Source organism: Amycolatopsis sp. NPDC102522, assembly GCF_055584485.1.
Genome location: NZ_JBVJLY010000025.1, coordinates 1 through 54988 on the forward strand (window position 1 = coordinate 1; position 54988 = coordinate 54988).

At 69.2% G+C, this 54988-nt stretch carries 62 protein-coding genes and 1 tRNA gene (1 of these 63 cut by a window edge); 12 read left to right on the forward strand and 51 right to left on the reverse strand.

Translation table 11 applies throughout. From position 1 onward, the window contains the following. Window positions 1–268: 268 nt before the first annotated feature. Both ACZ6YV_RS37145 and ACZ6YV_RS37150 read right to left on the reverse strand, forming a co-directional pair. Window positions 269–1201, reverse strand: a complete 933-nt coding sequence (locus tag ACZ6YV_RS37145) for a hypothetical protein (RefSeq protein ID WP_465514071.1) — start codon at window positions 1199–1201, stop codon at window positions 269–271. 98 nt (window positions 1202–1299) lie between these two features. Beyond that, window positions 1300–2748, reverse strand: a complete 1449-nt coding sequence (locus ACZ6YV_RS37150) for an LVIVD repeat-containing protein (RefSeq protein ID WP_465514072.1) — start codon at window positions 2746–2748, stop codon at window positions 1300–1302. An 87-nt stretch (window positions 2749–2835) separates the two neighbouring features. Between ACZ6YV_RS37150 and ACZ6YV_RS37155 the strand changes: the two genes are divergently transcribed. After that, window positions 2836–3477, forward strand: coding sequence for a DUF305 domain-containing protein (locus ACZ6YV_RS37155; RefSeq protein WP_465514073.1), 642 nt, complete (start codon window positions 2836–2838; stop codon window positions 3475–3477). Window positions 3478–3491: 14 nt separating this feature from the next. On the opposite strand, the gene ACZ6YV_RS37160 is transcribed toward ACZ6YV_RS37155, so the two are convergent. From ACZ6YV_RS37160 to ACZ6YV_RS37195, 8 genes are all read right to left on the reverse strand, one after another. Beyond that, window positions 3492–3755, reverse strand: coding sequence for a hypothetical protein (locus ACZ6YV_RS37160; RefSeq protein WP_465514074.1), 264 nt, complete (start codon window positions 3753–3755; stop codon window positions 3492–3494). Between the two features lie 63 nt (window positions 3756–3818). After that, on the reverse strand, window positions 3819–4454 hold the full coding sequence (locus tag ACZ6YV_RS37165; protein WP_465514075.1) for a DUF8010 domain-containing protein: 636 nt from the start codon (window positions 4452–4454) through the stop codon (window positions 3819–3821). Further along, on the reverse strand, window positions 4447–4866 hold the full coding sequence (locus ACZ6YV_RS37170) for an acyl-CoA thioesterase (RefSeq protein ID WP_378236512.1): 420 nt from the start codon (window positions 4864–4866) through the stop codon (window positions 4447–4449). The genes ACZ6YV_RS37165 and ACZ6YV_RS37170 overlap by 8 nt, the downstream gene beginning before the upstream one ends. Further along, window positions 4866–9839 carry an NAD-glutamate dehydrogenase gene (locus tag ACZ6YV_RS37175; RefSeq protein ID WP_465514076.1) on the reverse strand — a complete coding sequence of 1658 codons (4974 nt, stop codon included), beginning with the start codon at window positions 9837–9839 and terminating at the stop codon, window positions 4866–4868. Before ACZ6YV_RS37175 ends, ACZ6YV_RS37170 begins: the two co-directional genes overlap by 1 nt. Before the next feature lie 344 nt (window positions 9840–10183). After that, window positions 10184–12823: a hypothetical protein gene (locus ACZ6YV_RS37180; RefSeq protein ID WP_465514077.1), complete on the reverse strand. Its 2640-nt coding sequence runs from the start codon at window positions 12821–12823 to the stop codon at window positions 10184–10186. A 16-nt stretch (window positions 12824–12839) separates the two neighbouring features. After that, window positions 12840–14516: an energy-dependent translational throttle protein EttA gene (gene ettA / locus ACZ6YV_RS37185; protein WP_378236509.1), complete on the reverse strand. Its 1677-nt coding sequence runs from the start codon at window positions 14514–14516 to the stop codon at window positions 12840–12842. Window positions 14517–14613: 97 nt separating this feature from the next. Beyond that, window positions 14614–15063, reverse strand: coding sequence for a single-stranded DNA-binding protein (locus tag ACZ6YV_RS37190; RefSeq protein ID WP_465514078.1), 450 nt, complete (start codon window positions 15061–15063; stop codon window positions 14614–14616). A 392-nt stretch (window positions 15064–15455) separates the two neighbouring features. Beyond that, window positions 15456–17483 carry a bifunctional copper resistance protein CopD/cytochrome c oxidase assembly protein gene (locus ACZ6YV_RS37195; protein ID WP_465514079.1) on the reverse strand — a complete coding sequence of 676 codons (2028 nt, stop codon included), beginning with the start codon at window positions 17481–17483 and terminating at the stop codon, window positions 15456–15458. A 42-nt stretch (window positions 17484–17525) separates the two neighbouring features. Here ACZ6YV_RS37195 and ACZ6YV_RS37200 point away from each other — a divergent pair, with 42 nt between their 5' ends. Beyond that, on the forward strand, window positions 17526–18164 hold the full coding sequence (locus tag ACZ6YV_RS37200) for a histidine phosphatase family protein (RefSeq protein ID WP_465514080.1): 639 nt from the start codon (window positions 17526–17528) through the stop codon (window positions 18162–18164). Here the strand turns inward: ACZ6YV_RS37200 and ACZ6YV_RS37205 are convergent. After that, window positions 18138–19304 (reverse strand): sensor histidine kinase, encoded by a 1167-nt coding sequence (locus ACZ6YV_RS37205; protein ID WP_465514081.1) that lies wholly within the window; start codon window positions 19302–19304, stop codon window positions 18138–18140. The two genes, ACZ6YV_RS37200 and ACZ6YV_RS37205, sit on opposite strands and share 27 nt — an antisense overlap. 104 nt (window positions 19305–19408) lie before the next feature. Beyond that, window positions 19409–20587 (reverse strand): MFS transporter, encoded by a 1179-nt coding sequence (locus tag ACZ6YV_RS37210; RefSeq protein ID WP_378236504.1) that lies wholly within the window; start codon window positions 20585–20587, stop codon window positions 19409–19411. Between the two features lie 121 nt (window positions 20588–20708). Between ACZ6YV_RS37210 and ACZ6YV_RS37215 the strand changes: the two genes are divergently transcribed. From ACZ6YV_RS37215 to ACZ6YV_RS37230, 4 genes are all read left to right on the forward strand, one after another. After that, the gene (locus ACZ6YV_RS37215) at window positions 20709–21758 is read left to right on the forward strand and encodes a LacI family DNA-binding transcriptional regulator (RefSeq protein WP_465514195.1); all 1050 of its coding nucleotides are present in this window, start codon (window positions 20709–20711) and stop codon (window positions 21756–21758) included. A 188-nt stretch (window positions 21759–21946) separates the two neighbouring features. After that, complete coding sequence (locus ACZ6YV_RS37220) at window positions 21947–22336, forward strand: peptidase inhibitor family I36 protein (protein ID WP_465514082.1); 390 nt, start codon at window positions 21947–21949, stop codon at window positions 22334–22336. A 242-nt stretch (window positions 22337–22578) separates the two neighbouring features. Continuing rightward, window positions 22579–22652, forward strand: a tRNA-Arg gene (locus tag ACZ6YV_RS37225). A 234-nt stretch (window positions 22653–22886) separates the two neighbouring features. After that, window positions 22887–23285, forward strand: a complete 399-nt coding sequence (locus ACZ6YV_RS37230; RefSeq protein WP_465514083.1) for a hypothetical protein — start codon at window positions 22887–22889, stop codon at window positions 23283–23285. A gap of 3 nt (window positions 23286–23288) precedes the next feature. Here the strand turns inward: ACZ6YV_RS37230 and ACZ6YV_RS37235 are convergent, their stop codons facing one another. From ACZ6YV_RS37235 to ACZ6YV_RS37245, 3 genes are read right to left on the reverse strand one after another with little or no spacing between them, the layout of a single operon-like run. Continuing rightward, entirely contained in the window at window positions 23289–24113 is an 825-nt protein-coding gene (locus tag ACZ6YV_RS37235; protein ID WP_465514084.1) for a helix-turn-helix domain-containing protein, read from the reverse strand. Next, window positions 24110–24637 carry a DUF6879 family protein gene (locus tag ACZ6YV_RS37240; protein WP_465514085.1) on the reverse strand — a complete coding sequence of 176 codons (528 nt, stop codon included), beginning with the start codon at window positions 24635–24637 and terminating at the stop codon, window positions 24110–24112. Before ACZ6YV_RS37240 ends, ACZ6YV_RS37235 begins: the two co-directional genes overlap by 4 nt. Next, window positions 24634–24960 (reverse strand): hypothetical protein, encoded by a 327-nt coding sequence (locus ACZ6YV_RS37245; protein ID WP_465514086.1) that lies wholly within the window; start codon window positions 24958–24960, stop codon window positions 24634–24636. The genes ACZ6YV_RS37240 and ACZ6YV_RS37245 overlap by 4 nt, the downstream gene beginning before the upstream one ends. A gap of 219 nt (window positions 24961–25179) precedes the next feature. On the opposite strand from ACZ6YV_RS37245, the gene ACZ6YV_RS37250 reads away from it, so the two are divergent. From ACZ6YV_RS37250 to ACZ6YV_RS37275, 6 genes are all read left to right on the forward strand, one after another. Next, window positions 25180–25383 (forward strand): hypothetical protein, encoded by a 204-nt coding sequence (locus ACZ6YV_RS37250; RefSeq protein ID WP_465514087.1) that lies wholly within the window; start codon window positions 25180–25182, stop codon window positions 25381–25383. Continuing rightward, entirely contained in the window at window positions 25380–25601 is a 222-nt protein-coding gene (locus tag ACZ6YV_RS37255) for a DUF397 domain-containing protein (protein WP_465514088.1), read from the forward strand. Before ACZ6YV_RS37250 ends, ACZ6YV_RS37255 begins: the two co-directional genes overlap by 4 nt. Next, entirely contained in the window at window positions 25598–25948 is a 351-nt protein-coding gene (locus ACZ6YV_RS37260) for a hypothetical protein (protein WP_465514089.1), read from the forward strand. The genes ACZ6YV_RS37255 and ACZ6YV_RS37260 overlap by 4 nt, the downstream gene beginning before the upstream one ends. A gap of 526 nt (window positions 25949–26474) precedes the next feature. Next, a complete protein-coding gene (locus ACZ6YV_RS37265) occupies window positions 26475–26921 on the forward strand; it encodes a hypothetical protein (protein ID WP_465514090.1) in 447 nt (148 codons plus the stop codon). A 152-nt stretch (window positions 26922–27073) separates the two neighbouring features. Then, complete coding sequence (locus ACZ6YV_RS37270; protein WP_465514091.1) at window positions 27074–27346, forward strand: hypothetical protein; 273 nt, start codon at window positions 27074–27076, stop codon at window positions 27344–27346. Further along, window positions 27343–27954, forward strand: coding sequence for a hypothetical protein (locus tag ACZ6YV_RS37275; protein ID WP_465514092.1), 612 nt, complete (start codon window positions 27343–27345; stop codon window positions 27952–27954). The genes ACZ6YV_RS37270 and ACZ6YV_RS37275 overlap by 4 nt, the downstream gene beginning before the upstream one ends. Window positions 27955–28014: 60 nt before the next feature. Here the strand turns inward: ACZ6YV_RS37275 and ACZ6YV_RS37280 are convergent, their stop codons facing one another. The 36 genes from ACZ6YV_RS37280 to ACZ6YV_RS37455 form a co-directional block, all read right to left on the reverse strand. After that, on the reverse strand, window positions 28015–28254 hold the full coding sequence (locus ACZ6YV_RS37280) for a hypothetical protein (protein ID WP_465514093.1): 240 nt from the start codon (window positions 28252–28254) through the stop codon (window positions 28015–28017). A 43-nt stretch (window positions 28255–28297) separates the two neighbouring features. Further along, window positions 28298–28582, reverse strand: coding sequence for a hypothetical protein (locus tag ACZ6YV_RS37285; RefSeq protein ID WP_465514094.1), 285 nt, complete (start codon window positions 28580–28582; stop codon window positions 28298–28300). Window positions 28583–28593: 11 nt separating this feature from the next. Further along, window positions 28594–29568: a glycoside hydrolase family 25 protein gene (locus tag ACZ6YV_RS37290; protein WP_465514095.1), complete on the reverse strand. Its 975-nt coding sequence runs from the start codon at window positions 29566–29568 to the stop codon at window positions 28594–28596. Between the two features lie 10 nt (window positions 29569–29578). Continuing rightward, window positions 29579–30409, reverse strand: coding sequence for a hypothetical protein (locus tag ACZ6YV_RS37295; RefSeq protein WP_465514096.1), 831 nt, complete (start codon window positions 30407–30409; stop codon window positions 29579–29581). Beyond that, the gene (locus ACZ6YV_RS37300) at window positions 30406–30711 is read right to left on the reverse strand and encodes a hypothetical protein (RefSeq protein WP_465514097.1); all 306 of its coding nucleotides are present in this window, start codon (window positions 30709–30711) and stop codon (window positions 30406–30408) included. Before ACZ6YV_RS37300 ends, ACZ6YV_RS37295 begins: the two co-directional genes overlap by 4 nt. A gap of 35 nt (window positions 30712–30746) precedes the next feature. Then, complete coding sequence (locus ACZ6YV_RS37305) at window positions 30747–31436, reverse strand: hypothetical protein (RefSeq protein ID WP_465514098.1); 690 nt, start codon at window positions 31434–31436, stop codon at window positions 30747–30749. Window positions 31437–31455: 19 nt separating this feature from the next. Further along, window positions 31456–32604 (reverse strand): hypothetical protein, encoded by a 1149-nt coding sequence (locus ACZ6YV_RS37310; protein WP_465514099.1) that lies wholly within the window; start codon window positions 32602–32604, stop codon window positions 31456–31458. 3 nt (window positions 32605–32607) lie between these two features. After that, window positions 32608–32889: a hypothetical protein gene (locus tag ACZ6YV_RS37315; RefSeq protein WP_465514100.1), complete on the reverse strand. Its 282-nt coding sequence runs from the start codon at window positions 32887–32889 to the stop codon at window positions 32608–32610. A gap of 19 nt (window positions 32890–32908) precedes the next feature. Beyond that, window positions 32909–34051, reverse strand: coding sequence for a hypothetical protein (locus tag ACZ6YV_RS37320; protein ID WP_465514101.1), 1143 nt, complete (start codon window positions 34049–34051; stop codon window positions 32909–32911). Between the two features lie 13 nt (window positions 34052–34064). Further along, a complete protein-coding gene (locus ACZ6YV_RS37325) occupies window positions 34065–34961 on the reverse strand; it encodes a phage distal tail protein (RefSeq protein ID WP_465514102.1) in 897 nt (298 codons plus the stop codon). A 1-nt stretch (window position 34962) separates the two neighbouring features. After that, the gene (locus ACZ6YV_RS37330; RefSeq protein ID WP_465514103.1) at window positions 34963–38634 is read right to left on the reverse strand and encodes a phage tail family protein; all 3672 of its coding nucleotides are present in this window, start codon (window positions 38632–38634) and stop codon (window positions 34963–34965) included. Window positions 38635–38652: 18 nt separating this feature from the next. Then, window positions 38653–38982 (reverse strand): hypothetical protein, encoded by a 330-nt coding sequence (locus ACZ6YV_RS37335; protein WP_465514104.1) that lies wholly within the window; start codon window positions 38980–38982, stop codon window positions 38653–38655. Window positions 38983–39008: 26 nt separating this feature from the next. Next, a complete protein-coding gene (locus tag ACZ6YV_RS37340) occupies window positions 39009–39395 on the reverse strand; it encodes a hypothetical protein (RefSeq protein ID WP_465514105.1) in 387 nt (128 codons plus the stop codon). Window positions 39396–39493: 98 nt separating this feature from the next. Then, on the reverse strand, window positions 39494–40102 hold the full coding sequence (locus ACZ6YV_RS37345) for a hypothetical protein (RefSeq protein ID WP_465514106.1): 609 nt from the start codon (window positions 40100–40102) through the stop codon (window positions 39494–39496). An 80-nt stretch (window positions 40103–40182) separates the two neighbouring features. Continuing rightward, window positions 40183–40458, reverse strand: a complete 276-nt coding sequence (locus ACZ6YV_RS37350) for a hypothetical protein (protein WP_465514107.1) — start codon at window positions 40456–40458, stop codon at window positions 40183–40185. A gap of 16 nt (window positions 40459–40474) precedes the next feature. Then, window positions 40475–40912 carry a hypothetical protein gene (locus tag ACZ6YV_RS37355; protein ID WP_465514108.1) on the reverse strand — a complete coding sequence of 146 codons (438 nt, stop codon included), beginning with the start codon at window positions 40910–40912 and terminating at the stop codon, window positions 40475–40477. A gap of 19 nt (window positions 40913–40931) precedes the next feature. After that, window positions 40932–41300, reverse strand: coding sequence for a hypothetical protein (locus ACZ6YV_RS37360; RefSeq protein ID WP_465514109.1), 369 nt, complete (start codon window positions 41298–41300; stop codon window positions 40932–40934). Window positions 41301–41313: 13 nt separating this feature from the next. Next, window positions 41314–41847, reverse strand: a complete 534-nt coding sequence (locus ACZ6YV_RS37365; RefSeq protein WP_465514110.1) for a hypothetical protein — start codon at window positions 41845–41847, stop codon at window positions 41314–41316. Between the two features lie 3 nt (window positions 41848–41850). Next, entirely contained in the window at window positions 41851–42210 is a 360-nt protein-coding gene (locus ACZ6YV_RS37370; RefSeq protein ID WP_465514111.1) for a hypothetical protein, read from the reverse strand. A gap of 16 nt (window positions 42211–42226) precedes the next feature. Next, a complete protein-coding gene (locus ACZ6YV_RS37375) occupies window positions 42227–42613 on the reverse strand; it encodes a hypothetical protein (RefSeq protein WP_465514112.1) in 387 nt (128 codons plus the stop codon). 50 nt (window positions 42614–42663) lie between these two features. After that, the gene (locus tag ACZ6YV_RS37380) at window positions 42664–43926 is read right to left on the reverse strand and encodes a phage major capsid protein (protein ID WP_465514113.1); all 1263 of its coding nucleotides are present in this window, start codon (window positions 43924–43926) and stop codon (window positions 42664–42666) included. 120 nt (window positions 43927–44046) lie between these two features. After that, complete coding sequence (locus tag ACZ6YV_RS37385) at window positions 44047–44667, reverse strand: HK97 family phage prohead protease (RefSeq protein WP_465514114.1); 621 nt, start codon at window positions 44665–44667, stop codon at window positions 44047–44049. Then, window positions 44664–44903: a hypothetical protein gene (locus ACZ6YV_RS37390; protein WP_465514115.1), complete on the reverse strand. Its 240-nt coding sequence runs from the start codon at window positions 44901–44903 to the stop codon at window positions 44664–44666. Before ACZ6YV_RS37390 ends, ACZ6YV_RS37385 begins: the two co-directional genes overlap by 4 nt. A 90-nt stretch (window positions 44904–44993) precedes the next feature. Next, entirely contained in the window at window positions 44994–47063 is a 2070-nt protein-coding gene (locus ACZ6YV_RS37395) for a phage portal protein (RefSeq protein WP_465514116.1), read from the reverse strand. Window position 47064: 1 nt separating this feature from the next. Then, complete coding sequence (locus ACZ6YV_RS37400; protein WP_465514117.1) at window positions 47065–47304, reverse strand: hypothetical protein; 240 nt, start codon at window positions 47302–47304, stop codon at window positions 47065–47067. Between the two features lie 18 nt (window positions 47305–47322). Next, the gene (locus ACZ6YV_RS37405) at window positions 47323–49185 is read right to left on the reverse strand and encodes a terminase large subunit (RefSeq protein ID WP_465514118.1); all 1863 of its coding nucleotides are present in this window, start codon (window positions 49183–49185) and stop codon (window positions 47323–47325) included. Further along, the gene (locus ACZ6YV_RS37410; RefSeq protein WP_465514119.1) at window positions 49154–49597 is read right to left on the reverse strand and encodes a P27 family phage terminase small subunit; all 444 of its coding nucleotides are present in this window, start codon (window positions 49595–49597) and stop codon (window positions 49154–49156) included. The genes ACZ6YV_RS37405 and ACZ6YV_RS37410 overlap by 32 nt, the downstream gene beginning before the upstream one ends. 232 nt (window positions 49598–49829) lie before the next feature. Continuing rightward, window positions 49830–50336 carry an AAA family ATPase gene (locus ACZ6YV_RS37415; protein ID WP_465514120.1) on the reverse strand — a complete coding sequence of 169 codons (507 nt, stop codon included), beginning with the start codon at window positions 50334–50336 and terminating at the stop codon, window positions 49830–49832. A gap of 2 nt (window positions 50337–50338) precedes the next feature. After that, window positions 50339–50695, reverse strand: coding sequence for an HNH endonuclease signature motif containing protein (locus ACZ6YV_RS37420; RefSeq protein WP_465514121.1), 357 nt, complete (start codon window positions 50693–50695; stop codon window positions 50339–50341). A 2-nt stretch (window positions 50696–50697) separates the two neighbouring features. Then, window positions 50698–50925, reverse strand: coding sequence for a hypothetical protein (locus tag ACZ6YV_RS37425; protein WP_465514122.1), 228 nt, complete (start codon window positions 50923–50925; stop codon window positions 50698–50700). 29 nt (window positions 50926–50954) lie between these two features. Continuing rightward, window positions 50955–51716 carry a galactosyltransferase-related protein gene (locus tag ACZ6YV_RS37430; protein ID WP_465514123.1) on the reverse strand — a complete coding sequence of 254 codons (762 nt, stop codon included), beginning with the start codon at window positions 51714–51716 and terminating at the stop codon, window positions 50955–50957. A 14-nt stretch (window positions 51717–51730) separates the two neighbouring features. After that, window positions 51731–52816 (reverse strand): glycosyltransferase, encoded by a 1086-nt coding sequence (locus tag ACZ6YV_RS37435; RefSeq protein ID WP_465514124.1) that lies wholly within the window; start codon window positions 52814–52816, stop codon window positions 51731–51733. Then, window positions 52813–53547, reverse strand: a complete 735-nt coding sequence (locus ACZ6YV_RS37440; protein WP_465514125.1) for a DUF7341 domain-containing protein — start codon at window positions 53545–53547, stop codon at window positions 52813–52815. The genes ACZ6YV_RS37435 and ACZ6YV_RS37440 overlap by 4 nt, the downstream gene beginning before the upstream one ends. Beyond that, on the reverse strand, window positions 53544–54170 hold the full coding sequence (locus tag ACZ6YV_RS37445) for a hypothetical protein (RefSeq protein ID WP_465514126.1): 627 nt from the start codon (window positions 54168–54170) through the stop codon (window positions 53544–53546). The genes ACZ6YV_RS37440 and ACZ6YV_RS37445 overlap by 4 nt, the downstream gene beginning before the upstream one ends. Continuing rightward, window positions 54167–54376 carry a zinc finger domain-containing protein gene (locus ACZ6YV_RS37450; RefSeq protein WP_465514127.1) on the reverse strand — a complete coding sequence of 70 codons (210 nt, stop codon included), beginning with the start codon at window positions 54374–54376 and terminating at the stop codon, window positions 54167–54169. The genes ACZ6YV_RS37445 and ACZ6YV_RS37450 overlap by 4 nt, the downstream gene beginning before the upstream one ends. Beyond that, a protein-coding gene (locus ACZ6YV_RS37455; RefSeq protein ID WP_465514128.1) for an HNH endonuclease crosses the window boundary here: on the reverse strand, window positions 54373–54988 show its 3' portion. It continues 443 nt past the right edge of the window; the window shows 616 of its 1059 coding nt (coding positions 444–1059); the start codon falls outside the window, past its right edge; its stop codon occupies window positions 54373–54375. The genes ACZ6YV_RS37450 and ACZ6YV_RS37455 overlap by 4 nt, the downstream gene beginning before the upstream one ends.

The following is a 54988-nucleotide window of genomic DNA, read 5'->3' on the forward strand; positions in this document are numbered from 1 at the left end:
TAGGGACGTCGAGCGTCCCTATTTCCACACACCCCTCACCCTGAGTGACAACTCGCGCCCTCGTCGACCCGACACCTTTGCCTTACCCCTCAATAACCCGAATCGCCACTCACGACCAACCCGACCCACCACGATGCGGCCCCCTGGTCCCTGCAGTACGTGAAGGACCCCTTCACGCGCAGCCGCTGTGGCTACTGGTGCGTCTGGGACAAACCTGAAAGTAGTGAAGGCCTGACCCGCGAATAACGGCAGCCAGGACCAAGGGGTCCTAGTTCACCACGACGGAGTAGTTACGGCCCAGGACCGACCCGGTGCCGTCAGCGGTCCGGCTGTAGACCTGGATGGGATAGAAACCCGACGCGGCGGGAGTGAAGGTGAAGCTCGCCGTGCCGTCCGCTCCGGCCGGGACCACGGTCGGATTGCTCCAGTCCTCGTTGAAGTAGTAGACGTAGGCGACGACGCCCGGCGTGCGCGGGGTCAGGTGGAAGACGCCGGTGACGCCGGGGCCTCCGCTGTCCTGGAGGTCGGGGTATTCGGTGCTCGCGACCAGAGGAGCGTCACTGGCCCGGTAGGACGTGTCGGCGGTGCCGGACGTCACTCCCGCGCCGGTCGTGCTCCACACGTAGAGCCGGTGGGAACCCAGGTCCGCCGTGATGATGTTCGCGGTCGTGGCGCCTGCCGAGGCCGCGATGGTGGTCTCCGGCCCGTTGTCGATCCGGTAGGTGTAGGAGACGACATCGGCGATGCCCGGGGTGAAACGGAACTCGGCGGGCACTCCGACACCGGTTTCCCGAGGCCCGGTGATCCGAGGCTCTGTCGACTGGACGTAGAAGTGGTGGACGTGCTGGGGCGACCGGTTGCCCGCGCTGTCGACGCTCGCCACGTAGAGATCGTTCGGGCCGGACGTCTGCGGGGTGTAGGAAACCGTCGCGGACCCGCCGGCGTTGTTCGCCGCCACGTAGGTGCCCGCCGGATCGGTGTTCCCGTAGTAGAACCCGACGACCGCGCTGTCTCCGTTGGCGTCGAAGGTGAACGAGCCCGGCAGCCCGGCGCCGGGGTGCCAGGCACCGTCGTCCGGGTACTCGGCCGAAGTCACGGTGGGCTCGGCGATCAGGGAAGTGGCGCTCGCCTGGGCCGGCGCGGCGCTGAACGCCACCACCCCGACGGCCAGGAGCGCGGTGAATCTCTGACGAATCCTCATGTGAAACCCCCAGGTGATCTTGTTGTCAGCCATCACGCCATGAAAGGTCCTTTCCTTGCGAAATTCGCAAGGAAAGGACCTTTCATGGCACTACTGGATCAGTTGAAGCCCGGGTGCAGCTTGTACTGCGTCTGGGCGTTGAACTGGTTCTGCCGGACGAGCTTGGCCGGGAAGGTCCGCCAGTCGTTGAGATCCAGGACGTCCAGGCCCTTCACGATGTCGGACGAGAAGATGTGGCCGTTGTACCAGTACGCCGACCAGGTTCCACCGCCGACGAGCTTCTCGTTCGACAGCGGGCCCCGCTCCCAGTACGCGATCTCCTTCGGCTTCTTCGAGTCGGTGAAGTCCCACACCGAGACGCCGCCCTGGTACCAGGACTGGACCATGATGTCCTTGCCCGGCACCGGGATCAGCGAACCGTTGTGCGCCACGCAGTTCTCGGTCTCGGACTGCAGACGCGGGATCTTGTAGTAGCTGCGGAACTCCAGCTTGCGGTTGTCACCGCGGCCGGTGATCTCGTAGATGCCGTTGGCACCACGGGTGGAGCCGAACTTCTCCAGGCAGGTCGCCATCCCGCCGCCGCCGAGTTCGTCGGTGAAGACGACCTTGGTGGCGTCGTTGTTGAAGGTGGCGCTGTGCCAGAACGCGAAGTTCACGTTGTCCTGGACCCGGTTGATGACGCGCGGCTTGAGCCGGTCGGAGATGTCGATCAGGACACCGTCACCCATGCAGGCACCGGCCATCAGGTCCTTCTCCGGCAGCGCCGTCAGGTCGTGGCAACCGGTGGTCGCGGACCGGCGGGTGCCGTCGGGGTTGTCGCCGCCGGCGTTGCCACCGTCTGCGAACAGCACCGGCGTCGCGACGAGGGACGCCTTCGCCGGGTCCTTCACCGGGACCTTGACGATGGAGATCTTGTCGTGCGGCGGCTGGCAGTCGGGCAGGTTGGCCGCGGGTGCGTACGACGAGACGTAGATGTAGACGTCCTGGCCGCGCTTGTCCGGCACCAGGGTGTTGGTGTGCGAACCACAGTCGGTCTCGACCGCCGCGACGTACTTCGGCGCCGCGAGGTTCGAGATGTCGAAGATCTTGATGCCTTCCCAGGCCGACTTCTCCGACGCGGGCTTCGCGACGCTGTTGCACGAGTTGTCGCTACGCGAGGAGTCGGTCGAGAGGAAGAGCAGGTCGCCGGAGATCGACACGTCGTTCTGCCCGCCGGGGCAGAGGACCTGGCTGACGATCTTCGGGCGGTACGGGTTGCGGACGTCGAAGACGTTGAAGCCGTCGTACGTGCCGATGATCGCGTGACCCTTGGTGAACGCGATGTCGGTCCCGGTCGAGTCCTTGGTGAACGGTCCCTGCTGCGGGACGTTCGCGATCGACCGGAGATTGGGGCTGTGGACGATCTCGTCCACACCCGGGATCGTGGTCGCCGACGGCTCCGCGATGACGGCGGGCGCGGCGAACGCGCTGGAAGCTCCGAGGGCGGCGACCGCGGCCGCCGATACGAAGACCCTGGTCAAGCGGCGTTTCAGCCCAGGCTGCAGCACGATATGGCTCTCCTTCCACCCAGCTTTACGCGAACCTTATTACTTATTTAGGCTCAGCAGGTACCAACCAACGGAGGTTCTCCCGGGATGAGAAAATGTTTGACATCGGCGCTGGTCGTGGCCGCTTTCGCCGTCTCGGGTTGCACCGGCGACGCGGAGCCCGCCGCCCCCGCCCAGAACGCGCCGGTGATCGTTCCCGGCAAGCCCGGTGAGCAGGCGGGCACCGGTTCCCCCGGCCCGGTGAACCGCGATCAGCCCAACGAGGCCGACGTCGACTACATGACGATGATGATCCCCCATCACCAGCAGGCGAAGGTGATGACCGACCTGGTGCCGGGCAAGACGGCGAACGAGCAGATCCGGGCGATCGCCGGCCGGATCTCGGTGGCGCAGGACGGCGAGGTCACGATGATGAAGACGTGGCTGGCCGACCGCGGCAAGCCGGTGCCGGGCGAGGGACACGCGGGTCACGGCGCCGGGCACGACCACGCGCTCATGCCGGGCATGGCGACCGAGGCCCAGCTGGCGGATCTGCGCGCGGCGAGCGGTGTGGCGTTCGAAAAGATGTTCCTCGACCTGATGATCGCGCACCACACGGGCGCGCTGACCATGGCCGAGACCCAGCTCGGCAAGGGTGTCGAGGTCAAGGCGCAGGAGATGGCGCAGGAGGTCATCACCGGCCAGACCGCGGAGATCGAACGCATGAAAACCATGCGCGGGAAGCTCTAGGCCCCACGCGGGAGTCAGGCGTCGCCGGAGGAGCCCGCGTCGCCGGAGTCGTCGAGGGTGCCCGAGACGATCCAGGTCGCCAGCGCGGCGGCCTGGACGTAGGGCGCGGCTGCCGCGGCGGCCCGTCTGGCGGCTTTCGCCCGGCCCCATTTCTCCGGGCGTTCGGCGTGTTCCGGCGCCTCCTCACCCGGCGGGCGCTCGGTACGCCAGGGCGTCTCCTCCGGCCGGACTTCGGCGAGGAAATCCGCTGTCGGGTCCTCCCCGTCCTTGTCGCTCATGGGGACAGCCTGACACCGCGGGCGGCCGGAAGCCACCCGCGGTGTGCGGCGGTAAGAAACCCGTCAGAACAGAAGCGGCAGGAGCGCGTGACGGCGCTTGATGACAGCGCCGTAGCGGGCGTCGATGCGCATCCACGAATCCGTCGCGGTGACCCGGACGACGTCGTCGGCGATCGACGAGTCGAGGAAGCCCATCCCGGACAACGCGAACAGGCACCGCATCTGGACCTTGATCTCCAGCTCGTTGCCGGAAACGGTGAGCACCGCCTGGTCCATCAGTGACGCGGGCGGATTGCCGTGCGGACCGGCGTTGTCGCGGGCGAGGGTGACCCCGCGATCGGCCAGCTCCGAGAGCACCGTCGCCGGCAGCTCGTCCACCAGCTGCCAGCGGCCGGGCGCGGGCAGCTCGGAATGCCACATCAGGTCACGGGCCGGACCCGGATCCATCCGCTCGCCGCCGGCGACGGTCAGCGCGGCGAGCAGCTCGTTCCCGGACACGGTGATGTCCGACGGCGTGATGTCGCCGGCGACCGCCCTGGTGGCGAGGACCTCGAACGGGGTCGTGCTCCACGCCTCGACGACGCCGTCACCGCGCTGCCGCAACCGCACCAGCGTGTTCTGGTCGAGCCGGACCGCCCTGGCCACGAACGCGCCGAGCGTTTCGCGGTCGTCCGCGTCCGGGATGACGAGCTCAGGCATCCGCGAACCCCTTCTCCAGGAAGGCGCGTTCGTCCTCGGTCAGCCGCCGGGGCCGCTCGGACCCGGTGTCGAACGGCGCGAGCACCGTCTCCGCGGTGACCGCGACCTTATCGGCCTCGGCGGGCCCGTTGTGCACCTTGTAGCCGAGGGTGAAGCTGGCGTGCTTCAAGTCCTTCAACGAGATCTCCACCCGGATGTCCTGATCGGACACCACGATCGGCGAACGGTAATGGACGGCCAGCTTCACCACCACGATGCCCTTGGGCAGTTCGGTGAGCCCGGCCCGGACGGCGTCCCCGAACAGCAGGGGGATCCGTGCCTCTTCGAGCAGGGTCACCAGATTCGCGTGGTTGACGTGCCCGTAGACGTCCATATCCGACCAGCGCGGCCGGATCAGGGAAATGTAGCTCACTACCTCACCGTGCTCCGGATCTGCCTCGCCGCCACCGACAGCGTCGCCAGGTCGAGTTTGCCGAACTGGCTGATCTCGTCCAGCGCGACGCGGGCCCGCTGCAGCCTGGAGGCGTTCGTCTTCTCCCAGTGCGCGATCTTCTCGTCCGGGTCGGTGCCCGAATCGCTGTGCCGCAAGGCGTCCAGCGTGATCGTCCGCAGCGAACCGTAGACGTCGTCACGCAGCGCCAGCCGCGCGAGCGCGTGCCAGCGGTTGCCGCGTTCGAGACCGCTGATCGACGTCAGCATCTTGTCGATGCCGAGGTGGTCCGAAAGCGCGTAGTACAGGCCCGCGGTCTCCGGCGGGGTGTGCACCGCGTCGATCCCCGCCTGCTGCTCGGCCAGCTCCGCGACGTCGGTGACGTCGAGCAGGCCGAAGGTGTGCAGCAGGAGCGCGATGCGCTCCGCCAGTTCCGTCGGGACGCCCTTCCCGATCAGCCGCTCGGTGTTCGCGTCCACCGAAGCGCACTCGACACCACGGAGCAGCTCGTGCGCCCGCGGCGCCAGCTCCCCGACGACGTGGCCGAACCGGTTGATCTCGGCGAGCGGCGCGAGGGGCTGCGGCCGGTTGGTGAGGAACCAGCGGGCGGCCCGGTCGAGCAGCCTGCGGGTCTCCAGCATCATCTCGTCCGCGACCTCGGTCGGCACGACGTTGTCCAGCGCGTCGATCTGAGCCCACAGCGACGGCAGGTCGTACACGTGGGTGACCACGGCGTACGCGCGGACGGCGTCGGTCGCGGTCGCGTTCATCTCCTCCATCAGGCGGAAGACGTAGGAGATCCCGGCGCCGTCGACGACCTCGTTGGCCACCATCGTCGTGATGATCTCGCGCTTCAACGGGTGCTGGAAGATCGCGTCGCCGAAGCGTTCCCGAAGCGGCTTCGGGAAGTACTCGGGCAGACGGCGCGAGAACACCTCCGAGTCCGGCAGTTCGCTGGCCAGCAGCTCGTCCTTGAGGTCGAGCTTGACGTGCGCGAGCAGTGTCGCCAGCTCCGGCGACGTCAGGCCTTCGCCCGCCTTCTCCAGCGCGCGGAACTCCGCCGAGCTCGGCAGTGCTTCGAGCTTGCGGTCGAAGGCGCCCCTCGCGACCAGCGCCGCGACGAGCCGCTGGTGCACCGAGACCATCGGCCCGGCGTGCGCCCGGCTGACGCCGAGCACGGCGTTCTGCCGGTAGTTGTCGGCCAGCACCAGCTCGCCGACCTCGTCGGTCATCTGCTCCAGCAGCTCGTTGCGCTGCTCGGCGCCCAGCGATCCGGTCGAGACCAGGTGGTCCAGCAGGATCTTGATGTTGACCTCGTGGTCGGAGCAGTCGACACCGGCGGAGTTGTCGAGCGCGTCGGTGTTGATCTTGCCGCCCGCGCGGGCGAACTCGATCCGGCCGAGCTGGGTCAGCCCCAGGTTCCCGCCCTCGCCGACGACCTTGACGCGGAGCTGGTTCCCGTTGACGCGCAAGGCGTCGTTGGCCTTGTCGCCCGCGTCCGCGTGGCTCTCGTTCTCGGCCTTGACGTAGGTGCCGATGCCGCCGTTCCACAGCAGTTCGACCGGGGACAGCAGCACCGCCTGCATCAGGTCGTTCGGTGCCAGCGCGGCGACGTCCTCGGCGAGCCCGAGCGCCTCGCGCACCTGCGGGCTGACCGGGATCGTCTTCGCCGACCGGGAGTAGATCCCGCCGCCCTCGCTGATCAGCGAGCGGTCGTAGTCCTCCCACGACGAACGCGGCAGGTCGAACAGCCGCCGCCGCTCGGCGAACGAGGTCGCCGAATCCGGGTTCGGGTCGAGGAAGATGTGCATGTGGTTGAAGGCGGCCACCAGACGGATGTGCTCCGAGAGCAGCATGCCGTTGCCGAAGACGTCGCCCATCATGTCGCCGATGCCGACGACCGTGAAGTCCTCGGTCTGGGTGTCCTTGCCCAGCTCGCGGAAGTTGCGCTTGACGCTCTCCCAAGCACCCTTCGCGGTGATGCCCATGGCCTTGTGGTCGTAGCCGACCGAGCCACCGGAGGCGAAGGCGTCGCCGAGCCAGAACCGGTAGTTCGCCGAGACCTCGTTCGCGATGTCGGAGAACTTCGCGGTGCCCTTGTCCGCCGCGACCACGAGGTAGCTGTCGTCGCCGTCGTGGCGGACCACTCGCGGCGCCGGGACGGTCTTGCCCTCGACGCGGTTGTCGGTCACGTCCAGCAGGCCGGAGATGAACATCCGGTAGCAGGCGATGCCCTCGTTCAGCTGGGCGTCACGGTCCAGGCTCGGGTCACCGGTGGCCGTCGGCGGACGCTTCACGACGAAGCCGCCCTTCGCGCCGACAGGCACGATGACCGCGTTCTTGACCGCCTGCGCCTTGACCAGACCGAGGATCTCCGTGCGGAAGTCCTCCCGGCGGTCGGACCACCGCAGGCCACCGCGCGCGACGTCGCCGAAGCGCAGGTGCACACCCTCGATCCGGGGCGAGTACACGAAGATCTCGTACTTCGGCCGCGGCTCGGGCAGTTCGGGCACCGCGCTCGGGTCGAGTTTGAGCGCCAGGTACTGGCGGGAGTTCCCGTCCTCGTCGGTGACGTGGTAGTTCGTGCGCAGCGTGGCGAGGATGACCGCCATCAGCCGTCGCAGGATCCGGTCCTCGTCGAGGCTGGTCACCTCGTCGACCAGTTTGCCGATCTCGGCGGTGAGCTGGTCGGCCTGCGACGCGCGGACCTCGTCGCCGAGCGCGAGGTCGAAGCGGGTCTCGAACAGCCGCACCAGCGCGGTGGCGATGTCGGTGTGCGCGAGGACGGTGTTCTCGATGTATTCCTGGGAGAACGGGATCTTCGTCTGGCGCAGGTATCGCGAGTAGGCTCGCAGGATGGCCGCCTGGCGCCAGGTGAGCCCGGCGCGCAGGACGAGTCCGTTGAAGCCGTCGACCTCGCAGTCGCCGCGCCAGGCGGCGTGGAAGGCGTCCTGGAAGCGGATGCGGAGGTCGTGGTCCGCGTGGTCGAGGACCTGCGGGTCGATCAGCAGGCCGAAGTCGTAGATCCAGGACCGGCCGCCGTCCTCGCGGCGCAGTTCATACGGGCGTTCGTCGACGACCTCGACGCCCATCCGCTGCAGGACCGGGAGCACCTGGGAGAGGGTGACACCCTCGCCGCGCAGGTACAGCTTGAACCGGCGCTCCCCCGCCTCGGCGTCGGCCGGGAGGTAGAACGAAAGCGACAGGTCACCCTCGTCGGTCAGCGACTCCAGGGCGCGGAGGTCCGCGAGCGCTTCGAGCGCGGTGAAGTCCTCCTTGTAGCCCTCAGGGAACACCGCGGCGAACCGCTGCCCCTGTTCGCCCGCGGACTCCTCGCCCAGCAGGCCGATCGCGACACCGCTTTCCCCGGCGCGCTCGCGGCGCTCGGCGAGGATCGCCTCGACCATCCTGTCGTCCCAGCTGCGAACGGCTTCGTTGAGCCGTTCCTGGATGCGCAGGGTGTCCGGTTCGGACCGCTGCGAAGGATCGGTGTGCACGATGAAGTGCACCTGCGCGAGCACGGTTTCCCCGATACGCGCGCTGTACTCCAGTTGTGCGCCTTCGAGTTCTTCGAGCAAGACCTCCTGCATCGCGAGCCGCGAACGGGTCGTGTAGCGGTCGCGCGGGAGGTACACGAGGCAGGAGTAGAAACGGCCGTACGGGTCGCGCCGCAGGAACAGCCGCAGCCGCCTGCGATCCGAAAGCGTGATCGCGCCCGTCGTCGTCGAGTACAGCGAGTCGGTGTCGGCCGAGAACAGGTCCGCACGCGGCCAGTTCTGCAGCACTTCGAGCATCCGCTGGCCGGAGAAGGACTCCATCGGGAAGCCCGCGCGGTGGATGACCTCGCGGACCCGGTTGCAGACCACCGGGATGTCGAGCACGTTCTCGTGCAGGGCGGTGGTGGTGAACATGCCGAGGAAGCGGTGCTCGCCGGTGACTTTTCCGTTGTCGTCGAACGTTTTCACGCCGACGTAGTACGGGTAGACCGTGCGGTGCACGGTGGACGGCGCACTCGCCTGGGTCAGGACCAGCAGCGTCGGCGCGAGCGCGGACGCCGCCGTGTCGGGACCGGCGGTGAGGCTGCGCGCGGCCAGGCTGTCCTGGCGCAGCACGCCCAGCCCGGTGGCGAGCACCGCGCGCAGGGCGGGCTCGTCGCTGTCCGGGTGCGGGTTGTCGATCAGCTCGTAGCGGCGGTAGCCGAGGAAGGTGAAGTGGCCGTCGGCGAGCCAGCGCAGCAGCCGGGCACCTTCGGCGACCTCGCTCGCGGACAGCCTCGGCGGTGCCTCGTCCAGCTCGTCGGCGAGACGGCACGCCGTCTCCGCCATCTTGTCGGTGTCCTCGACGACCTCACGCACGTCGCCCAGCACCGACGAGAGCCGGTTGTCCAGCTCGCGGGCGCGGTTCGGGTCCGTCACCAGGTCGATCTCGATGTACATCCACGACTCGGCCGCCGAGTTCGCCGGCGGATCGGCCGGGTCGGCGTCCGGGTGGACCTCCAGCAGCTCACCGGTCAGATCACGGCTCACCACGACGATCGGGTGCACGATGCGCTGCACCTGCACCCCGTCCCGCGCGAACTCGGCCGCGACGGAATCCACCAGGTACGGCATGTCGTCCGTGACGACCTGCACGACGGTGGCCTCACGCGTCCAGCCGTCCGCGGGGCCTGTCGGGTTCAGCAGCCGTACCGCGGGACGGCCGGGCATCCGGTCCTTCGCCAGCTGCAGATGCGAACGGACGGCGCCGACGAGGTCGACCGGGTCGTCACCGAGAATCTCTTCGGCCGGGATGTGCCGGTAGTACAGGCGGATCAGGTCGCCGATCTCCGGGGCGTACGCCGCGGCGGCGTCGATCAAGTCGTCCCGGATCTGCTCCGGGTTCACCGACCGGCGCCGAGCGCCATCCTCGGTGCCGACATCTTTTCCGGGCAGGGACGAGACTCCCGTCGAGCTCATTTGAGGCAACTCTCCACTGTAGCGAGATTGACACCGCGACCGGCACGACTCTGTACCGGCCCAGACCCAACCTACAGCTCCAGGCAGTCGGCCCGACAAGGCCTGGTCATTCCCGGCCGTCGAAGATTTCCCTGCTCAGATAGCGGAATCGCCGTGATCGGTTCAGCTACTCACCGGTCACATCGACGGTCTGTCCGGGCCTTCCCGCATCCCGCCGCACCGGGGGTGACCAGCACCCATTGCCACGCGACGGCGCGATCGAAAGGCTCACCCGGCCGACTGAATCGTTCAAGCCGTTTTCCGCTTCCCCCGAGGTGAAGCAAGGGACCTTTGCTCTCGCGCGGTCAGTCGCTCCCGTTGGCGCGGTGCCTGTCGTGGCCGTTGACCGGACGCTTTCCCGAGTCCTGGGAGCCGAGCTGTTTCACGAGCGCGGCGGCACTCGCCGTCCCCGCCTGGTGCTCGGCGAGCGCGCGGGCGAGCAAGTCGGCGAGACCGGCGTCCGGCGGCGGCTCGTCCTCCGCGATGGCACGGGCGTAGCTCTCCGGGAACGGCGTGACCGGCCGCCAGGAACCGGTGTCGGTCAGCGGGTCGAGCGCCGGCGGCATCCGCAACCGCGGCAGCCACGGATCCGTGACCTCTTCCTTGGCGTTCGGCCGGGGACTTTCCTTGGCACTCTCCCGGGTTCCGCCACCGTGCGACGGCGGCGGGTCTTCCCGAGGCGGCGGCGCGAGCGGGACGGCGGGTTCGGCGTACTCGACCGGAGGCTGCTCCCCGCGGGCGCGGCCGTTGTCGGCACGTTGCTCGGCGGCACGTTGCTCAGCGGCGGGTTCGGGAGGTGCGGGATCCGTGGGGCCGTCCGCGCGGCGACGGCCACCGCCGTGCCCGCCGGTGCTCGAGATCCCGAGCCGGTCCAGCACCGATTTCGCCGCCACGGAACCGTGTTCGGCGTCGTGCCTGGTCTTGCGCGAAACGGGCGCGGCGGACCGGCGGACACGCTCTTCGGCCGCCCACTCGTCGCTCTCCCACAGCGGGGCGGCGGTCCCCGGCGGACGCGGCGGCTCGTCCTCCGCGGCCATCCTCGGCCGGGGTTCGGCGGCGGGCTCGGGAGCGAGAAGCAGCTCCGGGACCGCAGGTTCCGGAGCAGGTACGGGCACCGGCTCTTCGTACCGGACGGGTGCCTCGCGCTGCCGCCGCGCGGCCGGGGCTTCCGGGGCGACGCTCTCGCTGGCCGCGGGCGCCTCGGGACGGCTGCGTCGCCTGCGCCCCGGTTCCGGACGCTGTGCAGGTTCCGGGCGCTGTGCGGGCTCCGATTTCGGCGGCGGCATCAGCTTCGGTGCGGCGGGCTCGAACCTGATCGACGGCTTGGGTGGCTGAGGTTTCTTCGGTACCCGGCGGCGCCAATCGCTGTCGGACTCCGAGGCTTCGCGAACCGGCTCCGGACGGGACGGCGGCTTCAGGACCGGTGCTTCGCGCTTCTCCGCGACCGGTGCCACGGGAGGCTCCGCCGGACGCGGAGGCTCGGCGGGACGCTGGGATTCGGCAGGGCGCGGGGGTTCTGCGAGACGCGGGGGTTCGGCAACACGCTGCGGTTCGGCGGGACGCGGGGGCTCGACCGGCGTTTGCCGCACCGTCGCGGGTTCCGCCTGCCTGCTCTGCCGCGCCTGCCGTGACGGCTCGCGACGAACCGGCTGCTCGGCCGCGGTCCGTTTCGAGGGCGCCGCGTCGATCGCCGCCATCACCGCGGTCACCTCGGCCGCTTCCGGTGCCGGGGCTCGCGCCGGAGCGGACGCGGGCACGGGTGCCGAAGCTGGGGCGGCGGCAGGCTGCGCGGCGACCGCCCGCAGGACGTCGTCGAGGTCGACAGCGGCGTTTTCGGCCGCGCCGAACTCACCGACCAGGACGTTGCACGCCTGCCTGCGCGCGCGGGCGTGCAGATGCTCGGCGGCACGCGAACGGTGCAGACAGCCGATGGCCTCCTCGGCCCGGCCGAGCCGTTCCTCGATCTGCGCGAGTTCCAGCCACAGCCGTGCCGTGACGGCGTGCAGCTTGTGGTCCTCGGTGCCGGCGACCGATTCACGGACGAGCATGCCCGCGGCTTCCCCGGATCCCGCGGGCAGCAGGACACGGGTGGCGATCGCCAGCCGCAGCCACGCGGCGGGCGCGACCCCGGCGGCCCGGACGGGCGCCGCGAGGATCGGCTGCGCGACCTCCAGCGCCATCTCCGTGTCGCCGCGGTCCAGCAACGTGCAAACGAGTTGCAGGATCAGCCTGATCCGGACGAGACCTCCGTCGTCGTCAGGGTTTCCGAGCTTCTCGAGCATGCCCAGCCCGGTGCGCGCGGCGTCGGCGGCCGACGTCAGATCTCCGTGGCGGCGACGGTGCGCCGACACCCCGACACGCAGCATCGCGCGGATCAGCAGCTGCGAGTCCGCCGTCATCGAGCCGTCGCCGAGTACGAGCTTGTCCGCCTCGGCGAGCACACGGTCCAGCTCCGCCTTGCGGCCGAACTGCGCCAAGCAGCCGACGAGGTGACACAGCGCCTCGGCCCGGTGCGCCGGCGAGACCGCCGGATCCGCCAGCAACGGACGCAGCGCGGCCAGCCCGGTCAACGGGATGCCGACGCTGCGCGCGCAGACCGCCAGGTCGATCCTCAGCCGAGCGGCGATGTCGCCGTAGCCCGCGTGCTCGGCGGCGCGCAGGGCGGCCACCGCCCGGCCGACCGTCCGGGGACGGCCACCGAGCCGCACCCGAGCGCTCACGACCAGGCTCTCCGCGCGGATCCATTGCTCGTCGGCACCGGCGGCCTCGGCGAGCGCGGCCGCGCGCTCCCCGAGGACCAAGGCGAGTTCGGGCGCCCTCAGATGCAGGGCGTCCGCACGCTCGATCAGCCTGCCGACAGCGGACAAGGTTCCCCCGGTGGTAGCCGTCCGCCCACCCACCATGGTGGTGGGCGAGCCCGGCCGTTGGCGCTTGCTGGCTTCCACGGGGAACCCCCGGCCCTCAGTCGCGGGTCAGCTTGCGATGGGTGACGCGGTGCGGACGAGCCGCCTCGGCACCGAGACGTTCGACCTTGTTGCTCTCGTAGCCTTCGAAGTTACCTTCGAACCAGAACCATTGCGAGGGGTTCTCGTCGGTGCCTTCCCAGGCGAGGATGTGCGTCGCGACCCGGTCGAGGAACCACCGGTCGTGCGAGATGACCACGGCACAGCCGGGGAACTGCTCGAGAGCGTTCTCCAGCGACCCCAGGGTCTCGACGTCCAGGTCGTTCGTCGGCTCGTCGAGCAGGATCAGGTTCCCGCCCTGCTTGAGGGTCAGCGCCAGGTTCAGCCGGTTGCGCTCACCACCGGAGAGCACGCCCGCCGGCTTCTGCTGGTCCGGACCCTTGAAACCGAACGCGCTGACGTAGGCACGCGAGGGCATTTCGGTCTGCCCGACGTGGATGTAGTCCAGCTTGTCCGAAACCACCTCCCATACCGTCTTCTTCGGGTCGATCCCGCCGCGGTTCTGGTCCACATAGGACAGTTTGACCGTCTCGCCGATCTTGACCCGGCCGTCGTCCGGCTCTTCGAGCCCGACGATCGTCTTGAACAGGGTCGTCTTGCCGACACCGTTCGGCCCGATCACGCCGACGATGCCGTTGCGCGGCAGGTCGAACGACAGCCCGTCGATCAGCACACGGTCGTCGAAGCCCTTGCGCAGCTTCTCGACCTCGACGACCACGCTGCCCAGCCGGGGCCCCGGCGGGATCTGGATCTCTTCGAAGTCGAGCTTGCGGTGCTTGTCGGCCTCCGCGGCCATCTCTTCGTAGCGGTCGAGCCGGGACCGCGACTTGGTCTGGCGCGCTTTGGCGTTGGACCGGACCCATTCGAGCTCGGTCTTCAGCCGCTTGGCGAGCTTGGCGTCCTTCTTGCCCTGGACTTCGAGGCGCTCGCGCTTCTTCTCCAGGTACGTCGAGTAGTTGCCCTCGTAGCCGACGACGCGGCCGCGGTCGAGCTCCATGATCCACTGCGCGACGTTGTCCAGGAAGTACCGGTCGTGGGTGACCGCGAGGACGGCGCCGGCGTAGTTCGCGAGGAACTGTTCCAGCCACAGCACGCTTTCGGCGTCCAGATGGTTGGTGGGCTCGTCGAGGAGCAGCAGGTCGGGCGCGGACAGGAGCAGCTTGCACAGCGCGACCCGGCGGCGCTCACCACCGGAGAGGTGCGTGACGGCCTCTTCGGGCGGCGGGCAGCGAAGGGCGTCCATCGCCTGCTCCACCGCGGAGTCGATCTCCCACGCGTCGGCGTGGTCGAGGTCCTCCTGGAGCTTGCCCATCTCCTCCATCAGCTCGTCGCTGTAGTCGGTCGCCATCAGCTCGGCGACCTCGTTGAAGCGGTTGAGCTTGACCTTGATCTCGCCAAGGCCTTCTTCGACGTTTTCGCGGACGGTCTTCTCTTCGTTGAGCACCGGCTCCTGCATGAGGATGCCGACGCTGGCGCCAGGCTGGAGGAAGGCTTCGCCGTTACTGGCCTGCTCGATCCCCGCCATGATCTTCAGAACGGTGGACTTACCCGCGCCGTTCGGCCCCACCACGCCGATCTTGGCGCCGGGGTAGAACGCGGTGCTGACGTCGTCGAGGATGACCTTGTCCCCGACGGTCTTGCGCACCTTCTTCATGGTGTAGATGAACTCGGCCATACAAGCGATCGTAGAGCGAGCCGATCGGGGCCTTGACGGCGGTCACCACCGAACTACCGACAGTCATCCTCACATCACTGAGCGAGCATCGGCACCCTCAGGCCACGGGTGTCTCCTCCAGCGCGGTGACCATGGGATTCCCCGCGGGCGGCACCGCCATCGGGATCGCCCGGGGCCGATCACGCCCGGCCCGCATGATCTCGGCGGAACAACGCGCGAGGTTGGGGCCGATGGAGAAGGCCTCAAGCTCAGGTAGACCGAGAGGTGCCGGGATCTCCTCCGCGGTCTCGGCGCCGCGCAGCCGCCCGGCCACGATCACCGGATCGCCCTTGCTCAAGCACGCGAAAGCCGCCATCGCGAGCTTCCGCCAGCAGGTGACCTTGACCGCGAGCTGCCGCCCCTCGCACCACTCCCCTCTTTCCTTGTCGTAGCGGCGTTCGACACTCCGCAAGCCGAACGACACGATGTCGTGCCCGTGCACCCGTTCCGGATGGTGGATCGGTTCACTGGTCAGGTTGCCGATCATCGTCACCCACGTTTCGCCCATCGCCATCACACTCGCCTTTCTCCTCGATCCGGGCCGTCCCCGGTGTTTCCCTTGATCACAGACTGCCTCGGATCGAAGGGCGGAAACGGCCGCGATCGTGATCTGTGGACAACTGCGGCCGCGGCGAGCTTCCTGTGGATAACTCGGGCCCGTCGGAAGTGGCGATTCGGGTCAGGGCCAACGCCTACGGTGGATGAGCCGAAGCCGCGCAGTCCGTGAAGGATTCCTTCCCCAAGTACGTGAAGGCCCCCTTCACTGCGCTAGACGCAATGAAGGGGGCCTTCACGTACTTCAGGCGACCAGAGCGCCGGAACATCGTGGGGAGAATCTCGTGAGTGGCAATTAGGGTTAGAACCCCGAATCGCCACTCACGACCAGCCCGAGAAGACGCTCTAGGAACCCTGCCCCGGCCCCCGGCCCTGATCGGCGAGGTTCTTCAGCATCGCGTTGTAGGCGTTGAGATCCGCGTCGCCCGAGGCGTCCTCGCGGCGATCCTTGCGCCGGGCCTCCCGCTCGTCCTGACGCGCCCACTGCACCAGCAGCGCGACGAGCACCAGCAGCACCGGCAGTTCACCGGACGCCCACGCGATCCCGCCGCCGAGCCGCTGGTCGGTCAGCAGGTCGGTGACCCACGGCAGTTTCAGCCCGCGGTAGAAGTCCTGTCCGAGCACGGTCTGCATGCTCATCAGCGCGATCCCGAAGAACGCGTGGAACGGCATGGCGGCGAACATCATCCCGAGCCGCCCCAGCGGCGGGATCCGGCGGGGCGCCGGGTCGACGCCGATCACCGGCCAGTAGAAGACGTAGCCGGCGAGCAGGAAGTGCGCGTTCATCGCCAGATGCGCCCAGTGGTAGTTCAGCGCGGAGTCGAACAGGCCCGAGAAGTACAGGCCGTAGAAGGATCCGACGAACAGCAGCAGGGCGACGACAGGATGCGTCAGGAACCGCGAAAGCGGCGAGTGCACGAAGGCGAGCACCCATTCACGCGGTCCGGGCGGGGCGTCCTTGCCCGCCGCGGGCAGTGCGCGCAGCGCGAGCGTCACGGGCCCGCCGAGCACGAACAGCACCGGCGCCACCATGGACAGCAGCATGTGGTTGCCCATGTGCACGCTGAACATCGCGGGCGCGTACCGCCCGATGCCGGACGACGTCGCGATCAGCAGCACGAAACAGCCCGCGAGCCACGCGACGATCCGGCCGGTGGCCCAGGTGTCGCCGCGGCGTCGCAGCCGTCGCACGCCGGCGAGGTACAGCCCGGCGAGAACGATCGCGAGGGTGCCGTAGACGAGGTCGAACCGCCAGTCCGTGAGCAGCCGGAAGACGGTCGGCGGACCGTAGAGGTCGTAGCCGATCAGCAGTTCCGTGGTCGACGGCTGGGTGAACGATTCCTGCGGCGGCGGGGTCTTCGCGAGTCCGGTGGCGATGCCGATCGTGATGAACATGATCAGCACTTCGACCGCGGCGAGCCGCAGCAACTGCCCGCCACCGGCGCCGTTCACCAGCCCGGCGACACCCTTCTGCCGCTGCTGATGCCCGAAGACGCCGAGCAGCAGCAACGCGACGATCTTCGCGACCACGAGCAGGCCGTAGTCGGTGGTGAACAGGTCGGCGATCCTGATCCGCACCAGCGCGTTGACGATGCCGGAGACCGCCATCACGATCCAGCAGACCAGCGCCAGCTTGGAGAACCGTGTCGCGGCGAGCTTGAGGTTCTCGCCGCGACGCCAGCCGAGCGCGAGCAGCGCCACCAGGCCGCCGACCCACAGCGCGGCGGCGACCAGGTGGTACAGCAGGCTGTTGGTCGCCATGTCGTGCGAGCCACCGCTCGCGGAATGCCCGGTGACCGCGACCGGGATCAGGCCGCCGACGGACAGGAAGAAGACGACCGTCGTCCAGCCCCAGGTCAGCGCGAGACGGCAGCCGAGCGCGACCAGCAGCGCGATCAGCGCGGTGAACAGCCAGGCCTTGGGCTGCTCGATGGCGTCCACGAGGTCGATGAGCACCTGCGGCGACAGCACCTCGGTGAACGGGCGCCCCGCGCCGTCCGCCGCGGAGAAGAAGATCGACGCGGCGGCCGCGAAGAACCAGACCCACGCGGCGACGCCCGCGACGCGGATGGCCGAGTACCCGTCCGCCGCGAGCGTGCCGGACTTCTGCGGCGGGACGAGGAACGCGGCGAGCAGCAGCGAACCCACGCACAGCACCGAAGCCGCCTCGGCCAGCACCCGGACGACGGTGATGCCGTAGCGCGTCACCAGCCCCGGATCCGGCAGGCCGGCGATGACGTAACCGGCGCCACCGGTCAGCGCGACCAGGCCGACGGCCACCACCGCGGCCAGGAGCGCCCCGATCGACACCAGCGGCAGGACACCGGCCTTCCGCGCGGGTGGGGCCGGTTTCGTCTCGGGGTCTGAAGGCACGTCACGAGGGTATGCCGGACGCGAAACGGGCAAGATAGGGGCGTGCGGATCATCCTGCTGAGGCATGCCGAGTCGCTCGGCAACGTCGACGAGCTCGCCTACACCCGGATCCCCGACCACGCCCTCCCGCTCACCGATGACGGCCGCGAGCAGGCGAGGCTGGCGGGCCCGGAGATCGAGGAGGTCCTCGGCGGGCAGCGACCGGCGGTCTACGTCAGCCCGTATCTGCGGACGCGGGAAACGTTGCGGCTACTGGACATCCGCGACACCTGCGAGCGGACCGTGCCGGAGCCGAGGCTGCGGGAACAGGACTGGGGCAACCTCCAGGATCCGCAGGAGCAGGAGGTCCAGAAGCAACGCCGCCACGAGTTCGGGCACTTCTTCTACCGGCTCCCGTTCGGCGAATCCGGGGCGGACGTCGACGACCGCGTCGCGGCGTTCCTCAGCGAGCTGGGGGCCTGCGGCGAAGATCACCCCGAAACCGTGCTGGTCGTCTCGCACGGCCTGACCATCCGGTTGCTGTGCCGTCGGCTCTTCGGCTGGAGCATCGAGCTGTTCGAGTCCCTGTCCAACCCGACGACCTGCGAATACCGCGTCGTCGAGCGGGCGGGCGACAAGTGGACGCTGGACCGCCCGTTCCGCCAATGGCGTGACTCACCCGACGGGGAGACCCAGGTTTGAAGGTGCGAGGAGCACCACCCTCGTCCCCAGCCCCGGGCTGGATTCGATCCGCGCGAAACCGCCGGATTCCGCCATCCGCGCGATGATCGAGTTCTCGAGACCGAAGCCGCGCCGCCTGTCACTGACGTCGAACCCGGCGCCGTGATCGCGCACCGTCAAGGAAACCCCGCCGCCGATCTCTTCGACGCTGACGACGGCCCGGCTGGCCCCGGAGTGCTTCAACGTGTTGCGCAGGGCCTCCCTGGCCGAGTCGTGCAAGGCCATGGCCGCCTCTTCCGAAAGGTCCGGGCCACCGGAGTCCTGGACGACGACCTCGACCCGCAGGCCTTCCGCGGCCATCTCGGCGGCGAGGAGACGGAGACGCTGGTGGAGCCCGACCGGTTCGGCCGGTTCGTGCTCGAGGCTGATCCGGATGCGCATCGCCTGGGCACGAGCGGTGCGGCGGACCCGGTCGAGGCTGGCCGCCGGGTCGAGTTCGTCGGCGGGCGCGGGGATCGCGAACGACTCCATCACCTGCAGGACGGTGTCGTGGACGTCGCGGCGATGCCGTTCGCGTTCCGCCGCGCGGCCCTGCTGCTCCCCGAACCCGAGCGCGAACCGCATCGACGCGCCGACCAGGCCGACCAGCGCGAGCGACACCACCAGCGCCGTCGCGAGGGTGAGGAAGAGACCGAGTGAGGAAGCCGGATCCAGCACGGTGTTCAGCGTCATCGCGCCGCCGATGACCAGCGCCCCCGCCGGCGCGCCGCGCAGCAGGGCCCAGATCATCACCGTGCCCATCAGATGGGTCCAGGTGATCGACATGATCGCGAGGTCCGGCGCGATCAGCGTGGCTCCCAGGACGAAGAGGACGGCGCACCCGGCGTCGGCCGCCGGCACCAGCCGCGTACCTGTCGGAGACCACCGGAAGATCCAGACGGCTTCGGCGACGTTCGGCACCAGGTGCAGCAGCGCGAACGTCCACAGCACCGAGGATCCGGTGAGCCCGGCCGTCCACACCGCCTGCGCCAGCATCACCAGCCGGAACACCACCGGGACCAGGACGAGCCGGGGCAAAGTGGTCTGCACCAGCCGCGCCGGGATCCCGGGGACCTGATGCCGACCGGTCAGGACCCCCACGCCGCCCCCGAGTATCAGCACCCTCACGCCGCTCCTCCCCCGGATCAGCCATCCTGAAACAGCGACCATGTCGCATTCATTTCAGTTTACTGAGCAACCAGCTTGCCCGCGTTCCGGCGAGGATGTCAACGGGCGACGGCTTCTGAGACCTCCTCCCGTTTCCCCGCCCGCGCCGCGGCCACCGCGGACGGCACGATCAGCGCGGCGGTCAGGCCGACGAACAGGAACGACACCGAAAGCGACGTCACCTGCGCGATCCCTCCGATCAGCGGTGGCCCGGCGAGGAAGCCGGTGTAGGCGATCGCGGTGACGAAGGCCAATTCCCGCTCGCCGCCGGTGCCGTCAGCGCGTTTGCCCGAGGCCCCCGCGAGGCTCAACGCGATCGGGAAGGCCGCGGCCAGTCCGGCACCCGCCAGCGCGAAGCCGACGAACCCGAACACCGGCAGCGGGGCCAGCGCGGCGAGCACGAGCCCGGCCGCGGCGATCCCGGCACCCACCGCCAGCGCGCGAGTGGCGCCGAAGCGGTTCTGAAGCCAGGCGCCCGCGAGCCTGGCGAGCGCCATGGCCAGGGCGAACCCGGAGTAGGCGAAGGCCGCGGCGCCGTCACCGACCCCGTGCACGGACGTCATCAGCAGGGCGGACCAGTCCGAACTCGCGCCTTCCGCGATCGCCGAGAACAGCGCGATGGCGGCCAGCAGCCAGAGGACGGGACGTTTGATCGGCGGCACTCGCGGCTTCTCGACGGGCTCGGTGTGTGCGGGCCGCGCGCCGGGAACGGCCACGACGACGAAGGCGAGCACGACGAGCGCCGCCAGCGCGGCGACGGTGAGATGCCGTCCCGGCGACCACTGGTGCGACGCGGCGAATCCCGCGGCGACGGAGCCCGCCAGCGCGCCGAAGCTGAACCCGGCGTGCAGGATCGGCATGATGGCCCGCCCGGAACGGCGCTCCACCTCGACACCCGCGACGTTCATCGCGACGTCCAGCGCCCCGACGCTCGCGCCGAGGACGAACAACGCCCCGGCCAGCAGGGCGACCGACGTCGAGAAGCCGATCATCGGCAGCGCGGCGCAGGCGATGACCGTGCTGCCCGCGACCACCGCGCGGGCACCGTGCCGCTCGATCAGCCGTCCCGATACCGACGCCGCGATCAGCATGCCGACGCTGGCACCCAGCAGGGCCAGGCCGAAGACACCCGGTGAGGCGTTCACCCTTTCCGACAGCGCCGGAGTCCGCGGTGCCCAGGAGCCGAGCGCGGCCCCGTTGAGCGCGAACACGACGAAAACGGCCGTACGGTCACGCATAGACCCCAGTCCCCTTCCGATTCCTGTTCCCCCAGAATGACTGAAGCGCTTCAGAAAGTCCACCGTCTCAAACACGCCCTAGACTGCGGCGGTGACCAGCACGCGACGGCGACGGCCGACGTTGGACGATGTCGCCGACGCCGTCGGGGTGTCCCGGGCGACCGTCTCCAACGCCTACAACCGGCCCGATCAGCTGTCCGCCCAGCTGCGGGAAGAGGTGCTTCGCGCGGCCAAGAAGATCGGGTACGCGGGGCCGAACCCGACGGCGCGCAGCCTGGCCACCAGCCGCACCGGCGCGATCGCCGTCCTGCTCGACACGAATCTTTCGACGGCGTTCTCGGATCCCGCCCTGTCGGTCACCCTCGACGCGCTCTCGACGGTCGTCGACCCCGAAGGCCACGCCCTGCTGCTGCTCCCCGGCGACGGCGAGAGCGGCGGCCCGCGAGCGGAGCGGATCCTGACCGCGCAAGCCGACATCGCCGTGGCGTATTCGCTGGCCGACGGCGCGCCGGCGTTGAACGCGGTCCGGGATCGGGGCCTGCCGCTGGTGGTGATCGACCAGCCGCATATCCGCGGTTCGGCCAGGATCGGGGTGGCGGACCGGGCAGGCGCGGCCGCCGCGGCCCGGCATCTGCTGGAACTCGGGCACCGGCGGATCGGGATCTTCTCGGCACAGTGCCTCTCGGCGCCGCGCGGCGGCGAACTGAGCGCGGCGGAGGCCGGGAACAGCCGGTTCCACGACAACCGCGAACGGATGGCCGGCTATCTGGAGACGCTGGCCGAGGCGGGTGTCCCGGTGACGGACGTGCCGATCTGGGAGGCGTCCGGGCTTTCCGTCGAGGGAGCCCTTCCCAGCGCTTTCGGCCTGCTGGACCGGCACCCACGGCCCACGGCGCTGTTGTGCATGTCGGATCTGCTGGCGCTGGCGGCGATCTCGGCGGCGAGACACCTCGGCCTGTCGGTCCCGGGTGATCTTTCCGTCGTGGGCTTCGACGACGTCCCGCCCGCCCGATGGTCCGAACCACCGCTGACGACCGTCCGCCAGGACCTCGCCGCCAAGGGACGGGCGGCCGGCGATCTGGTGCTGGGCCTGTTGCGCGGGGAGAAGGCACCGGCCCCCGCCGAGGTGCCCGCGGAACTCGTCGTCCGGGAGTCCACCGCGCGCGTTTAGCAGCCGATTTCGGCACGCGCAAGGCGGTCCCGGCGATATGTGGACAACTCGCCCCGATCGAGCGGCGCATTTCTACTTATCCACAGAAGTAGAAATGCGGGCAGACAAAGCCTTCCTCTCGGGTCATCGTGGAATCACACATTCACCGACGGCCACCGGGCCGCCGATTCACGGGGGAGAACCCAGCCATGCAACGACGTCTGACGAACCTGCGCACACGCCTCCCGCACGTCCTCCTGCTGGCCATGTTCGGCCTGCTGACCAGTACCGGAGTCGCGAGCGCCACCACCGGGCCGCCCGCGCCCGTCTGCCAGAAGGGCGAGTTCTGCGTCTGGGGCGAAGAATCCTTCGGCGGCACCGTGCACAAATTCGACCTGCGCACCTCCAATCCCGAGGAATGCATTCCGCTACCCGAAGGCTTCGACGGGCATTCGTTCGTCAACCGGCTGAGCAGGGACGTGACGATTTACCAGAGTGAAGAGTGCACGACCGAAGGAGATTTCATCACCTATCCGGGTGGCGGCACCTACGTACCCCAGGGACCGTTCGTGATCCGCGCCCTCAAGATCTGGGACTGACCACCCTGACGGTTCGTGCCGGTCGCTCGCGGAAGAGTCGACTCGCGACCTGCACGAACCCAGGGGCCGCTCCCTCGAAGCGGCCCCGGCCCGTGGGCGCGTCACCCCGCGTCGTGACGCGCTCACGGGCGTTCCAAAAAACGGTGGGCTCGACCTGAAACGATCTGGCGGTGTCGAACGATCGACAGGTTGGCGACGGCTAAGCTGCCGATGCTGGGCGACACCCAACGTCGCCGACGTCGGCCCTCGTAGCTCAGCTGGATAGAGCAAGAGCCTTCTAATCTCTAGGTCGCAGGTTCAAGTCCTGCCGGGGGCACGTCGCGGCTGGTCACACGCACTGTGTGACCAGCCAACTTGAACGCGGAAGCGGTCGAGTGAACATAAACGGATCACTTTGGATCCGAACTTGGCTCGCCGGAGCCGACCCGCTGGGGCATCCACGTGATGCCCCAGCGGCGTCTCGCGAGGACTTCCCAGTCTCTGTCTGTAACGTCGGCGACACGTCGGACGACTTCGCTCAGGCAATCTGTCACATGCCGAGGGGGAAGCTGTGTCGTCGATCGATTGGGATCGGGTCACCTTTGGTCGCGTCGCGCTCGCGGTTGCCATCGGCGCCGCACTCGTATTCGGGTGCCTGTGGGTCGGTGGCGCGTTCAAGGCGGCAGGCCCACACCAGGTGAGCGTCAGGGTTGGCGGCCCCCTTGGAACGATCTATCGCGTCCAGGGCGGCCCTTCTGGCGACACCGGCCCAGTCAGCACGCCGGTGACCCCCTTCGCGACGGTTGACTTCACGACCGACAAAGACGTCGACGACCTCGGTCTGGTCGTCACCGTTACTCCGACGACCAGCGAAGCCGTCAGCTGCGTAGTGATATTCGACGGGAAGGCCGTGTCGTTCGGGAAGCAGGAATCTGCCTCGAACGACACGGTGTGCCGCGTCGGCAGCTGAGCGTCAGGCCGACCGCAGCAGCAGAGCACGGGCCTTCTCACCCTCGACGGCGAGCTCCCACGCCGCATCCTTGAAGCGCTTGTATGGCCGGACGTCGTCGGGATCTCGCGTGACGATCTCGGTGTGGAAGGTGTCGACGTTCAGGATCTCGTCGTCGAACAGCCAGAACCCGTGCAGCGGCGGGAACGGTAGTTGTACGCCGAGCGGCACGATGCCGAACCGGACCGCGGGAAGCGTAGTTGCAGCCACCAGGCGGTCGATCTGGCCGGCCATCACATCGATGCCCGCGACCGGGTTCCGCAGCGCGGCCTCGGTCATGAGCAGGTGGATCTCCTTGGTGCCGTCGTAGAGCACGGCCTGGCGTTGCATCCGAGCTGCGACCGCGGCCGCGATGTCGTGGCCGGCGCTCTTGAGGTCGGCCATGCTCTGGAAGATGGCGGCGGCGTAGTCCGGCGTCTGCAGCAGGCCGGGAACGAGCCACGCCTCGAACGCGAAGATCTTCGTCGCATCACGCTCGACCTCCGCGAACGACAGCTGAACACTGGCATGGCCACCGGCGCGCAGCCGTGACCGCCAACGCGCCTCGTCCAGCCGAATCGCCTTGAGCTCGGCCCGCAGCTCGCTGACGATGTCGGCCGGAACGTCGAGGATCGTCGCCCAGTGCATCAGATCGGGATCCGAGATCGACGACTGCCCAGTCTCGATTCTCGACACCTTCGATGCCTGCCAGCCCGCGACCGCGGCGAGCTCTTTCGCGGCCATCTTCGGCTTGCGGATCTGCTTCAGCCGGTCGGCGAACTCGCGGCGACGGTCGGACGGATCGGTCACGGGCTCCTCTTGGCTGGCTCGAACATCTCGACGTGGCGCACCGCCACGGGCCATACGGTGTCACGCCACCTCCGGTGCTCGTCGAGCACCACCGGATCGTCTGTCACCTCGGCTCCGGAAACGCCACCCTCATCGAAGTACAAGATCGCGACGCGCGCATCATCGAAGATGTAGAAGTCGTGATCCGGTGCGCCGAACTCGCGCGCCTGAGTCTCGCCGATCCACCGGATGTCCTCGCCCGCTTCAACGTTCAGGTGCGTCATGGACGCGAGCCACTGCAGGTACTCCGTCAGCGGGTCGGTGAGCATCCGCACGCGTTCGAACCGTTTGCCCTCGGCGCGCTGACGCCGGATCTGTGCGAACCAGGGTTCCACAAAGGCGAAGTCGGGCCTCCCTTCCCTCCATGCCTGGATCGGCTCCTGCTCGTCCGGCTCCCGGTAGGTGCCTTGGCACTCCCATCGCCAGGCGCTGCGATTGAAGTTGTGGAACAGAGTGGGGAACTCGTCGCGAGACAGCCACGTCATGAGGACTTGACCGCCTCGGCGAGCTCGGCGAGGCGCGCGGCCGACGCCGGGTCAACGATGAACTCTGGCCGGTTCTCATCGGCGAAGGCCAGCTTCTGCAGCTTGTCGAAGTCGATGAACGGCAGCAGCTCGGCCGGCACCTCGACCGCGCTCTCGTATGGCGGCATCCCGTTGCCGCGGGCCCTCATCATCTCCAATGCCTCAGGGTCGGTCACGGTCGTTCCCTGGACCACGACCGTCCCGCGCCGGGTCACGTAGAGGGTCGGACACCCCCCGCTCGCAGAGCTCGTGCCCATGAACACGATGTCGTCGTCTTGCCGCATCTTGCCTCCCAAGTTCGAGTTGAGCTCCCATCATCACCAGAATTTTGCGCAATTCTGCGCCGCCGAACGAGTGATGATCACACACGCTTTCTCACTTTCAGTAGCGAGATCGTTCGCGTTCAGGTGAAGAAACAGGATTTTGCGCAATTTTCCTAGCGAGGCGCAGCGGCCTGGGCGACGATCAGCGAGATGGCAAGCAGGTGGACGGGAGAACGACGGGTGAGGCTCACCGACCACGACGGGAACCCGGTCGAGGTGTTCACCGGCGTCATCCAGCACGACACCGGGCAGGCCATCCCGGCGATCCGCTTCGGCGAGACAGAGGCCGTTCTCGACCTCCCGACCGCGTCCGGGCTGGTCGCCAACATCAGGCAGGCCATGTACGACCTGGCGGCGATCGAGAGGCAAGAGGAACAGCGATGACGGTTGGCACACCGCACGAAACGTTCACCGGTTGGCACAAGTCGAAGTACACGCACTGGGAGGAAAACGCGTGCGTCGAGGTCGGCCAGGGCGTCGGCCAGGTCGGCATCCGGGACACCAAGCAGCGCGAGTTGCCGAGCGCGGCGCGGCCCGTGCTGGTGGTCGGTCACACCGCGTTCGGGGCGCTGCTCGATCACCTCGCGCCGTCACGGTCATGAACACCGACCAGGTCGCTCAGCCGTACATGGCGATGACCCATACGGAGATGGTGTCCGAGCTGTCGAACGGCAAGTGGTTGATCGCCCGGTGGGAACATCTCAAGCCCGGCGAGGACCTGACGAGCTGGGTTCTGCGACTGGCTGCACTGTGCAACGCGGCTGACGTCGACATGGTCGCGGTACCGATCGCCAAGCGGAGCATGACCATGGTGTGGAACGGGGCGTTCCCAAGCCCAACTTTCGAGCAGGCAGAGGAGTCCATCCGCGCGGCCGAGCGTGCTCGATGGCTCGGTCAGTCAATCGGTTCCAAGCTCGCGGTGATCACCGGCAAGAGCACGTTGGTATGACGCGCCGGCGGCCTGGCTGGGGCGGGGTCTTCGCCGCGCTGTTCGTGGCGTTCGCCGTCGCGGCCGCGCTCACGGCCTGGATGTTCACCGGAGGATGCGGGTAGCCGCACTGGCCGCCCGCCCCCTTTGACCGCCCGCCCGCGCGACGACCCCTCGGCGACGCGCGGGCGGGCTTCCACTCCACCCGCTGCACACCCGACACCGCGACCGGAGGGCCCGGAAAATCCGGACAGCGGGAGGACAGAAGGCCCCGGCACTCGGAGACGCCGGGGCCTTCGTCATGTCCACGAACGAAAGCGGCCCCCCGGCGTGCGCCGAGGGGCCGCGGTGCGATCCCGACTCCCGCGCGAGCGGGTTTCCAGCGCCGGGGTTCGCGCTCCACCGTGACAACTGGGAGCGCGCAAAAGCTTACACACCAACGTAAACCCCTTGCAAGTGGTCACCAATTCGGCTATAGTTCTCCTTGTTGGAAGGGGGATTCCAGCCCCCGACCGGCGACCGTGACAACTACACAGAGGGAGCCAAAATGGCCAACACCCGAGACTGGGTCACCACGATCCAGTTCGCCGCCATCCGGACGGTGGGCAACGTCTTCACCAACGTGGACGTGACCGGCGCCGGGACCCGCGAGGCCGAGGCGCACGTCACCATCGGCGGGCTTCTCGCGCGGGTGCGGGGCAGCGACACCGCCCAGCGGATCGCGGCCACCTGGCGGGACGCGGCGCTGCACGCTCACCGGCTGCCCGAGGTGGCCGGATGGGGACGCGGCAACCCGAACGCCGAGTGCCCGGCGGGGATGGTGATCCGGCTCGGGTCCGACGCACCAACGCGGATGGACCTGATCCCCGGAACGCCGAACTTCCCGGTGCACATCCGGATTCAGGTGGGGCCGCTCGCGTGGCTGATCATGGATCGCGCCGCATACGTGAGCACCCGGCAGCTGTGGGAACGCCTCGAAGACGTTCTCCGGTAGCGGACCGGCGGGGGTGGGCAACCACCCCCGCCATCCACAGCCCGCCGCACGCGGCGGCGAGTTATCCACAGATCTCGTCGCCGCGGCCTGACGACTCCCTCCAGCTGCAACGCTCCATAACACGCCGCACCGACAAAACGGGAGATCACACCATGCCGCACACCTGGACCGTCGAGTCCGAAACGACATTCGCCATGGGGCAGCGCGCGACCCCGGTCGAAGCCTGGGACGCCGCGCACGACGCCGTCGCCGACGCGATCGCCACGCACAAGCTGGTCACCAAGTTCACGATCACCGTCGACGGCGTGCCCTCGGTGATCCGGCCGGCCAACTCCGGCGACGTCGAGGCGGACGCCGCCGCGACGCTCGAGATCCTGGCGGCCGGCCGCCAGGCCCTCGTCGACACGCACCAGGCGGCCGAGTGATCCCGGTCGGGCGGGACGTCGTCGACCGCGACGGGGTCGCCGAGTTGCACGGCCTCTCGCAGCGCCAGGCCCGCCGCGTGAAGCCCTGGGACCTGCCGGGCCATCCGGCGCCGATCACGCCGGAGCGAGCCACACGGGGGCGGCCGACGCTGTGGGACCGGGACCAGGCCGTCGCGTTCGCCGCGGACGAGGCGGTCCCGCCGCTGCCGGACGTCGACCACGGCGGGGACCTGCTCGACAGGGTCGAGGCGGCCGCCGAAGCCGGGGTCACGGCGAGCGCCTGGGAACGGGACCAGTACCGCGACCGGGTGCCCGCACCGGACGAGGAGGTCTACGGCATCCCGCTGTGGTACCGCAGCACCGTCACCGCCTACCGCGACCGGCGCGAGCTCCCCCGGCGCCGCGGTGGCGGCCGGCCACCCGGCAGCGGCGAGGACCGTCCGCGCGCCGAGATCCGCGCCGCGGTGCACCAGCTGCTGCGCGAGGCCGTCGACACCGGCGAGCCGATCAGCACAGCCGCGGTCGCTCGGCAGCTCGGGATCCACTACACGACCGCGATCAGCCACGTGCACGCGATCCGCGACAGCCCGGACAAGCCTGCCGGGTGACACGACGAAAGAGGCCCCCGCCGCCCGCGTGATGCGGGTGACGGGGGCCTCTGTGGTGCGTCAGCGTTTCCGGGACGGCAGCGCCGCCTGCGTGGCTGTGGCGGGCTGCTGGGCGGGTTTCTCGTCCTCGTCGTCGCCGCCGGTGTTGGGCGGCTCGGCGCGGCTGCTCGGCGCCGGTTCGGCCGGCGGGCCCGGAGTCGGCTCGCCCGCCCAGCCCGCGTATGCCGGGTCGCCGGGATTGAACAGCGGATCGACGGGCAGCGACTCGGCTTCGGAGCGCGGGGTGTCCTGATCGCTCATGGTGGGTGGGTTTCCTTCCCTGGGTCGTGGTCGACGATCGGGATCAGGGCTCGACGATCGGGGCAAGCGGGGTGCGGCCGTCTGCGGCGCGCGGGTCGTCGACGGGCGTCACGAGCGGCTCGGCGCGGCGGCGGACGCCGAACGCGGCGAGCGCGCTGGTGCCCGCGGCGACGAGCGTCGCGACCCCGGCGAGCACGCCCTGGAGCGCGGTGTCCTGCTCGGCGGTGATGATGCCGACACCGGCCAGGCCGGTGACGATCCCGCCGACGGCGGTCCAGATGGCCGAGGCTCGGCGTGCTGCGGCCGTGAGAGGGAATCGCGTGGTCATGCTGGCCTCTTTCATCCGACGATGTCGATCTCGAAGTCCGAGTTCGAGCTGTACTCGAAGTCGGCCCACACCGCGCCCGGGAAGGCGTACCTGCGGTGCGACAAGGTCTTCGGCTTGAACCCGGGCGTCTGCATGGGGTTGCCGCCGACACCGACTTTGTCGCTGCCCCACGCGTAGATGTTGCCCTGCCACACCGGTGTGTCCGTGATGCCGTCGCCGTCGATGCGCGGCCGCACGATGATCGCCGCGCTCGGGCTGCCGGACAGCAGCAGCCGGACCGAGGTCACCGACGGACTGGCCTTGATCGTTCTGCGTTCCATGATCTCTACTCCGGTTTCACTCAGGGTGGGCGCGGCACCACCGCCGCCGTGGCGGGCCGCGGCGGTGAGGTGAGCGTCCGAATAGGACTCGTTGAGGTCCACACCGGACGCGCGGATGCCGGGCACTCGCCCGGCGTCGCTGTACTGGTGCAGGTCGTACCGGCCCGCCGCGGCGTCGGGCTTCTTGCCGTAGCGCGCGATCCAGATCACCAGGTCCCGCACGCCCCACTGATCCGGGCGCAGGGCCTTCGCGAGCGAGTTGTTCAGGTAAACGCCGGGCCGGAACCCGTGCCACGCCACGCGATTGCAGAACCGGATCCCGAAGTCGCGCTTGCGGCTGTCGGGGATGTTCGGCTGGGAAGACACCGGCGGGTTGTCCTCCAGGTCGAGCATCGGCACGCACCCGGTCGCGCCGGTGCGCCGCACCTCGGCGACGAACAGGTCCGCCTGCTGCTCGGGCGAGGGCGAGGCCTGCACGAAGTGGTAGCCGCCGACCGGGATCCCGACCGAGTTCGCGCCGCGGACCTCGGCGTCGCCGGGGCCGCCCGGTGCGATGCCGCCACCGTCGGTCAACTTGACGTACACAAACGTCACGCCGTGGTCTTCGACGGCCTGCCAGTCGGTGACCTTCTGAAACTTTCGGTAGATGTCGATGCCGAGCGCCATGGGCCAGACCTCAATTCGGGGGTAGCGGCAACGGGTTCGTGGTCGTGCTGGGTGCCGGTGTCGTGTTGGGGTAGGTCTCGACGACGCAGGTGTAGACGTCGGCCGTACCGCCGTCGTCGGTCGCGATGGACAGCTGCGCGAACGTCCCGCCCTTGGGGCACAGGGCATCCGGGTTGTCGCGCAAGTACGCGGCGAACGCGGTCTGGATCTCGGCCGCCGTTGGCGGATCGCCCTTGTCGCCCTTCTCCCCGCGCTCGCCTCGCTCGCCGCGCTCGCCGTTCTGGCCCGGCGTTCCGGGCTGCCCGGCGTCGCCTTTCGGCCCGGACGGTGGCGGGCTGGTCGCGAGGTATCCGGCGAGCGCGGTCGCGATCGCCAGCGGCGTCGGGCTCGGCGGGGTGATCGGGTTGGCGGCGAAGTACTTCGCGATGGCGCCGCCGAGCTCGGCCGCGGTGGGCTGCGCGTCCGGCAGGCTCGCGAGCACGCGGGCGGTCGCGGCCGACACGATGACGTCGACGTCGCGGGCCTCGCCCGGCTGTGGGATCGGGACGGTCGCCTGCCCGCGCCCGGCCAGCTCGGCGTTCGCCTTGTCCCCCGCTGCCTTCGCGTCGTTGGCCTGCGTGCGCAGAACGGATACCGCGGCGTCGGTACTCGCCTGGTAGTCGTAGAGCCCGGACAGGGCCCACCACGATCCGGCCGACACCAGCAGCGCCAGCAGGGACACCGCCGCGACGAGCCGCGGCCAGGTGTGCCGCCAGAAGTCCCGGCGCGCGGTCGCGGCGGCGGCTTCGTGGACGAGGGCCAGGCCCTCGTCGAGCTGGTCGTCCCGTTCCTTACGCGTCATGGCAGCCTCCCGTCCCAGCCCCGCCGGTAGAGCTCGGCTTCGAGCTTGTCGATGCGCTCCTCGGCGGCGTCGAGCGCGGCCTGGGTGGCGTCGCGCCACTCGCGCAAGATGGACTCGCCGGCCGAGGCCTTTTCCACGGCCGGCGGCGGATCGGGCGCTTTCCCGATCCTGCCCTTGGCTCGCTCGACCCAGACCGGGCCGCGGGCGGCGACGACCGCGACCAGCAGCGTGACGAGGCTGGTCGCGACATAGACCCACCAAGGACTCCCGGCTGGCACCGACTCCGCAGCAGCAAGGGACACCGCACCCCCTCAGATCGAGCGCGCCCAGCTGCGGCTCATACAAGCCAGGGGGTCGCGAAGGCCTTCGATACGCCGAGGACCGACACCGGGGTGACGGCCACGGCCGAGCTCGCGCCGCCGGACACGACGCGGGAAAAGATGTCGACCCCAAGGAAGTTCCCGATCGAGGTGTCGGGCACTTGCACCGCGTACGGGCCGCACGTGGTCAGGACGCCGGGCGCGGTCGTCGACGACGCCGGCGACGTCACGGTCGGGCTCGTCCAGGACCACGCGGTCACCGAGTCGGTGATCTGCACGTAGCTTTCGACGACCGACGCCGCACCGACCCCGCCCCACGAGTTGTTCATCCGCCATTGCGCGAGAAAGCAGCTGTTGAGCTGCTGCACCTGGCCGGTGTAGTACGACGCGAACGACCCGCCACTGTTGAAGATCAACCCCGGTGTCGTCGGGTACATCGGCACCTGGATGAACGGCTGCGCCAGTCCGTACCCGACATCGGCGTCCGAGCCGAGCACGAGCTTTCCGGTGCCGTCGAACACCTGCACCACCGCGCTGTCGGATCCCGCCCGCGGCACCACGGCGAAGTCGGTCACCCCGTTGTGCGAGACGACGAACGGGTACTTCGATGCGCGGGTGAACTCTTGGAACTCCTGCCGGAGTGCACGCAGCTCGTTGACGAGGTAGTCGCTCGTACCGGGTCGCTCGATCGGCGAGTTCGCCACCATCAGCCGCTCCCCTTCCGTCCTACTGGGCGCGGACCGCCTGCAGCTGGTGGTCGACACATCCGCGCTTGGTGCCCGCGCTGCGCGACACACCGAGGATCCGGTAGCTGTATTTACCGTTGGGCAGCCAGTGATGGCCCTGCACGTTGTAGTCGGCGAAGTGCCCCGGGCTGTACGAACCCCACTCGGGCGCCGCATCCGCACGGACCACGGCCTGCCACTGTTCCGGCTGGGTCCCGTACAGTGCGACGTCGGCTCGCGCCCAGCTGTCCAGTGTGGACTGTTCGGATGCGCTCGTGTGCCCGTTGTCGACCATGTCCAGCGCGGGCCAGCCCTGGTCGATCAACGTGGTGTCGGTGGCGTAGCCGAACACGGTCCCGGCGTCCTGCCCCGCCCCTTTCACGAACACGGTGTTCGCCTGGTTGGTGCCGTCCCCCGCGATGTCGAGAGACACCAGGGTCGAGGTGTAGTCGAATCGCAGCGCGCCGCCGAGCTGGGTCAGCAGCGGGTTGCCGATCAGCATCCGGTGACGGATCGTCCGCACTCCGCCCGAGGTGATCAGGTACGGCAGGAACACGACATCCGGGCCGCCGTCGACTTGGGTGAGCTCCTGCAGACGCTGCCCCGCCGACGCAGCCTCGTACCCGTGGTAGTTCCTCTCGTTCGTGCCACCGCCCGGCAGCACCGCGGGCAGGTCTACCGGGAGGTCCGACCCGGGCCGGTGGTGCCAGCCCAGCGCGTGGTCGACGATCGTGCGGGCGATGTTCGGCAGGCTGTCGGTAACGGACAGGTCAGCCGACGGGTCGGTGATCTTCGCTGTCGCCGGGTTCCAGTTCTCGTTGTGCAGCAGCCTGCGGTTGAACATCTCCCACATGCCCTTGAACGCCACCGTCAGCTGTGCCTTGTCGACCGCTGGGGCGTACGGGACGATCGGCCCCGCCTGGCACACGTGGTTGCCGAGCAGGATTGCGATCGAGTGCCGCCAGGGCACGCACCACTCCCGCACCCGCACGGTCTCGTCGCCGCCGAGCAGCGGCACGGTGATCTTCCCGCCGCCGACGTCGTTCACTCGCACCGACCATTCGGGATCGTCGGCCAGGTTCACGTCGTACAGGACCCTGCCCGAGGTGGTCGCGTAGACGACCGCGGTGTACTCGCGCTCGGCGGCCACGCGCTACTCCGGTTCCGCCGGCGGCGGCGTGGTGGTCAGCTCGCCGTAGGCGGCGCGGTAGTCCTCATCGGACAGGCACTCACCGGCGAGGTCGTCGGTCACGAACCACATCCCCACGGTGAGCGTGGCGTCCCCGCGCGTTCCCGGAATGGTGATGACACCGGCCGACAGGGTCGGTTCACCGGCGCCGAACCCGATCAGGCGGCGACCGATCACGGCGCGCACTGCCTCGAAGTTGGTGCCGTCCCACTGCTCGGCCTCACGTTTGCGGAAAACGAAAACCATCGTGCATTCCCCTTTGCTGTCAAGGAATCTTGTGGATGAGGAACTCGGCGGGCTTGGCCGCCGGAGCCAGGGTGACCGCCGACCCGTTGTTGTAGACGTACGGGCAGATCTGGGTGCCCGCGGCGAACCATCTGGTGCTCGCGGTGAAAGTGTCGGTCGTCCCGCCGGTGAACGACGGTGCCGAGTACCACGCCGTTCCCGCCGGTGGCCCCGACGTTCCGTGAATCGCCGCTCCGAAGTTGTTCCCCGCCGCGAACGCTGCGCCTGCCGCGCAGTAAATCGCGTACCGGCCGTCGGCGGGGAGCGTCGCGGTGTTGTTGCCGCTCCAGGTGATCCCGTTGTTCCGGACGACGGTCGCCAGCGTGAGCTTGTTCGCCCCCGACGAACCGGCCAGCGGCTGGTTCGCGTTCGCCCGCACCTCGAGAAACGCATCGTCGCGGCTGGTCTTCACCTGCTGCCAGGCTCCGGAATCGTTGTACAGCTCGATCGTCTTCAAGCTGGGGTTCCAGCGGAGGTCGCCCTGGCAGTTCGAGCCGTCAGTGGACAGGTCGCCCGGCAGCATCGGCCGGACCGCGCCGAGCACGCCGGTGGAGCGCCGTACGTCGGTCAGGGTGATGACGCCGGCGGTGCTCACTCGGGCGCGGGCGAGCGCGATCCCGACCCCGCCGCCCGCGCTGGGCCAGGCGGAGATCGCGCCGACGACGTTGACCGGGTCGACGGGGACCCCTCCCGGGGTGCCGGTGACGATCTCGATCTGTACCGGCCCGGATGGCGGAACGGTGTCGCCCTGCGCGGCGTCGTAGATCCGCATCACGACGATGTCGTTGCGCGGGTTGGACGCCGGTGCGGGATCGCAGGTGACGCTCGCCGCGCCAGGCCGCAGCCAGCCCTCGTAGGGGCCGACGCCGGGCCGGTCGACGATCGCCGTTCCGGGCTTGACCGACATCGCCAGTCCGGAGGAGACCGTCACCCGAAGGTCGAAGATGTTCGCCCCGTAATCGCTCGTGCAGAGCACGCCGGTGCGATTGGACGACAGCGGGATGGGGTCCGCGCCGCCGGTGTTCGTGGCGAGGTACAGCCCCTGCAACAGGGTACGGCCCTGGAGCGCGTTGTTGCGGTTCTGCGCGGTCCAGAACCCGGTACCCGGTGCGTTCGTGGGCATCTCGGTCCCCCTTTCACTTGTAGGCGTACTGCCAGGTAGCGGTGACCGTGCCCGCGCCGATCCCGGAGACCTGCACCGTGGTGGTCTGGCCGGCGGGAATCTCGATCCATTGCGCCGACGACAGTGACGAGGACCGGTCGATCCCGTTCAAGGTCACCGACCGTGTGAACGGAGAGCAGTCGATGGTGAGCGTCTGTCCACTCTCGATGGTTCCGGAGTAGGCGAGCACGGACCCGGTCACCGGGTTCGTCAACGTCGGATTGGTCAGCGACGAAAGTGTGGTGATGGTGAACACCGGCCAGGTGATCGCGGATCCGGGATTCGCGAGCACGAGCAGGTTCCCGCCGCCGCTGCTCCCCCAGTTCAGCCCGCCCGGCGAACCGGCCGCCCAGTCCAGCCCGCCCGGTGCGCCCGCCGCCCAGTCCAGGCCGTCGGACGCGACCGTGCTCAGCGTGGCACTCGTCTGTTTGACGGAGGTGTCGAGGAACCGCGGATCCGCGGCGATCAGTTGCAGCTGCCAGTCGAACCCCTCGCCGGTCTGCCACACCTCGCACCGCGGCACCTCGGCGTCGAGCTCGACGAGCAGCTGCCGCGGCGCCAGGCCGTCGTCGATGACAAGCAGCGCCTGGCCGCCGTCGGGGAACAGGCCCATGTACTGGTCCCGCGCGGCGACGCGGCCGGCGCGATCCTGGGCCTGGCAATAGCCCTGGATCACGTCGTACCGCGCCGCGACATACGACCGGTTCCGATACGCGCCCATCCCAAACGGCCGCTCGGAAACGTGGGTCTTGCGGGCCGCGCCGTCGTTCAGTGTCTGCGACTTCACGACCCAGGCGGTGCCGGCGTCGTCCTCCACATTGGCCACCCACGACCCGATCGAGTACGTCGGCCAGATCACCCGAGTCGGCACCTCACCCTCCCCTCGTCTTCCAGCCGATGTCGGCCGACACCGCCGCGGCGACCGCGTGCGGTTCGACCGCCGCGGTGTGCACTGTGGTGTTGAACGTGTTGTTCACCGTCGTTCCGCCACCATCCGCAGGAGTGCGGCCCATCCGTTCGTTCGTCTCGTCCAGTAGCCGCTGCGACCGCGGCGAGCGCGGGTCGAGCGGGATGTAGGACTCGGGGAACGTCGGGTTGTCGCCGACCACGCGCCACGTGTTCGGTGCGACGATCTGCGCCATCGACGACATCGGGGTCAGGCCCTCGAAGCCGCCGCCAGCGAAGAACTTCAGGATGTTGCCCTGCGCGTTGTAGACCGGTTTCCCGGTCAGGCTGCCCCCGTTGGTGCCGCCTCCCGGGGTGCCGACCACCATCGTCCGGATGATGGCTGTCCGGTCTCGTGCCGCGTAGTTGAGCGCCGCTTCAGCCGCCGCGGTTTTCGCGTCGGCCGTGACCCAGCCCCACGTCCCGTTGGCTCGCTGGACCCACATTTGCAGCTGCCCGTTAGCCGGGTCCGTGCGCGTGTTGAGGGTGGTCCAGCCCCAGGTCCCGTTGGCCTGCATCATCCACGCCTGGACCTTCCCGGTGGCGGGATCAACGCGGGTGTCGGTCGTGGTCATGCCCCACGTGCCGTCGGTGCGCTGCTGCCACTGGGTAACCGCACCGGCTGCCGGACCGGTGTTGGCGTGCACGGTGACGGTTCCGTAGTAGTGATCGATGTCGGCGATCAGCTTGTCGGCTGCCGTCCGACCCTCCTTCGTGTCGGCGAAGACCTTGAAGGTGCCGTCCGGCAGCTGGACCACTTTCTGCCCGAGCGCCGCGAGCGCGTCCGCGGCCGGCTTCTCGTTCGCCTGCAAGGTGATCGACTTGCCAGCGGGTAAGGCGCGGATCTGGTTCATCAGGGTGAGCAGCTTGTCCTGTAGCTGCTGGTCGCCCTTCGCCGCGAACTGAACCTCCACTTCGGACGGGATCAGTCCGAGCCGGTCGGCGAGCTCTCCGGCCTGGGTCTTGGTCAGGCCCGCCGCGGTGGCGGCGTCGATGAACTTCGACCGGGTGCGGCCGACGACTTCGCCGACACGGCCGAGCGATGTCGCGAGGTCGTCGCCCGTGGCCTGCGACTGCGCGAACGCCGCGGCAACCTCGGTACCCATCGCCGTCGACAGCGACGCGAACACGCCTTGCAGGCTCGCGCCTTTCGCGGTGAGCCCGTTGATCCCGCCCTCGCCATTGACGAGGTCGGAGAACGTACCCCGCAGCTTCCCGCCGGAGTCCTTGAGCTGCTTCATGTATTTGTCGGCGTCGTCGAAAGCCTTCGTGCTCTGTGCCTGCGCGGCCGACAGGGTGTTGTTCTTGCCCGACAGCTGATCCAGCACCGTGCCGAGCGCGCCGCCCTGATCGGAGACGCTCTTCGTGGCGTCGCCGAGCGTGGCCAGCGCGGCGGACATGACCGCCGAGTCTGCGGCCGACAGCCGCAGTTTCTCGCCGGTGAAGCCGGTCGAGTCGCCGAGCTCGCGCATCTGCCGCTGTGCCTCGGCCGTCGCTCGCGCCTGCTGCCGTACCTCCTCCGCCAGGTCGCGCTGCCCCTGCGTGTAGCCCTGGATCGCGAGCAGCGCACTGTTGAACCGGATCATGCTGTCGTCGGTGCTACCCATGGTCTTGCTGATCGCGTCCTTGAGGTTCGCGAACTCCTTCGTCGACCCGCCAAGAGCGAGGTTGTAGGCGTCCGTCTGGCTGACACCGAACGACTGGAGGACGTTCCACTCGTCTTGCTGCATCTTCGCTCCGAGCACCGACCGCACGTTGGTGTCCAGCTTGGCGTTGAACTTGTCCAGCGCACCAACGTTTCCGGTCATCGCATCGGTCGCGAGTTGGCCGGAGATGCTGTACTCGGTGAGCAGTTCCGACCCGGTCTTCTGCGACACCCCGAGCTTCTTGGTGGCGAGGTTGTTCGCCTCCATCGCGCGGGTGTTCGCCGTCACCGCGCCGGTCGACGAGAGCGTGCCCTTGATGTCGGCCACGGTGGCGTTGAACTCCGCGGTTTTCGCGGCGGCTTCCTGGGTCTTCTGGCCCCACTGGTCCAGCAGGAAACCACCAGCCAGCAGCGCGAGCCCGAGCGGGTTGAACCCGTTGTCCACCACCGACTTGAGCCCCGCACGGAGCTTGTTGCCCTTGCCCTCGACACCGTCCATCGCCTGCTTGAACGCCGTCGTCTTGTTCCCGGACTCATCCAGCGTGGTCGCGAAGGCCCGCACACCGAACCCGGTTTCGCCGAGACTCGTACCGAACAGCTTCGCCATCGCGTTTGTCGCCAGCAGCGACCCGCCAGCCTGCCCCAGCGGCTCAGCCCACGACCCCAGCGCCGCCGTCATGCCCGTGACGATGTTCAACCCGCCACCGACCGTCCCGAGGAAACCGGACGTCGTGCCGGTCAGCAGCGGCATTCCGTGGCTCGCCAGGTTGTTAGCGACCGTGAAAACCTGGTTCACCGCGCCACCGAACTGCGGCAGCACGGTGTGCCCGCCTTCGGCGAGGTTGGCCAGCAGCGTGCCGGTCTGCCCGAGCACGTCCTGGGTTATCCCGCCGAAGTCGCGCATCGCGGCGCCGGCGGCCGGGCCGCCCTTCGATGCGTTGGTGAGCAGCAGCCCGAGACCAGTACCGGCCTGCGCGCTCCATGACCGCAGGCCCTTCAGCGGCTCCTCGGATGCCTCGATGGCGTCGACCACGCCGGGCATCGCGTTCTTCGCAAGGTCGGTCGCCGCACCGGTCAGTTCCCGGATCGCCGGGGCCGAGCCGCGGACCGCCGACTGCACGGCCGGGCGGATCGCGGCCCAGGACTCGCCGACCTGGTCGATCGCGTCGACGACTTCGCCTTCGAGAGGCTGCGCCATCGCGCGCGCATCGTCCGCGATTCCCCTGCTCGTCTGCTGAAACGAGGTCAGCACACGATCGTTGTTCGCGACCATCGCCACGCCGAGCGCACCGAACCCGCCGGCCACCAACGCGATCGCCGCGGTGGCACCGGCCGCGCCGATCGTCGCCGCGGCAGGCAGCCCGACCGACAGGCCGAGGAACTTCAGGCCGTCGAAGCTCGCGTTCGCGCGCTTGGCGACCCTGCTCATCTCAGTGTCGACAGCCTCGCCACCTCGGCGGGCCGAGGCCTTCAGCGAGTCGTCGTCGACCTCGACCGGGATCTTCGTCTTGATACCGGCCTGCGCCTTGGCGAGCATTGCCAGCAGCTGCCCGCGGTAGCGCGCCGCGTCGTCCGGATCGGTCGGGATCTCGGCGCGGAGACCCTGCTGCGCCTTCTTGATCGCCACGTCCAGGTCGCGACGGAACAGCGCGGTGTCCGGGGTGACCGGGATGTCCAGCGCCTGCTCGCTGGTGGCCCGGATCGCCGCCTGGACCTTGCGACGCCAGGCGTCATCGATCGGGTTGGTGACCTCCGGCCGGATGGTCGGCTTGGTCTCCCGCTCGATCTTCTCCTTCACCAGCCGGGTGTTGGCCGGGTCCTTCAGCGCGGTGTCGAACGTGACGGGCTTCTCGCCCTCGATCCGCGCGCGGATGACTTTCTCGTCCGCCGCCGTCTCGTCCCGCAGGTGCACCTCGACATAGGCGCCCGCGATCCGGAACTCCTGCCCCGCCACTGAATGCCCCCTCCACGCTCAGCCGAAGTCGAAGACTCCGGCCTGGTTCACCCCCAGCGGCCCGTATTCGCGGGTCTGGTTGAGTGCCTTCAGCTGCTCGATGGTGTGCGGCCGCACCGGCTCGGGCTCGGGCTGCGCGGGCGTCTCGAACGAAGGCTGATCCGGATGCGACGGTGGGAGTGGCTCCTCACGCAGCAGCGCGTGCCGGACGGCGCCGTCGTAGAGGGCGAGCCGCACCATGCGCGGGAAGAACACCGCGGCCGGGACTTGGTCGAGCTCGTCGATCCGGTGGAACACCGACATGTCCGACAGGACGTCGTCGAGGTGCGCGACGAACCACGACAGCACCGACAGCCGCTCGCGCCACAGCCCGGTCAGGCTTTTGGGACCAGCACGCCCTTCGGCAGGATCCGGTCCATTAGCGCCTTGAGCACCGTGCGCATCGCCGACGGGCTCACCGAATCGCACTCCACCAGGGCAGTCCAGGCTTCGGGTTCGAGCAGCTTCTTCGCCGCGAACGCGAGCGCGTCGGACTCGCCCAGGGACACGGCGACCTCGTAGGCCTGCAACGTCCACGAGGGCGGGACGTTCTTGGGGATCGTGTAGGTGACGCCATCGACGGTGAACAGCGGCTCGCGGTCGGCGAGCAGCGCGGCGACTTCGGCCTTCGAGGCGTCGTCGTCGAGGACGACACCCAGCGTTTCGGGTGCGGCGATGGCCGGGCGGGGCCCGCGGTTGCGGTTGCGGTTCTTGCGGCTCACGAGGTCCTCCTGACAGGACAAGGGGAAAGTGGGGCAGCCCCGGCGCCGCGCGCCGTCAGGTGCGCGCGGTGCCGGGGCTGCGTCTTGGGGGTGGTGGATCAGGCGGCGACTTCGTCGATGATCCGGATGGGGCTGGTCGACTCCGACACGAAGAACGCCTGGAACTGCGCGGCGAGCGCCTGCTGGTTCGCCTTCTCCCAGTTCAGCGCCGTGTCACCGGTCGGCAGCGACTTCCGCAGGATCGCGCGCCGCTTCAGCGACCGCGAACCGTCGGTCACGTCCGGGCCGAGCCCGTCGACCAGCAGCGTCCGGTACGGGGCCCGGTTCGCGTTCTGGCCCGCGTTGAGGTCCGACACCGAGTAGTTCGCGCCGGTCGGCCCGGCGGTCATGTTCCACGCGTACGCCAGGTTCGTTCGCGTCATCTCGGCGAAGTTGCAGGTGCACTTGATGTCGCGGTCGGTCAGCCGTGCGCCGAGCTTGTCGACGAGCTGGTCACCGGTGAGCGGCGTCCACGTCGGCGAGATGTTGGTGTTCGTCCCGCCGAGGGTGATACCCGTGTCGTACCAGGCCGACGCCGCCGGGGCGAGGTTGACGTCCGTCAGCGCGGGCTCGTAGGACAGAGTCGGGTCGAACGCGAACTTGTAGATGTAGAGCCGGGCGGGCCCCATCACGAGGTTGCCCGGCTGAAGGCCGGCAGTATCGGCCATGGCGAATCACTCCTTTGCTGTGGGATCAACCGATCCCGAACCCGAAATTGATTGATTGCCCACCACAGAGGGCAGGTCGATTACAGTTCCCGCGCCTGGAAAAGCGCCGGCCGCAGGAACGGCTGCGCGGCCATCTTCTGCGTGCCGACCTCGTTGTAGTACGAGTGATCCGAGTCGGACACCACGCGCCGCGGCCGCGCGGCGGTGTCGGCGTAGGTGGACTCCCGCATCTCCCCCGACAGCACCGCGGCGTTCCACCGCGCGTCGTCCGCGACGTCCTCGGTGACCTTGTCCATCGTGGTCTCGATCAGCGCCGCCAGTTGCGCGTGCCCGTCCGGATCCGGCACGTACTCCATCGCTCCCCCTCCCCCGTCAAGTCCGCGGTATCGGGGTGCTGGTGATCCAGTACAGCTGGACCGCGAGCATCTTCCGCGCGTAGGCGTCCGGGTCGCCGCGCATCCGGCGCGGGAACCACCGGCAGACCACGCTTTTGAGCGCGAACGGCTCGGTGTCCGGCGCCGACAGCGCCACGGGCGGCCGGTCGTCGAAACAGGCCTGCACGACCCGTTCGGCGAGCTGATCGGCCACCGTCCACAGCGGACGGCCCTCGTCGTCGGCGGCCCAGCAGTCGATCGACATCATCGGTGCCCGCACCCGCGAGTCCTTGTCGACCGTCCCGCCGACCACCGTGTACTGCACCCACGAATTCCCGCCCCAGAACTTGTGGTCGGGCAGCTCGGTGCCGGTGCGGATGAACCCGGCGGCTTGCAGCCAGGCCTCGGTGACGGTCTCCGTCGTCGCGAGCTCCACGCCCTGCCTCCCTTCCGGGTCAGGCCGTCGGCCCCGTGACGATGTCGAGCGCCACCTTCATGTAGCCGCGGGTGCCGGTCAGCGGCGATCGTTCCTGGATCGGGTCGCCGTCGACCTGATACAGCAGGCCCTCGGCCTCGACGCGGTCCTCCTTGCGGAGGTCCGTGCCGTACGGGGCGTAAAGGATCCGCCGGGTCGACGAGACCGTGCGGCCGGGTGCCGAGCTCTCGGCCGACGCGGTCGCGCTCATCTCGGAGACCGCGACCACCGCGCACCGCGCCACGATGAACGTCGTCACCGTGCCCGGCTTCGGGTTCCCGGTCTTCGGGTCGACACCGGCGGGGACGTCGCGGTGCACGGTGATCGGATGCCCGAACGGAAGCAGCACGCCGCCCACCTCCTCACCGGTCGGCCGAGTACCGGCCCAGGGCCTTCTTGTCCGCAGTGGACAGCGACATGCCCTCGCGCAGGTACGAGACCTGGTAGTCCGCGAGCCGTTCGGACTTCTTCGCCGTCGGGTTGTCCCACGATCCCGATGCGAGCTCCAGGCAGAGCCCGACCACGCTTTTCGGGACCGGGTCATGCCCGGCGGTGAAAAGGGCCGTCACGTCGTCGCACCGGGCCCAGCAACCGCGCTTGCGGCGCAACAGCCCGGCGGACTCCCATTCGTACTCGGACGAGGGGAGCGGCTCGCCGTCGACGGTGACCGAGGCGACCGCGGTGACCGGCCACCTCGACAACACCAGCACGTCACTGCCGGTGCCGTCGAGGTCGTCCACCGTCGGGCCGAGCACGAGCGACTGCCCGAGCTCGTCATCGATCTTCCCGGTCGCCACGTCGAGCAGCAGCTGCGCGCGGGTCTCGTCCGCCGAGTCCGGCGTGAACGGCGACAGGCCCATCCACGCGGCGAGCTGGACCGGCGTGGCGTAGGACATGGCTCAGTCCTTACCGGACTCGTCGCCGCCGGCACTCTGTCCGCCGTCGCCACCCTTGCCCTCGTCCTGGCCGTCACCGTCGCCGGTGTCGCCTTGGCCGTCGTCGCCCTGGCTGTCATCGTCGCCGGTGCCTTCCTCGGCCTGGGCGCCGCGGCCGCGCTTGGTGCTCGGCCTGCCGCCGCGCTTGGCCGCGGCCCTGGCGTTGGCCTTGTTGGCATCCTCGGGACTGAACTCCTCGTCGCCCGCGGAGGCGTAGCCGCCCGCGACGAGGGCTTTGCCCAGCCCCGGGGCGACGTCGGCGGTCTGTCCGGGCTGCAGCGCACCCTCGGGGGAGGCGTACGTGGTCTTCATCGTGATTCGCACGGTGCCGAATCCCTTCCTACTTCGGGTACTTGCGAGCGCTGCCACGCACGACCAGCGCGGTGTAGACCCCGCCGGTGGTGGCGCCGGACACCGTCGACACCGCGCGCACATAGCGCTTGATGCCCCGGTAGCCGATCTCGGTCACGGTGTTGGACTGTCCGGATCCCAGCGACACCGCAGTGCCGTCGAGGTCCGCCGCGGCGACGTCGGCGAACGTCGAGTTGTCGTCGGACTCCTGCAGCTTCACCGCGTGCGTGCCGTCGGTGACGGTGCCCGCGACGATCACCAGCACGGTCGCCGAGTACCCGGCGAGGTCGACACCGGTGCCGTTCGCGGTCGCGGTCCGCGCGGCCGGGCCAAGACTGGCCGCGGCGTTGATGTTGTTCTTCAGGTCGAGAGACATGCCTTTGCCGTCCTTTCGAGACGATCAGGTCAAGAACCGGGGCCCAGGGATCAGGCGGGGACCTTGACGCGGACGAAGGCCTCTTCCAGGACCGGCATACCGTCGGTCTCCAGTCGGCCGATGAACCCGATCTGGTTCGACTCGGCGTAGAGCTCGACCAGGCGCTGCACGCGCATCGCGAGCGAGTCGACGATCCAGTAGTTGGAGAAGTCGCCGAGCATGCCGACGTAGGCGTTGCCGGTGACGGTGTTCGGCGCGAACTCCGAGACCAGGAACGGCACCTCGAGGATCGTGTCCGGGCGGTCGCCCTGCAGACCCGGCTGCCAGACGTAGACCCCGTTGGAGTCCTTGAGCTTGCGGATCTCGCGCAGGATGTCGCGATGCCACAGCCACCGCGCACGGGTCCAGTACGCGCTCTTGAGCGTGTACTTGATGTTGATCAGCTGGTCCGCGGTCGCGGTGGTCAGCGGGATCGCGCCGGCGGCGCCGAAGGAGACGTCGCGGCCGGTCGAGATGCCGTCGGTGCTCGCGGTGAACACGCCGAGCGGCTTCTTATTGCCGTCCCCGATCATGAACGCCTTTTCCTGCGTCACGCCGAGCTTGTAGCCCATCCGGTCACGGACGATCTGCTCGGGGTTCATCGCCGAGCGGCGGATCAGCGTGTCGGAGATCTTGACCCGCTTGGCGAGCGGGTTCGGGCGGAACTCGCGCTTGCCGAACCGCAGCGCGTCGTCCTGGCTGCCGGTCGCGACTTCGGAGGTCCATTCGAAGTCGTTGAGGTCGGTGTCCAGGCTCGGCACGCCGAGCGACTCGCCCTCGTTGAGCTGCATCGTGGTGGCCAGGCCGCGGAACAGCACCTGGTCGTCGACGAACTTGATCAGCTGGTTGACCCACTGCTGCGGGGCGACCAGGTAACCGCCTTCGGAGTCGACGCCCATGTTCAGCGCGCGAGCGTGCTCGGCCTTCAAGCCACGTGGGCCGCCGCGGATGAACGAGCGGAACGCCTCGATCTGCAGCTCGACGTCCTCGGCCTTGCCGCGGTCGCCGGGCGCACCGCCGTTGCCGCCGCCGCGGGTTCCGGTGCCGTCGTCGGCCTTGGCCGGGACGCCTTCGGCGATCTTGCGCTCGGCTGCGCGCAGCTTCTCCTCGCGCTCGATCACGGCGTCGAGGTCGTCGACGTCCTTCATGATCCGGTCGAACTGCTCGGACTCCTCGGCCGAGAGGGACCGGCCGCCGTCCTCGGCGAGGTCCATCAGGGTGCGGGCCTTCTTCGCGAGGCCGGCGCGCTCCTGCTGCTTCTCCTTGATGTCCACGGTGGACACTCCTTTTCGACAAGGTGATGTGACTGCCGTATTCCGGGCGCCAGCCAGGGCTCCGCGACGGCGATTTCAGGTGGTGCAGGCCTTCCGCCCAGCCAGGGGCGCGAAGGGGGTCTAGATGCCGCGCTCGGCCAGCTGCAGCCGACGGCGGCGCATCTCGTCCGCGTTCACGGCGGTGAACGTCGGCGGGACCACAGGCGCCGGGCGGCCATCCTGTCCGCGCAGCAGCTGCTCGATCGCGGCCAGGCGCTCGACGACCGCGCCGATCGGGCCGTCGCCACGCACGAGCTCGCGGCCCTCAGCCACGGCGTCGGCGTCCATCGGCAGCGGCACGACCGACACCTCGAACAGCGTCCATTTGTTCGGCACGCCGTCGTTGTCGATGTCCCATGCGTCGAACCCGACCGACACGGCGTTCAGGAACCCGCCGCGGATCTTCCGCTCGACGGTGACGGCGAACGGGTCGTCCTGGTCGAACACCAGCCCGCCCCGTAGCGCCTTGCCGTCCACGCGCGGGTTGTCGACCCGCCCGATCGGCAGGCTGTCGCGGCCCCAGTACATGTGGCCGTAGCCCAGCAGCGGGTTGGACAGGAACCGCTCGAGGTCGGCCGAGCCCATCTTGAGGTCGATGCCGTCGCCCTTGCGGCCTTCGGTGGCCAGGATGAACGGGATCGGCCCGTCGGCCGTCGCGGCGTCGCGTTCGACGTAGCCGCGCATGTGCACGCGCTTGCTCATCGGGTCGTTCCCTTCCGGTCCCGCGCGGGGCCCTTGATCTCACGGTCGCGTGGAGACTGCGGCTGCTCCCGCCGTTCGCCGCCGCTGGTCGTCGGCCCGTCGCGGTTGTCCAGTTCGTCCGCGACCGCGCGCAGCACACCGGGCAGGTCTTCGGGCACGGTCTCGACGTGGCCGATCCTGTGTTCGGGGCCGTCGCCGACCCGCACGTACAGCGGGAGTGGTCCGGAGGGGGCCATGCCGAATTCCTTTCTGCACAGACGACTCCGCGCAGTCCACAGTGGACGTGCGCAGCGTCGGAAACCGTTGTGTGGCCGATCCGGATCGGTTCAGCCGTTGACGAGGTCGCAATCGCAGTCGGGATGCAGCGGCGGGTGAAACACCTTCCGCTCGACCTGCATCTGCTTGCCCAGCCCGACCTCGGCGCCGGGCGAGACGAACGGGACGTCGATGTTGTTCGTCCGTCCGTCCAGCGCGATGCAGAACGGGCACGTGTCGCCGTTGGCGCGCCACGTGGTCTGGGAAACGCCTGCGGTCCGCCAGGTTTCCCGCGCCGCGGCGTTGGCGAGCTGCTTGCTCTCCCACAGCGCGGTGCGCTCGGGCCGGTCGGTGACCCACTTCTCCAGCACGCGCTCGACCTCGGCCTGCGGCGCCTCCGGGTCGACGTCGACGGCGGCCCGGATCTGCCCGTAGGCGGTGTTGATCCGGTAGTCGACATGCGAGTGCAGATAGGCGATCACGAACCGGGACAGGTCGACCTCGCCGTCGTAAGCGACGTCTGCCGCGGCGTCGGCCACGACCTCGACGGCCAGCGCCTGCAGAATCGGTTCCAGGCGCTCGACGGACTTCGTCCGCACGAGACCGGCCAGCAGTTCCCACACCGCCGCAAGGAACGTGCTGATCGACCCTTCCCGCTCGGCCGTCGACGAGCTCGCGCGGCCGATGTCGAGGTGCTTGCGGATCAGCTTCCGCACCTCGGCCTGTTCCAGCTTCGCCAGACGCCGGTCGGCGTCGACGAGCAGCGGCATGAAGGCCTTCGCCATCCGCCGGCGGGCCTCGACGCCGCGGCCGCGCAGACCACGCGACCGGGCCAGATCACCGGCACCCGACCGGTCGTCGTCCTCCTGGCCCTCGTCGACAGCCGGGGGTGGCGCGGGCAGCTCCGGGGCCGATTTCGCCGCGGCGGCCTCGGCCGCCTCGTCCGGCGACATCGCCGGGACCATGTTCAGCGGCGCGAGATAGGTCTGGCCCTTGCCGTCGGGCAGCGGGTTCTCGTTCAGCTTTTCCCGTACGTCGTCGGCCGACCAGATGCCCCAGTTCCGGCCGACCGCGTAGCCCTCCATCAGCGTCTTGAAGTCGCCCTTGGTGAGCTGGTCGGTGTTGTGCTCGACGTAGTGCGTCTTCCGCTCCGCAGCGGTGAGGCACGACAGCTGGATCTGCTGTTCCCACTCGACCAGCCACGATCGCAGCGAGCTGTTCACGTAGTCGATGCCCTGGTGCTCGATGTTGGAGAACGTCGCACGCAGCAGCTGGGCGAGCTTGTGCGGCGGCAGCCGGAACCAGCGCGCCATCTCCTCGACCTCGAACTGTCTCGTTTCGAGGAACTGCGCGTCCTCCGGCGGGATCCCGATGGACTGCCAGGAGACCCCCTCCTCGAGGATCGCGATCTGGTGCGACTGGTCCAGGCCGCGGTGCATGTTGCGCCAGTCGGCCTTCATCCGCTTCCGCGCACCGTCCGACACCGTGCCGGGGTGGGTCAGCGTGCCGGACGGGCGCGACCCATTGCCGAACCAGCGGCTGCCGAACTCCTCGGTCGCCAGACCGAGACCGATCGCGTTGCGCGCCTGGTGCACCACCGAGTAGCCGCACACGCCGTCATAGCCGAGCCCGGCGATGTGCAGCACCTCGTCGGGGAAGAACACCGCGTGTTTCCCGGATTCCGGCGTGTACCGGTAGAGCACGGTCGGCCGGCCGGGTTCGATCTCGTCCACCTCGATGAACAGCTGATCCGGTCGCAGCGGCCACAGTGCGACGAGCTCCCCCGCACCGTTGTACTGCTTCGCCGCGACACCGTTGCCCCACGTCAGCGCGTGCGCCTGCAGCGTCTTGCGCAGGGTCACCGCGGTCATCAGCGGGTTCGCGACCTGGTTGAGCACCGTGTACAGCGGGTGGTCCACGGCGAGCCGCTTGCCCTGCTCCCGCCGCTGGAACACCGGCAGAGGGCACGAGCTCACGTCCTCGGAGATGACGCGCACCGAGGCGAAGAACGCCGAGAACGTCATCGCCGATTCCGGCGAGACCCGGACACCGGCGGGGGTCTCCTGGCCGCCGAAGTAGTCCGTCAGCCAGCGTTCCGGCCGGGCCAGCCCGGAGGAGAACGCGTTGCGGAGGAACCCCACGTCAGCCTCCCGTCTTCTTCGGGGCCTGGCTCGCCAGCCAGGTCACGACGAGCACGACCGACAGGCCCAGCCCGCCGGTGATCGTGAGGGCGGGCCCGGGGCCGAGCCACAGGAACAGCCCGACCAGGAACATCAGCGCGCACACCGCGCCGACGAGGTCGAAGACGTCGACGCCGGCACCGGCCGGGCGCGGCGGCGCGTTGCCGACGTCGACGGGCTTCTTCTTCGGCCAGCGCCGCATGAGCTGCTTCCCTTCTCGCTACAGCGTGGCCAGACCACGGGTTTCGTAGACCGACGGCTCGGGGGTTCCGCGCATCGCGCCGTCCTCGGCGAAGAACAGCGACACGACACCATCGATGCGCAGGCCTTCCTTGTCCCGGTTGGGTTTCACCGGCCGGACGCGGTCCGGGTCGTCGGCGGGGTGCTTGGCCTCGATGTTGTCGGCCATCCACCGGGCGACCGGGTTACCGTGCGTGGCGTACTCGTGGTTCTTCAGCTTCCGCATGAACTCCGTCATCGGCGGGGTCATGCGCTCGTAGGTGGTGTTCGACTCGATCATCACCAGGCCGGTCTCGCGCTCGATCTTCTGCCGCACCGGCTCGCCCGACCACTTGTCGTACGTGGCGTCGGTGATCACGAACGCGTCGTTGTCGGCCTTGATCTGCTCGTAGATCAGCTCGTAATCGATCGTGTCGCCGTCGGTCGCGACGATCCAGCCCTCATCGACCCACTGCTTGAACTTCCCGCCGGTGGCCTTGTCGAGATCGTCCACACGAGACTCCGGGATCCAGAACTTCCACCGCACACCACCGTCGGCGAACCGCAGCACCCATGACGTGAGATCGAGCTTGGACGACAGGTCGAGACCGGCCCAGCACTGTTGCCCTGCGTAGCGCTCGTCGATCCAGGCCGGGTTCGGCGCGAGCTTGCCGCGGTTGAGGTCCCACAGGTCCAGCGCGATCCAGCGCGAGGCCTGCGACACCCGCTGGTTGAGCCGGAACTGGACGAAGCTGTTCTCCTTCGTCTTGTCGTTCTTGGCCTCCAGCGCCTCTTCCCGCAGCGCCGAACGGGACAGGAAGTCATCCAGGCCCGGGTTGGGCCATTTCCAGTTCCGTTCGTCCCACCGGTCGATCGAGACCGGCAGATCCGAATGCCCCGGGTACAGCCGCCGCAGCCGGTCGAGCTCCTCGACCGTCTTGGGCATCTTCCGCACGTAGGCGAACTGGTGCGGCGCGCGGGCCGGGTCCTCGATGACCCGCTCGGCCTCGTCGATGAACGTCGCCCCGAAGCTGTAGGGCTTGTTCGTCTCGGTGGTGATGCACAAGAACAGCGGCTGCGTCCGGGCACCGGCCGCGGTGCGCATCGCGTTCCACAGCGAGTCGTCCGGCTGCGACAGCACCTCGTCGAGGATGAAACCGTGCGGGTTGTGCCCGAGCTCGCCGTCCGGGTCGAACGGGATCACCTCGTAGTAGGAGGCGGTCGCGTCGTAGATCAGGCGCCGGCTGTTCTTGTTGTGCTTGATCGACTTCTTCAGCAGCGCCGAAAGCGCCACCATGCGAGTAGCGGGCTCGAAGACCTTGCCCGCCTGCTTGGTGTCCGCGGCTGCGCCGTAGACCTCGGCCGACTCCTCGTCGTCGCCTGCCAGCAGGTACAGCGCCGCCCCGGACAGCAGGCCGGACTTGCCGTTCTTGCGGCCCATGCAGATCGTGGCGACGCGGTAGCGGCGCACGTAGCGCTGCCAGTCGGTCGACCAAATTGTCTCCCCGAAAAGAGGCCGGACGACGTCCCACTCCTGCCACGGGGCGAGCGTGAACTTGGTCCGCGCGTGTGCGCCCTTGGGGTGGACGAGCAGCTCGGTGTAGAACGCACAGACCTTGTCCGCGCGCGGCTCGCAGTAGTGCGCGCCGCGCTCGCCGCAGACCTTGCCGCGAAAGGTGAACTCGCAGACGGGCCCGTACGGGTCATCCGGGCGCCACCGGTCACGCGGGTGGATCCGCGGACCGGAACACGCGGCCGCGCGCCGCCGGGCGAGCTTGGCCCGGCGGCGGTCCGCGACGCTCGGCCGCGGGTGCAGGCAGCGGGTGCGGGTGTCAGCCTGAGAGGAGATCTTCGCCCGTTGCACCCTTGACCTCCCCGGAGATCAGCCGGGCCCGGTCCGACGGGGTCCAGCCAAACTTCGAGCCGAGACTGTTCGCGATCCCGATCGCGTTCTTCAGCTCCGACAACGGCGACGCCGCACCGGGAACCGGCGTCCACGGCCGGTGTGCGTCCGGGACCTTCGCGATCACCAGGGCCACCGACTCGCAGAACATCGCGAACGCGTCGACGTCCCACGCGGTCAGCACGCGCTTGGCGAGCCGGTCCGGCGCGAGCCGGTCCCACACGACTTGACCGGTGACCGACAGCGGCCACGGCGGCTTGATCTCGACGTCCGCGGGGATCGGCTCGTCGGCGTTGATCCGGCCCGGGTTCTTCTTGTCGTCGCCGTCCAGCAGCTTCAGGTGCGTCGGCTTCGACGGGCGTCCGCGCGGCATCAGCAACCCCCGTTCACGATCAACTCAATCAGCAAGATCACTACTCTCCGTAGCTAACTCTCTGTGACTGAATTTTGTTAGGGTTACCTTGGTTACCCCCCATTGAATTTTGTGGGCGCGAGAGCCGGGTCCCCCCCGCACGCTCGGGTGGTGCCCCTCCAGGGATTGATCATGCCCTCCCCTGCCGGGCCGCTCGCGCCACGATCACTCAAAGTCACATCCTTGCCTAGGGTCACGGGGTGTAGCGACTGAACCAAGCACGAACCGCGGTCGCTACGGCCTGAGGTGGGCGGCCGTCCGGGTCGTCGACCAAGCGGCCGATGCACTCCTCGGCCGGCGTCGTCAGCACCACCACGTCGACCGCGCCGAGCCGTGCCGCCATCGCGTCGCGCTCGCCACGCTCGGGCAGACCGGCGATGACCCAGACCGCGGGCGGCTCGGCTCCACCGCGCCGCTCGGCTATCCGCTCGAGCACCGCGTCACGCGCGGCCGCGGCGTACGGCAGCAGGTGGTGGGGCAGCTGGTGAGGTGGCAGCCCGGACACCGCCGCCCCGAGTGCGTCGAAGTCGACGATCAGGTCACCGCGGCGGGCCCGCTCGCGCACCAGCGTGGACTTGCCCGAGAGCGGCGGGCCGCAGACCAGCGTGACCCGGGACGGCGGATGGTCGGGGCAGAACCCGCCGTCCACCAACGCCGAGCAGCCGGGCCGCAGGCACCGGCGCTGTGCGCGCTTGGGCATGATCACCGCCTCGTCTTCCTGTTCCCATACCCGCCGTCGTGGCGGGCCGTCTTGCTGCTGTGGCAGGACCAGCACAGCGCCTGGAGGTTCTCTTCTTCCCAGTTCGAGCGGTCACCGTCGATGTGGTCGGTGGCCGCCGATGGCCGGCCGCAGCCTGGCCGCTCGCACGTCGGGTGCTTCGCCCGGTAGGCCTTGGACTTCTGCGTCCACTTCCAGCCGTAGCCGAGATCCCCGGGTGACGGCCTGGGCTTCGGCTTCGGCTTCGGCCGCGGGATCAGGTGTGCCTCGCACCGGCCGGTGTCGGTCGCCCAGTTCGGGCAACCCGACGCGGTGCACCGGCGCCTGGCCCGCGACGGCACGGTCAGGCCCGCTCGGGCCAGTGCCAGGTGCCGCGCTGCTTCTCGTCCTGATCAGCCAGGGCGCCGCCCTCGTCGAGGGGCAGCAGGTGGATAGCCGACGGTCCCATGAGGAACAGGCCGACGAGGATGTCCCGCTCGTCATCGACCTCGGTCACCGTCGCGGCGGTGCACTCGCCGTTCGGGCCGACGTAGTGGACGATCCTGCCGACGGTCGGCGTCTGCTCGGCCATGCTCACTCCATCCGGTTCGGTATAGGGCGTTATACGTTCGACGGGTGCGTGGTCTGCCACGTGGAGTGGTAGAGCCGCACGTTCGGGTTGGCGAACGTCAGGTCGTGGTGCCCGATCGGGTGCCAGTACTGCCGCAGCGGCCGGTCCGAGCACCGGGTCTGGTGGCCGAGCGTCATGCCCAGCCGATGCCAGAAGTCGACGTCCTCATATGCCCAGCCCTCGTATCGCTCGTCGAACCCGCCGACGTCGGTGAAGGCCTTGAGGGTGAACGCGATCGGGCCGACGCACGGAGTCTGGAATCGCTCGGTCTCGGGCCAGCCAAGGATGCCCATGCCGCGCAGCCACCGCGTGGTGCTCTGCTCGGACAGGCTCGATCCGCGGTCGAACAGCAGCGTCCACGGCCGGTGGTCGAGCTCGGCCGCAGCCCAGTCGACGACGTCGAGATCCGGTCGCATGTCCGCACCCATGCACACGAACGTCGTCGCGCCGGTCGCCCGGTGCGCCGAGCGCACCGCGGCGTTGATCGCGCGCGAGACGGAGAACGGGCGCACCGACGGTTCGCGGTTCGCGGTGTAGCCGTCGACGTGGGCGGGCGGGGCGACCTTGCCGTGCAACGGATCGGCGGCCTCGGCTAGCACCAGGCGGTCACGGTCGCCAACGGTCGGCGCGCCGCGGCCGCTGGTGCGGATCATCGCTTCCCATTCGGACTTGAGCTTCTTCCACACCGCGGCGCGGTACGCGCCGTCGTGGCCGGGTGGTTTCCCCCACGGGACGATCACTGTAACGGTCATCGGGACCTGACTCCCTACCTTGCGCTGTAGGCGGATTCCCACAGCTGGACGTTCTGCTCGATGGTTCGGCGGGCCGCGCACCGTCGGGAGTAGGTGCCAGCGAGCTGCCGCAGTTCGGCGAGCTCGATCAGCTCGCGCAGCTTCTCCTCGAATTGGGGCATGGTCTTGACCCGCCATCCCGCGACGTGGTCGCCGACCGCCTGGTACGGGCCGACGTCCGACACCAGCGCGGGGATCCCGAGGGCTGCGTACTCCAGCAGCTTCACGTCCGATTTGGACGCGTTGAACGTCGACGGCCGCAGCGGCGCCAGGCCGATGTCGAAGTCCAGCTTCTGGTAGTAGTCGACGACCCAGTCACTCCAGCCGGTGTGCCGGACGGTCGCGCGACCGGTGCGCACGCGGTCTGTCCAATCGGGACCGCCGATCATGTGGAGCTCGACCCGGTCGCGGTAGTCCGGGTGCTGCAGCAGCCGCCGCAGCGGCCGATTGAACTCGCCCCAGTCGCGGGCGTGGCTCGCGCCGCCCGCCCAGCCGATGGTGATCCGGTCGTTGTCCGTCGTCGCGCGGTCGAGGTGCAGCAGCCAGCCGGGCACGCAGTTCGGCAGCACGCGGACGTTGCGGTTCCACGTGGAGAGCCGCTCGGCGAGCGCGGGGGTGGTCGTGGTGACCACGTCGGCCATCTGGATGTTGCGGCGCGCGTTGGCCAGCAGCTCGTCGGCGTAGAACTTCGCGGCCGGCTTGTTCGCCGGGTCGATGCTCCACAGGTCGTCGTCGATCTCCAGCACCGTGACCACGTCGCCGCGCCGGGCGTGGTGCTGGAAGTTGGCCGACGGTTCGGGCAGGCACACGCGGCCGCCGACGAGGACGTCGACGTCGGGCAGCTGGTACGGGATCGTCGGTTCGAGCCGCACGGTGTGGCCGCGGTTGGCGAGCGCAGTCCCGGGGACGATGTGCCGGTACCAGCCGACACCTTGGAAATCGGAGAGCGCGGACCAGATCCGCAACCGGTTCGGGGCACACTTCACCCGAGCGGGGTCAGTATTCACGATCTTGCCCTGGTCGTCCAACACCGGGGTCGGGTTCGGCGCGTCGACGGTCACGCGTCACCGCCCCGACTGAAGTCCGGCAGCCGCACGGTCGAGGTCGTCGACGCGCTGCCGCGGTGGCCGTTGCCCTCGGTCCCCGAGCGCAGCCGCGGCCGCGGGCTCTCGGCGATCCCGAGCGCGAGGGTCTCCAGGTCCTGGCGGCTGCCCCACGACGCGCAGCAGGACAGGCAGCTCGCCGAGGTGGTGACCGGATCGATCTGCAGCGCGGGGACCAGGACCCGCTCCCCGCCGACGAGCTCGCGGTAGACCATGCCGTCGCCGCAGGCGGGGCAGGCGGCGCCGATGTGCATCCGCCGCATGGGGTCGAGCTGGTCGGTGATCAGCTCGCCCCAGTAGCGGACCCGGTTCACGACGAACTCGACGAGCTCGACGTCCGCCCAGTCGCCCGCGAGGCCGGCCAACTGCTGGACGCGATCCAGCAGCGGTTCCTGCGCGCGGGCCCAGCGCAGGACGTCGGTCACCTCCTTGTCGATCCGGGCCAGTAGGTCGGCGGCGCCCGGGTCGATGACGAGCGGAGTGCCGCGGCCGCCGCCATTTCCGCCGGCTTCGCGGCTGGTGGCCACGGCGTCGCCGAGCTGCACCAGCAGCGACGGCTGCGTGTGCTCGGTGACCTGCCGGTCGAGCCGCACGATCTTGCGGGTGATCGGCTCGGTCAGCTCGGCGACCGCGCGAGAGAGGTCGCCGCGCAACTGCCGCAGCGAACGGCCTTCGGAGGTCGAGGTCATCGAACGTCGTTCCCTTCATGCTGGATCTCGGTCATCACCCGGCGGACGGTCGTTCGTCCTCGCCGGAGCGGCAGGTGGAACTCGGGCCAGCGGCCGGTCTTCCCGTGGTCGCTGCACAAATGCGCGATGAGCTGGCACTGCCATGCGGTCAGCCGCACGCCAAGACGCTGCTCGGCCCAGGCCGCGACACCGTCCGGGGTGGACAGTGGCGACGCCGGTTCGGCCGGCGGTTCGGGGATCCGGACCGGCTCGGGTTCGGGGACGAGGCCTTCGGCGCGGATCGCGTCCTCGGCCGTCACCCGCCGGTTAAGCCGGTACCTGCGGAACGCGACGGGATCCTCGTCGACGTCGTAGATCGACCCGACCACGTCCCGCAACGGCAGCCACGACGCCTGGTCCGCGTTGTCGACCGTCGGCGTCCGCCGCGACTCCAGCAGGACGTCGACGAGGTCAACGGGCGACGGCCCCTCGAGGAGAGCCCGCGGCACGGACACGGCCGCCGCCAGCTTTGGCAAGGGCAACGGGACGGCCTGGCTTCGACAGGTTTCCGAGCAGAACCGCGGGTTCGGCCACAGCAGCAGGGCGACGTCGCAACCGGGCCGCTCGCAGATCTTCGTCGTCATGACGCGACGTCCTTTCGTTCGTACTTCGCGATTCGCTTGTGGTGCGCGGGACCGACCAGCGGATCGCCGGTGGTCGGGTTCACGCATCGCTCGCCGGGCTGGGCGCCGCAGCCGTCGCAGTCGACGGTCTCGGCGTCCTCGCGGGTGGACTGGAAGTTCGCGAGCGCGTCGAGGTTCCGGAGCTCGCGGGCGGAGTAGCGGGTCACGGGTCACCACCAGGAGGTGAGACGGATCCAGGTTCGGCAGGTGCGCGGGAGCGCCGGTGGTAGATGTCCGGTGAGGTGCTGTCGCGGACGAGCTGCCCGCCCGGTCCGTACGGCGAGGCACGGGAGGGGTGGACAACTGCGTGCCCGACCCGACCCGACCCGGACCCCTCGAACCCCGTTCCGGGGGTTGTCGTTGTCGGTTGCTCTCCTCGATGAGCGCGCACTTCACCTGTGGGAACGGGTTCGGCGGGGCTGTCGGGGACAACGGCGGCGACAACGTCCGGGGCGTTGTCGTGTGCGTTGTCGGCGGGGTTGTCGCGCGGGTTGTCGTTGTCGTTGTCGACCGTCGCTTCGGGACGGTCGAACAGCTGCTCGCCGCGGGCCGTCCAGGCGGCGCGCTCGGCGTCGGTCGGCACCGGCAGCAGGACCATGTCCGCCTCCTGCGGCGTGCGGCGGCCCTTCTCCTCGTTGCAGCGGGCACACGCGACGACGTAGTTGGCTCCGTCCGCCCCGGCGGCGCGGTCCGGGTCGACGTGGTCGTACTGCAACGCGCGGCGCCGGTCCTTCGCGCGGCCCATGCCCTTCTTCTTCAGCGGCCCAGACAGGCAGTAG

Coding starts and splice junctions, on each gene's coding strand:
- ACZ6YV_RS37265 (WP_465514090.1), top strand. CDS start 26,475: ATGGCCAACACCCGAGACTGGGTCACCACGATCCAGTTCGCCGCCATC.
- ACZ6YV_RS37430 (WP_465514123.1), bottom strand. CDS start 51,716: ATGACCGTTACAGTGATCGTCCCGTGGGGGAAACCACCCGGCCACGAC.
- ACZ6YV_RS37210 (WP_378236504.1), bottom strand. CDS start 20,587: ATGCGTGACCGTACGGCCGTTTTCGTCGTGTTCGCGCTCAACGGGGCC.
- ACZ6YV_RS37145 (WP_465514071.1), bottom strand. CDS start 1,201: ATGAGGATTCGTCAGAGATTCACCGCGCTCCTGGCCGTCGGGGTGGTG.
- ACZ6YV_RS37390 (WP_465514115.1), bottom strand. CDS start 44,903: ATGGCCCCCTCCGGACCACTCCCGCTGTACGTGCGGGTCGGCGACGGC.
- ACZ6YV_RS37315 (WP_465514100.1), bottom strand. CDS start 32,889: ATGGTTTTCGTTTTCCGCAAACGTGAGGCCGAGCAGTGGGACGGCACC.
- ACZ6YV_RS37155 (WP_465514073.1), top strand. CDS start 2,836: ATGAGAAAATGTTTGACATCGGCGCTGGTCGTGGCCGCTTTCGCCGTC.
- ACZ6YV_RS37260 (WP_465514089.1), top strand. CDS start 25,598: ATGAACACCGACCAGGTCGCTCAGCCGTACATGGCGATGACCCATACG.
- ACZ6YV_RS37270 (WP_465514091.1), top strand. CDS start 27,074: ATGCCGCACACCTGGACCGTCGAGTCCGAAACGACATTCGCCATGGGG.
- ACZ6YV_RS37220 (WP_465514082.1), top strand. CDS start 21,947: ATGCAACGACGTCTGACGAACCTGCGCACACGCCTCCCGCACGTCCTC.
- ACZ6YV_RS37375 (WP_465514112.1), bottom strand. CDS start 42,613: ATGTCTCTCGACCTGAAGAACAACATCAACGCCGCGGCCAGTCTTGGC.
- ACZ6YV_RS37440 (WP_465514125.1), bottom strand. CDS start 53,547: ATGACCTCGACCTCCGAAGGCCGTTCGCTGCGGCAGTTGCGCGGCGAC.
- ACZ6YV_RS37445 (WP_465514126.1), bottom strand. CDS start 54,170: ATGACGACGAAGATCTGCGAGCGGCCCGGTTGCGACGTCGCCCTGCTG.
- ACZ6YV_RS37190 (WP_465514078.1), bottom strand. CDS start 15,063: ATGGGCGAAACGTGGGTGACGATGATCGGCAACCTGACCAGTGAACCG.
- ACZ6YV_RS37385 (WP_465514114.1), bottom strand. CDS start 44,667: ATGAGCAAGCGCGTGCACATGCGCGGCTACGTCGAACGCGACGCCGCG.
- ettA (WP_378236509.1), bottom strand. CDS start 14,516: ATGGCCGAGTTCATCTACACCATGAAGAAGGTGCGCAAGACCGTCGGG.
- ACZ6YV_RS37320 (WP_465514101.1), bottom strand. CDS start 34,051: ATGCCCACGAACGCACCGGGTACCGGGTTCTGGACCGCGCAGAACCGC.
- ACZ6YV_RS37280 (WP_465514093.1), bottom strand. CDS start 28,254: ATGAGCGATCAGGACACCCCGCGCTCCGAAGCCGAGTCGCTGCCCGTC.
- ACZ6YV_RS37240 (WP_465514085.1), bottom strand. CDS start 24,637: ATGACGTGGCTGTCTCGCGACGAGTTCCCCACTCTGTTCCACAACTTC.
- ACZ6YV_RS37160 (WP_465514074.1), bottom strand. CDS start 3,755: ATGAGCGACAAGGACGGGGAGGACCCGACAGCGGATTTCCTCGCCGAA.
- ACZ6YV_RS37415 (WP_465514120.1), bottom strand. CDS start 50,336: ATGCCCAAGCGCGCACAGCGCCGGTGCCTGCGGCCCGGCTGCTCGGCG.
- ACZ6YV_RS37175 (WP_465514076.1), bottom strand. CDS start 9,839: ATGAGCTCGACGGGAGTCTCGTCCCTGCCCGGAAAAGATGTCGGCACC.
- ACZ6YV_RS37245 (WP_465514086.1), bottom strand. CDS start 24,960: ATGCGGCAAGACGACGACATCGTGTTCATGGGCACGAGCTCTGCGAGC.
- ACZ6YV_RS37295 (WP_465514096.1), bottom strand. CDS start 30,409: ATGACGCGTAAGGAACGGGACGACCAGCTCGACGAGGGCCTGGCCCTC.
- ACZ6YV_RS37425 (WP_465514122.1), bottom strand. CDS start 50,925: ATGGCCGAGCAGACGCCGACCGTCGGCAGGATCGTCCACTACGTCGGC.
- ACZ6YV_RS37255 (WP_465514088.1), top strand. CDS start 25,380: ATGACGGTTGGCACACCGCACGAAACGTTCACCGGTTGGCACAAGTCG.
- ACZ6YV_RS37410 (WP_465514119.1), bottom strand. CDS start 49,597: ATGCCGCGCGGACGCCCGTCGAAGCCGACGCACCTGAAGCTGCTGGAC.
- ACZ6YV_RS37365 (WP_465514110.1), bottom strand. CDS start 41,847: ATGTCCTACGCCACGCCGGTCCAGCTCGCCGCGTGGATGGGCCTGTCG.
- ACZ6YV_RS37305 (WP_465514098.1), bottom strand. CDS start 31,436: ATGGTGGCGAACTCGCCGATCGAGCGACCCGGTACGAGCGACTACCTC.
- ACZ6YV_RS37285 (WP_465514094.1), bottom strand. CDS start 28,582: ATGACCACGCGATTCCCTCTCACGGCCGCAGCACGCCGAGCCTCGGCC.
- ACZ6YV_RS37400 (WP_465514117.1), bottom strand. CDS start 47,304: ATGCGGCGCTGGCCGAAGAAGAAGCCCGTCGACGTCGGCAACGCGCCG.
- ACZ6YV_RS37290 (WP_465514095.1), bottom strand. CDS start 29,568: ATGGCGCTCGGCATCGACATCTACCGAAAGTTTCAGAAGGTCACCGAC.
- ACZ6YV_RS37165 (WP_465514075.1), bottom strand. CDS start 4,454: ATGCCTGAGCTCGTCATCCCGGACGCGGACGACCGCGAAACGCTCGGC.
- ACZ6YV_RS37350 (WP_465514107.1), bottom strand. CDS start 40,458: ATGGAGTACGTGCCGGATCCGGACGGGCACGCGCAACTGGCGGCGCTG.
- ACZ6YV_RS37345 (WP_465514106.1), bottom strand. CDS start 40,102: ATGGCCGATACTGCCGGCCTTCAGCCGGGCAACCTCGTGATGGGGCCC.